At 66.1% G+C, this 57,671-nt stretch carries 55 protein-coding genes (2 of these 55 cut by a window edge); 54 read left to right on the top strand and 1 reads right to left on the bottom strand.

Annotated elements, in window-relative coordinates:
• From E1B00_RS13240 to E1B00_RS12995, 50 genes are all read left to right on the top strand, one after another.
• Positions 1-390, top strand: partial view of a hypothetical protein gene (locus E1B00_RS13240; RefSeq protein ID WP_139449543.1) — the 3' portion only. Its footprint begins 60 nt before the window's first position; 390 of the gene's 450 nt are visible here — the last part of the coding sequence; its start codon lies off the left edge, out of view; the stop codon is at positions 388-390.
• A 93-nt stretch (positions 391-483) separates the two neighbouring features.
• A complete protein-coding gene (locus E1B00_RS13235; RefSeq protein ID WP_139449541.1) occupies positions 484-2,136 on the top strand; it encodes an ABC1 kinase family protein in 1,653 nt (550 codons plus the stop codon).
• 10 nt (positions 2,137-2,146) lie between these two features.
• Positions 2,147-2,821 (top strand): FAD-dependent oxidoreductase, encoded by a 675-nt coding sequence (locus E1B00_RS13230; RefSeq protein WP_139449538.1) that lies wholly within the window; start codon positions 2,147-2,149, stop codon positions 2,819-2,821.
• Between the two features lie 135 nt (positions 2,822-2,956).
• Positions 2,957-3,397, top strand: a complete 441-nt coding sequence (locus tag E1B00_RS13225; protein ID WP_139449536.1) for a PA2169 family four-helix-bundle protein — start codon at positions 2,957-2,959, stop codon at positions 3,395-3,397.
• 104 nt (positions 3,398-3,501) lie between these two features.
• Positions 3,502-4,119, top strand: coding sequence for a hypothetical protein (locus tag E1B00_RS13220; RefSeq protein ID WP_139449534.1), 618 nt, complete (start codon positions 3,502-3,504; stop codon positions 4,117-4,119).
• Between the two features lie 3 nt (positions 4,120-4,122).
• The gene (locus tag E1B00_RS13215; protein WP_139449532.1) at positions 4,123-4,398 is read left to right on the top strand and encodes a hypothetical protein; all 276 of its coding nucleotides are present in this window, start codon (positions 4,123-4,125) and stop codon (positions 4,396-4,398) included.
• 33 nt (positions 4,399-4,431) lie between these two features.
• On the top strand, positions 4,432-5,463 hold the full coding sequence (locus E1B00_RS13210; protein WP_139449530.1) for a two-component system sensor histidine kinase NtrB: 1,032 nt from the start codon (positions 4,432-4,434) through the stop codon (positions 5,461-5,463).
• 255 nt (positions 5,464-5,718) lie between these two features.
• Positions 5,719-6,612 (top strand): helix-turn-helix domain-containing protein, encoded by an 894-nt coding sequence (locus tag E1B00_RS13205; RefSeq protein ID WP_139449528.1) that lies wholly within the window; start codon positions 5,719-5,721, stop codon positions 6,610-6,612.
• 92 nt (positions 6,613-6,704) lie between these two features.
• Positions 6,705-7,850 (top strand): tetratricopeptide repeat protein, encoded by a 1,146-nt coding sequence (locus tag E1B00_RS13200; RefSeq protein ID WP_139449526.1) that lies wholly within the window; start codon positions 6,705-6,707, stop codon positions 7,848-7,850.
• An 8-nt stretch (positions 7,851-7,858) separates the two neighbouring features.
• Positions 7,859-8,122 (top strand): flagellar biosynthetic protein FliQ, encoded by a 264-nt coding sequence (locus E1B00_RS13195; protein WP_139449524.1) that lies wholly within the window; start codon positions 7,859-7,861, stop codon positions 8,120-8,122.
• Between the two features lie 29 nt (positions 8,123-8,151).
• Positions 8,152-8,892: a flagellar biosynthetic protein FliR gene (locus tag E1B00_RS13190; protein WP_176693257.1), complete on the top strand. Its 741-nt coding sequence runs from the start codon at positions 8,152-8,154 to the stop codon at positions 8,890-8,892.
• A 1-nt stretch (position 8,893) separates the two neighbouring features.
• Complete coding sequence (locus tag E1B00_RS13185; RefSeq protein WP_139449520.1) at positions 8,894-9,958, top strand: EscU/YscU/HrcU family type III secretion system export apparatus switch protein; 1,065 nt, start codon at positions 8,894-8,896, stop codon at positions 9,956-9,958.
• Positions 9,958-12,006 (top strand): flagellar biosynthesis protein FlhA, encoded by a 2,049-nt coding sequence (locus tag E1B00_RS13180; protein WP_139449518.1) that lies wholly within the window; start codon positions 9,958-9,960, stop codon positions 12,004-12,006. The genes E1B00_RS13185 and E1B00_RS13180 overlap by 1 nt, the downstream gene beginning before the upstream one ends.
• Before the next feature lie 6 nt (positions 12,007-12,012).
• Positions 12,013-12,681 (top strand): flagellar hook-basal body protein, encoded by a 669-nt coding sequence (locus E1B00_RS13175; protein ID WP_139449516.1) that lies wholly within the window; start codon positions 12,013-12,015, stop codon positions 12,679-12,681.
• 29 nt (positions 12,682-12,710) lie between these two features.
• Entirely contained in the window at positions 12,711-13,475 is a 765-nt protein-coding gene (locus E1B00_RS13170; protein ID WP_139449514.1) for a flagellar hook-basal body protein, read from the top strand.
• Between the two features lies 1 nt (position 13,476).
• The gene (gene flgA / locus E1B00_RS13165; protein ID WP_176693256.1) at positions 13,477-14,184 is read left to right on the top strand and encodes a flagellar basal body P-ring formation chaperone FlgA; all 708 of its coding nucleotides are present in this window, start codon (positions 13,477-13,479) and stop codon (positions 14,182-14,184) included.
• Between the two features lie 7 nt (positions 14,185-14,191).
• Entirely contained in the window at positions 14,192-14,764 is a 573-nt protein-coding gene (locus E1B00_RS13160; RefSeq protein WP_139449510.1) for a flagellar basal body L-ring protein FlgH, read from the top strand.
• Entirely contained in the window at positions 14,764-15,894 is a 1,131-nt protein-coding gene (locus E1B00_RS13155) for a flagellar basal body P-ring protein FlgI (protein WP_139449508.1), read from the top strand. The genes E1B00_RS13160 and E1B00_RS13155 overlap by 1 nt, the downstream gene beginning before the upstream one ends.
• 11 nt (positions 15,895-15,905) lie before the next feature.
• Positions 15,906-16,277, top strand: a complete 372-nt coding sequence (locus E1B00_RS13150) for a hypothetical protein (RefSeq protein WP_139449506.1) — start codon at positions 15,906-15,908, stop codon at positions 16,275-16,277.
• A 2-nt stretch (positions 16,278-16,279) separates the two neighbouring features.
• Complete coding sequence (locus E1B00_RS13145) at positions 16,280-16,642, top strand: flagellar basal body rod protein FlgC (RefSeq protein WP_176693255.1); 363 nt, start codon at positions 16,280-16,282, stop codon at positions 16,640-16,642.
• Positions 16,642-16,935 carry a flagellar hook-basal body complex protein FliE gene (fliE, locus tag E1B00_RS13140; RefSeq protein WP_139449504.1) on the top strand — a complete coding sequence of 98 codons (294 nt, stop codon included), beginning with the start codon at positions 16,642-16,644 and terminating at the stop codon, positions 16,933-16,935. The genes E1B00_RS13145 and fliE overlap by 1 nt, the downstream gene beginning before the upstream one ends.
• A gap of 14 nt (positions 16,936-16,949) precedes the next feature.
• Positions 16,950-18,266 (top strand): flagellar basal-body MS-ring/collar protein FliF, encoded by a 1,317-nt coding sequence (fliF, locus tag E1B00_RS13135; RefSeq protein WP_139449502.1) that lies wholly within the window; start codon positions 16,950-16,952, stop codon positions 18,264-18,266.
• Entirely contained in the window at positions 18,263-18,712 is a 450-nt protein-coding gene (locus tag E1B00_RS13130) for a hypothetical protein (RefSeq protein ID WP_139449500.1), read from the top strand. The genes fliF and E1B00_RS13130 overlap by 4 nt, the downstream gene beginning before the upstream one ends.
• The gene (locus E1B00_RS13125; RefSeq protein ID WP_139449499.1) at positions 18,712-19,371 is read left to right on the top strand and encodes a FliH/SctL family protein; all 660 of its coding nucleotides are present in this window, start codon (positions 18,712-18,714) and stop codon (positions 19,369-19,371) included. The genes E1B00_RS13130 and E1B00_RS13125 overlap by 1 nt, the downstream gene beginning before the upstream one ends.
• Positions 19,368-20,696, top strand: a complete 1,329-nt coding sequence (locus E1B00_RS13120) for a FliI/YscN family ATPase (protein WP_139449497.1) — start codon at positions 19,368-19,370, stop codon at positions 20,694-20,696. Before E1B00_RS13125 ends, E1B00_RS13120 begins: the two co-directional genes overlap by 4 nt.
• Positions 20,693-21,148, top strand: coding sequence for a hypothetical protein (locus E1B00_RS13115; protein ID WP_139449495.1), 456 nt, complete (start codon positions 20,693-20,695; stop codon positions 21,146-21,148). The genes E1B00_RS13120 and E1B00_RS13115 overlap by 4 nt, the downstream gene beginning before the upstream one ends.
• 34 nt (positions 21,149-21,182) lie before the next feature.
• On the top strand, positions 21,183-21,983 hold the full coding sequence (locus E1B00_RS13110) for a hypothetical protein (RefSeq protein WP_139449494.1): 801 nt from the start codon (positions 21,183-21,185) through the stop codon (positions 21,981-21,983).
• Positions 21,983-22,402, top strand: a complete 420-nt coding sequence (locus E1B00_RS13105; protein WP_139449492.1) for a flagellar hook assembly protein FlgD — start codon at positions 21,983-21,985, stop codon at positions 22,400-22,402. The genes E1B00_RS13110 and E1B00_RS13105 overlap by 1 nt, the downstream gene beginning before the upstream one ends.
• 12 nt (positions 22,403-22,414) lie before the next feature.
• Positions 22,415-23,584 (top strand): flagellar hook-basal body complex protein, encoded by a 1,170-nt coding sequence (locus E1B00_RS13100; RefSeq protein ID WP_139449490.1) that lies wholly within the window; start codon positions 22,415-22,417, stop codon positions 23,582-23,584.
• Positions 23,584-24,351 carry a FliM/FliN family flagellar motor switch protein gene (locus E1B00_RS13095; RefSeq protein WP_139449488.1) on the top strand — a complete coding sequence of 256 codons (768 nt, stop codon included), beginning with the start codon at positions 23,584-23,586 and terminating at the stop codon, positions 24,349-24,351. The genes E1B00_RS13100 and E1B00_RS13095 overlap by 1 nt, the downstream gene beginning before the upstream one ends.
• The gene (locus E1B00_RS13090) at positions 24,348-24,626 is read left to right on the top strand and encodes a FliM/FliN family flagellar motor switch protein (protein WP_139449486.1); all 279 of its coding nucleotides are present in this window, start codon (positions 24,348-24,350) and stop codon (positions 24,624-24,626) included. The genes E1B00_RS13095 and E1B00_RS13090 overlap by 4 nt, the downstream gene beginning before the upstream one ends.
• Positions 24,627-24,633: 7 nt before the next feature.
• Entirely contained in the window at positions 24,634-24,984 is a 351-nt protein-coding gene (locus tag E1B00_RS13085) for a hypothetical protein (protein ID WP_139449484.1), read from the top strand.
• Positions 24,974-25,723, top strand: a complete 750-nt coding sequence (fliP, locus tag E1B00_RS13080) for a flagellar type III secretion system pore protein FliP (protein WP_139449482.1) — start codon at positions 24,974-24,976, stop codon at positions 25,721-25,723. Before E1B00_RS13085 ends, fliP begins: the two co-directional genes overlap by 11 nt.
• A gap of 4 nt (positions 25,724-25,727) precedes the next feature.
• Positions 25,728-26,402: a sigma-70 family RNA polymerase sigma factor gene (locus tag E1B00_RS13075; RefSeq protein ID WP_139449480.1), complete on the top strand. Its 675-nt coding sequence runs from the start codon at positions 25,728-25,730 to the stop codon at positions 26,400-26,402.
• A 157-nt stretch (positions 26,403-26,559) separates the two neighbouring features.
• Positions 26,560-40,524, top strand: coding sequence for a putative Ig domain-containing protein (locus E1B00_RS13070; RefSeq protein WP_139449478.1), 13,965 nt, complete (start codon positions 26,560-26,562; stop codon positions 40,522-40,524).
• A gap of 130 nt (positions 40,525-40,654) precedes the next feature.
• A complete protein-coding gene (locus E1B00_RS13065) occupies positions 40,655-41,221 on the top strand; it encodes a tetratricopeptide repeat protein (RefSeq protein WP_139449476.1) in 567 nt (188 codons plus the stop codon).
• A 3-nt stretch (positions 41,222-41,224) separates the two neighbouring features.
• Entirely contained in the window at positions 41,225-41,599 is a 375-nt protein-coding gene (locus E1B00_RS13060; RefSeq protein ID WP_139449475.1) for a hypothetical protein, read from the top strand.
• A gap of 176 nt (positions 41,600-41,775) precedes the next feature.
• Entirely contained in the window at positions 41,776-42,342 is a 567-nt protein-coding gene (locus E1B00_RS13055; protein ID WP_139449473.1) for a winged helix-turn-helix domain-containing protein, read from the top strand.
• Positions 42,343-42,421: 79 nt separating this feature from the next.
• Positions 42,422-44,071 carry a TolB family protein gene (locus tag E1B00_RS13050; protein WP_220396292.1) on the top strand — a complete coding sequence of 550 codons (1,650 nt, stop codon included), beginning with the start codon at positions 42,422-42,424 and terminating at the stop codon, positions 44,069-44,071.
• 165 nt (positions 44,072-44,236) lie between these two features.
• Positions 44,237-44,668 (top strand): GntR family transcriptional regulator, encoded by a 432-nt coding sequence (locus tag E1B00_RS13045; protein WP_220396291.1) that lies wholly within the window; start codon positions 44,237-44,239, stop codon positions 44,666-44,668.
• On the top strand, positions 44,665-45,549 hold the full coding sequence (locus tag E1B00_RS13040) for an ATP-binding cassette domain-containing protein (RefSeq protein WP_139449469.1): 885 nt from the start codon (positions 44,665-44,667) through the stop codon (positions 45,547-45,549). The genes E1B00_RS13045 and E1B00_RS13040 overlap by 4 nt, the downstream gene beginning before the upstream one ends.
• On the top strand, positions 45,546-46,223 hold the full coding sequence (locus E1B00_RS13035) for an ABC transporter permease (protein ID WP_139449467.1): 678 nt from the start codon (positions 45,546-45,548) through the stop codon (positions 46,221-46,223). The genes E1B00_RS13040 and E1B00_RS13035 overlap by 4 nt, the downstream gene beginning before the upstream one ends.
• 16 nt (positions 46,224-46,239) lie before the next feature.
• Entirely contained in the window at positions 46,240-47,406 is a 1,167-nt protein-coding gene (locus E1B00_RS13030) for an acyltransferase family protein (protein WP_220396290.1), read from the top strand.
• 135 nt (positions 47,407-47,541) lie between these two features.
• Positions 47,542-48,366 (top strand): hypothetical protein, encoded by an 825-nt coding sequence (locus tag E1B00_RS13025; protein WP_139449463.1) that lies wholly within the window; start codon positions 47,542-47,544, stop codon positions 48,364-48,366.
• Positions 48,367-48,425: 59 nt separating this feature from the next.
• A complete protein-coding gene (locus E1B00_RS13020) occupies positions 48,426-48,749 on the top strand; it encodes an ArsR/SmtB family transcription factor (protein ID WP_139449461.1) in 324 nt (107 codons plus the stop codon).
• An 18-nt stretch (positions 48,750-48,767) separates the two neighbouring features.
• Positions 48,768-49,220, top strand: coding sequence for an SRPBCC family protein (locus E1B00_RS13015; protein ID WP_139449460.1), 453 nt, complete (start codon positions 48,768-48,770; stop codon positions 49,218-49,220).
• Positions 49,221-49,327: 107 nt separating this feature from the next.
• Positions 49,328-50,815: a serine hydrolase domain-containing protein gene (locus E1B00_RS13010; RefSeq protein ID WP_139449458.1), complete on the top strand. Its 1,488-nt coding sequence runs from the start codon at positions 49,328-49,330 to the stop codon at positions 50,813-50,815.
• A gap of 14 nt (positions 50,816-50,829) precedes the next feature.
• Positions 50,830-51,207: a DUF6249 domain-containing protein gene (locus tag E1B00_RS13005; RefSeq protein ID WP_139449456.1), complete on the top strand. Its 378-nt coding sequence runs from the start codon at positions 50,830-50,832 to the stop codon at positions 51,205-51,207.
• Entirely contained in the window at positions 51,200-51,769 is a 570-nt protein-coding gene (locus E1B00_RS13000) for an RNA polymerase sigma factor (RefSeq protein ID WP_139449454.1), read from the top strand. Before E1B00_RS13005 ends, E1B00_RS13000 begins: the two co-directional genes overlap by 8 nt.
• Positions 51,762-52,085 (top strand): hypothetical protein, encoded by a 324-nt coding sequence (locus E1B00_RS12995; RefSeq protein WP_139449452.1) that lies wholly within the window; start codon positions 51,762-51,764, stop codon positions 52,083-52,085. The genes E1B00_RS13000 and E1B00_RS12995 overlap by 8 nt, the downstream gene beginning before the upstream one ends.
• A gap of 10 nt (positions 52,086-52,095) precedes the next feature.
• Here the strand turns inward: E1B00_RS12995 and E1B00_RS12990 are convergent, their stop codons facing one another.
• Entirely contained in the window at positions 52,096-53,046 is a 951-nt protein-coding gene (locus E1B00_RS12990) for an alpha/beta fold hydrolase (protein ID WP_139449450.1), read from the bottom strand.
• Positions 53,047-53,388: 342 nt separating this feature from the next.
• Between E1B00_RS12990 and E1B00_RS12985 the strand changes: the two genes are divergently transcribed.
• From E1B00_RS12985 to E1B00_RS12970, 4 genes are all read left to right on the top strand, one after another.
• Positions 53,389-53,799 carry a GntR family transcriptional regulator gene (locus E1B00_RS12985; protein WP_176693253.1) on the top strand — a complete coding sequence of 137 codons (411 nt, stop codon included), beginning with the start codon at positions 53,389-53,391 and terminating at the stop codon, positions 53,797-53,799.
• Between the two features lie 67 nt (positions 53,800-53,866).
• Positions 53,867-54,781, top strand: a complete 915-nt coding sequence (locus E1B00_RS12980; RefSeq protein ID WP_139449449.1) for an ABC transporter ATP-binding protein — start codon at positions 53,867-53,869, stop codon at positions 54,779-54,781.
• A gap of 18 nt (positions 54,782-54,799) precedes the next feature.
• Entirely contained in the window at positions 54,800-56,620 is a 1,821-nt protein-coding gene (locus tag E1B00_RS12975; RefSeq protein WP_139449447.1) for a hypothetical protein, read from the top strand.
• A gap of 12 nt (positions 56,621-56,632) precedes the next feature.
• Positions 56,633-57,671 carry the 5' portion of a S9 family peptidase gene (locus E1B00_RS12970; protein ID WP_139449445.1) on the top strand. It continues 1,010 nt past the right edge of the window, so 1,039 of the gene's 2,049 nt are visible here — the first part of the coding sequence; it begins with the start codon at positions 56,633-56,635; the stop codon falls past the right edge of the window.

Here is a 57,671-nt window from a genome sequence, read left to right as displayed (position 1 = left end):
ACCCCGCAGGAAACCGCCGAAGACGTCGCCGAGGCGCGCGCCGAAGGTGCGCAAGAGGTTCGCGAAGCCGAGGCCGACCGCGCCGACGCCCGTCGTGACGCCGCCGACGCCAGCGTCAATCCCGACACCGGCCCGGTGATGGGCACCTACGATCCGCGCGACGACAAGGCCGATGCCGACTACGACGTCGCGGTCGCCAAGGCCAAATCCACGCTAGACGTGGAGCAGGAGAAGTGCGAGGCCATGACCGGCGACGCGCGCGACGCCTGCAAGGACACCGCCGAGGCGGTGTACGACAAGGCCGTCGCCGACGCCGAACTGCGCCGCAGCCAGGCCGTGCGCGAAGCCGTCCCGGCCGAAGGCCCGCCGCCGGCCGACACCGACGGCTGAGTTCCCGCGCCGGCGCCACGCCGTCCTGCCGCGGTGCGCCGCGCTGACCCACCCGATGCCCCGTCGACCGACGGGGCGTCACTGGAGATCCCGATGAGCGAAGGCGCGAAACTGTCGTCCCTGTCCGCCTTCCTGCTCAAGCACCGCAGCTCGCCGCTGTTCAAGTCGCGGCCGCCCGGCGCCAGCGCGCCCGGCGGTCCGGAGACGTCGCCGGAAGCCGAGGAGTTCGCCGCCGACCTCGAGAAGCTCGGCCCGACCTTCGTCAAGATCGGGCAGATGCTGTCCACGCGCCCCGACCTGGTGCCGCCCGACTACCTCGTGGCGCTGTCGCGGCTGCAGGACCAGGCCACGCCCATGCCCTTCGAGCAGGTGCTCGAGCGCATCGAAGCCGAACTGGGCCTGGCGGCGCGTAAAGTTTTCCAGACCTTGGAACCGGTGCCCATCGGCACCGCCTCCTTCGCCCAGGTGCACGCCGCCGTGCTGCCCAGCGGCCGGCGCGTGGCCGTGAAGGTGCAGCGCCCGCAGCTGGCCGAGCAGGTGGAGAACGACCTGTCGTCGATCGGGCGGCTGATCGCCTCGCTGGGCCTGGTCACCGGCGTCGGCCGCCGCTACGGCTTCCGCGAATGGCTCGACGAGTTCCGCACCTCGGTGATGACCGAACTCGACTACGGCCAGGAAGCCGACAACCTCGACGCCTTCCGCGAGAACCTGGCGCCCTATGCCCGCATCCACGTGCCGGCGCCGGTGCGCGACTACAGCACGCGCCGCCTGCTGACGATGGACCTGGCCGAAGGCATCCGCGTCACCGCCATTCCCGATGTCGCCCGGCCGGAAGCCGACCTGGGCGCGCTGGCGAACGAGCTGGGCCGCGCCTACCTGGACCAGATCTTCGTGCACGGCCTGATCCACGCCGACCCGCACCCCGGCAACATGGTGCTGACGCCCGAGCACGAGCTGATCCTGCTCGACCTGGGCATGGTGGCCTACGTGCCGCCGCGCATGCGCGACCAGCTGCTCAAGCTGGTGGTGGCCACGGTGGACGGACGCGGCGAGCAGGTGGCGGAAACGTTCGCGCACATGGGCACGCGGCTGGAGGATTTCGACGAAGCCCGCTTCACCCGCGAGATCGGCCGCCGCGTCGCCCGCTACTCCAGCGCCGGCGTGGCCGAGTCCGAAGGCTCGGTGCTGATGGACCTGATCCGCATCGGCGCCGAGGCCGGACTGCGGCCGCCGGCCGAGCTGGCGATCCTGGGCAAGACCCTGCTCAACCTGGAATCGGTGGCGCTCGCGCTCGACCCGGGCGCGTCCATGAAGCAGGCGCTGAGCGAGCACCGCGACCACCTGTTCCGCCAGCGCGCGGCCGCCGGGCTCGACCTCTCGCGCCTGGCCACCGACCTGTTCGACATGCAGGAGCTGGTGCGCGACGCGCCGCAGCGGCTGTCGGTGCTGCTGCGCACGCTGGCCGACAACCGCTTCCGCATCCATGTCGCCGGGCTCGAGGAGTCGCGCCTGATCGAAAGCATCCAGAAGATCGCCAACCGCGTCACCGCCGGCGTGATCGCCGCGGCGATGATCGTCGGCGCGGCCCTGATCATGGACATCCCGACCTCGCGCACCCTGCTGGGTTATCCGGTGCTGGCCCTGCTGATGTTCCTGGTCGCGGCCGGTCTCGGCGCCGGACTGGTGATCAGTTCGCTGCTCGGCGACCGCCGCACCCAGCCGCGGCACGAGAAGGATCCGCTGTAGCCGGCGGCCGATGAACGCGCTGCCGGCCAGCCGCATGGATTGCCTGGTCGTTGGCGGTGGACCGGCCGGGCTGGTCGCGGCGACCAATCTCGCGCGCTACGGCCGCCAGGCCTGTGTGGTGGATCGCGGCGAGACGCGCGGGCAGCGCCCGCGGCATCCGCGCCGGGGCCCGGGCGTGCCGGGCGCGCAGCCCGGATCGCGGCTGCTGGAGCGGATCCTTCGCCAGGCCGAAGCCGCCGGCGTCGTCGTCTGCCGCGGCGTGGTCGAGACCCTGGCCCGCGACGGCTTGGGCTTCGTGGCCGAAGTGGACGGCGTGCTGGTGCGCGCGCGCTGCGTGCTGATCGCCACCGGTGCGATCGAACCGCAGACGGTGGCGTGTCCGCTGCCGCTGCGGCGCGGGCACCCGCGCGTGTGGCTGCACGCCGCCGCCGCGCCGGCGCCCGTCGTCGACACGATGCAGGCGATCCGCTTCGCGCGGGTTCCCGTCGACCTGGCGGTGGCGCTGGGCGCGCGCCGTGCCGGCGACGGCCACCTGGAAGTGGACATCCGCCAAAGCACGTGCGTGCCCGGCCTCTACGCCGCGGGCGATGTGGTCGCGGGCCTGAGCGAGGTGGCGGTGGCGATGGCGGAAGCGGCCGTCGCGGCGACGGCGATCCACCGTGCGCTGCCGCCGAACCGGCATTGAACCGCGGCGTCGCGCGCGCGACCGGCCTCGCGTGCGCGGGCACGGAAAACACGCCCGAGCCGGGAATGGATTTCCGCGCGCGCGTACCGTGGCACGGAAGCTGCAGCGTTGCACGGGTCATCCAGGAGATTCGCCATGACCCGCCCCTCCGCCACCCTGAACGAACTGGTCGAAGCGCTGAACGACGGCATCGCCTTTTTCGGCCTGGCCGCCGAGCGCAGCACCAGCGCGGCGCACATCGAGCTGTTCCAGCGCGTCCGCCACCTCAAGGAAACCATCGCCGCCGACCTGCGCGCCGAAGTGGCGCGCAACGGCGACGAGCCCGCGGGGCACGGCTCCTGGCTCGGCAGCTTCCGCCAGTCCTATGCCGACCTGCGCGCGCGCCTGGCCAGCGATTCGGAAGCCAGCTTCATCGCCGCGCTGGAAGAGCAGGAGGACCGCATCGTCGCCGCCTTCCGCGACGCCACCGCCCAGGACCAGCCGCAGCGCGTGCGCGAACTGGCGGCCAGCTACCTGCCCGAGGTCGAACAGATGCACGACAGCCTGCGCGCTCTGCAGCGCACGACCGGGCGCTGAGTCCCCCTGGGACCGGATTTCCTCCCCCGCCGGTCCCCGCGGCGGCGCCCCGGACGCCTCGTCCGGGGCGCCCACCGCGATCCCCCCACCACCAAGGAACCGTCATGGCCAAGAAGAAGTACGACCGCGCCCAGCTCGAGGAACTGCTGCTGCAGGCGCTGGAAACCGAACTCGGTGGCATCGAGGTCTACACCGCGGCGATCGAATGCGCGGTCAACGACGACCTGCGCGAGGAGTGGCAGGAATATCTCGAGCAGACCCGCCGCCACCACGAGGTGCTGATCAACGTGTTCGAACAGGTCGGGCTCGACCCCGAGCAGCGTTCGCCGGGACGCGAGGTGGTGGCGCATATCGGCAAGTCGCTGGTGCAGGCCATCGAAATGGCGCGCGAGTCCGCCGATGCCGAAGCCGCGCAGCTGGTGGCCGGCGAATGCGTCGTGCTGGCCGAGACCAAGGACCACCAGAACTGGGAGCTGATCGGCCTGCTGGCCGAGAAGGGCTCGGGCGACGAGACCAAAGTGCTGCAGCAGGCCTACGACGCCGTCGCCAAGGACGAACACCACCACCTGCTGCACACCACCGGCTGGACCCGCGAGCTGTGGATCCAGTCGCTGGGCCTGCCGGCGGTGCTGCCGCCGCCGGAGGAGGTCAAGCACGTGGAGACCAAGATCGGCGCCTCGCGCGCCGAGCAGGCCCGCGACGAGATGCTCAAGAAGCACTAGTCCGTGGCCGAAGCGATCGGCTGGCTGGCGTCGGCGGTGCTGCTGGCGACGCTGGTCCGCCAGGTCGTGGTGCAGTGGCGCAGCGGCAGCACCGAGGGCGTGTCCTCGTGGCTGTTCGTCGGCCAGCTATCGGCCAGCGCCGGCTTCGCGCTCTACAGCTGGCTGCTGCAGAACTGGGTATTCCTGACTACCAATTCGGCCTTGTGCCTGACCGCCATCGCCGGCCAGCTGATCTACCGGCGCAACCGCCGGCGGGCGGCCGGCGGCGGCGGCCAGTAGCCGTTCCCGCGGCGGGTTCACTATGCTGCGGCCATGTCCGAGCCGCTGCCGCCCACCGCCGACCAGCTCAGCACGCCCCTGGCCTGGGCCGATGCCGAGGGCCGGCTGCTGGGCTGCAATGCTGCCTTCGCCAGCTGGCTGGGCGTGAGCGCCCGGCGCCTGGTCGGCCTGGGCCTGGGGGAACTCGATGCCGAGGGCGGCCGCCTGACCGAACTGCTGCCGCGCCTGCCGGCCTCCGGCGAAGCGCTGCGCGTGCGGCGCGCCCGGCTCGCGCATCCGGGCGGCAGCGAACGCTTCGCCGATCTGTGGCTGGCGCGCAGCGACGATGGCGGCCTGCGCCTGGAAGCGCACCTGGCCGAAGAATTCCCCGGCGAAGATCCCGCGACCGCCCTGCCGGCCGCACTGTCCGCCGCGCTCAAGGGCCTGGCGCACGAGATCCGCAATCCGCTGGCCGGCATGAAGGGTGCCGCGCAGCTGCTGGCGCGCCGCGTCGAAGGCGACGAAACCCGCGAACTGGTGGACCTGATCGGCAGCGAAGTGGACCGTCTTGCCGCCCTGGTCGACCGCCTGCTCAACCCGGCGCCGCCGCGCGCGTTCGCGCCGACCAATATCCACGCCGTGCTCGAGCGCGTGCGTCAGCTGGCGGAAGTCGAAGCCGGCTGGGCGATCAAGCTGGTGCGCGACTTCGATCCCTCGCTGCCGGAATTCCCCGGCGACGGCGACCGCCTGGCGCAGGCGCTGTGGAACCTGGTGCGCAACGCGCTCGAGTCCGGCGCCACCACCGTGCAGCTGCGTACCCGCGCCGAACACCACCTGCTGATCGGCGACAGCGCGCACCGCCTGGCCGTGCGCGTCGAGATCGCCGACGACGGCCGCGGCGTGCCCGAGGACCTGGCCGAACGCATTTTCCTGCCGCTGGTGTCCGGCCGCGCCGAAGGCAGCGGCCTCGGCCTGCCGCTGGCCCAGCAGGTGGCGCGCGAACACCGCGGCTCACTGAGCTACCGCTCGCGGCCGGGCCACACTGTGTTCACCCTGCTGATCCCTGTGCCCGACGATGCCATGTGAAGGCGGGCGGCCGCTCTCGGCTCCCGACAGACAATCAGGGCCGCTGATCGGCGTGGCGTCTCGACCGGAGGACCGTCGGTACCGGGCGCAGCAGCGGCGGTCAGCCGACGGCGGGCGTCTCATGTCCGTAGCTAATTCGTTGATTGCAAAAGAAAATAAAAAAAGAAGCTTAATTTTCTAGTTATTTCTTCCGTCTTTCATGTCGTCCGGACGGGCGCCCGGCATACGGACCCCTTTGGTTCAGAGGGGCGAGACATGGAGTTGGGACGCAGCAAGCTGATGTCGCTGGCCGGGAGCGGCTCGCGGAGTCCGGATATTGCTTGGGCAGTTGCAGGTCGGAATGAGAGTGAGCTCGATGGTACGGGCGGGGAGCTGTCGATCTGGCTGCAAGTCCGGCGCGGCGGCCATCTTCGGGCCCGAGAGGGTCAGTTCGCCCTTGATCCGGGCGAATGGCTGGTCCTGGATCGCAGTCCTTCGCAGAAGATCCTCGGAAACAGCCTCGGCGTCCTGATAGGCGTTGTCCTTTCGGGCCGGTGGGCGCGGCAGGCCCGGGAGCTCGGCATCGTGCCGGGCCGGGGACGCTTCGACCTGGCGGCGCGTCGCCGCATCGTGGCGTTGTGGCGGGTGGGCGCCGCCGGCCGGCTGCCCGAGGCTCAGGCCGCGACGGAGATGCTTCTCGCGCTCGCGCCGCTGGCGCGGTGCCATGACGCCAGCATCGCGCGTTGCCCCGGTCGGTCGGCCGCTAGCCGGCTGAGAGTGTTCGCGCGGATGCAGCGCGCGCGGTTGATGCTCGATGGAAACCGGCACCGGGTGGTGCGGCTCGAAGAGCTTTCAGCTCTAACCAACTTCTCGCGGTGGTATCTGTCGCGGCAGTTTCTGGAGATTTATGAAGAGAGTCCGCAGGAGGCGTCCATCCGGCTCCGCGCACAGCATGCCTGCGCTCTCCTGAGAACGACCGATTGGCCTGTGAAGCGGATCGCCGTGGAGTGCGGTTTCGAAAACTGCGCGAGCTTCGGCCGGATGTATCGGCGGACGTTCGGAAAGCGTCCAAGCGACGAACGCTCCATGCCATCACCGACGGTCCGAAAGCTGGTAGGAGCGAACACAGTCGCCTCGAAGAAGACAAACACGGCAGACAAACGGCGGTAAAAAAAACCTGCGCTCGTGAGACGCTTGTTCGAGATGAAACAACGCCTGCCGCATTCGATCGCCGGAACGACGCTGTCGAAAGAGATCCGCACGTGAACCAAACCGCAACCAGCGCGCTGGGCTCCCTGCTTGAGCGCGACCCAGCCAATCCAAAGCTCGTCGGCGAGGTCGCCGACGACCTTTTTCGTGACGCTTCCTATCGCGAAGCGGCGGAGCTGCTGTGCTCGGTGCCGGCGGAGATCCGTTCCCTGCCGGAAATCCGGGTGCGCGTGGCCCGGTCGGCCCTTGCGCGCGGCCGTTTCCACGAAGCCATTTCCGAGTACGAAGCGCTGCGCTCGGAGGGTGTACAGGCGTCTTGGCTTGAGCACGACCGGGCGCACGCCCTCTTCTGCATCCGTGACTCAGACGCGGCGATGAAGCTGGTTTCGGAGGCGCTCGAAAGGTTTGGAGAGAGCACCGACCTGCTCGTCCTGAAAGCCAGGATACACATGGCTACGGATGAGCTGGAGAAAGCCATCGCATGCGTCGAGGCCGCGCTCACACGGGATCCCGGGAATCCGACCACGCTAGGCGTGAAGTCAATCGCCATGCTCGACAGCAACCGATTGGCAGATGCTCGGGCCGACGCGGTCGCGGCGTTGAGCAGGGACGCGAACCAGCACGAAGCATTGGTCACCGTCGCAACGATCTTCCGCTGGGAAGGCGAGCTGGAATCGGCCGAACGACTGCATGAGCGGATACTGCGCCGATACCCGGCGTCGGGCCGGACGCTGTTCGGAAGTGGTGAAATCGCGCTGGCAAGAGCCGATTTCGCGCGCGCCGAGGAACTGCTCTCAGCGGCGGCGCGCATCATGCCTCGGCATGTGGGAACGCTGCATGCGCTTGCTTGGGCGCAACTTCTGCAGGGGAACCTGGACGCGGCCGAGCTGAGCTACCGCCGCGCCCGTGAGGCGGAGCGGAACTTCGGTGACAGCCACGGAGGACTGGCTTTGGTAGCCACGCTGCGAGGCGACGAGGAACAAGCCGAGCAGCACCTCTCCATAGCACTCAGGCTCGACCCAACCGCAATAACCGCAATGTTGGCGAAAGCGCTGCTCGAAAGCGCCCGTGGTGACACCGGCCGGGCCGAGCGGATGTTTGCGGCGATCCTCGCCAAAGCGGGCATCCCGGGGGGGCCATCCCTGAAACTCATCGCTCAAAGGCTGTCCTCCGCGTACGCATCACGACGGAAAGACTAGGTGCCGCAGTGGACTCCGATCTCGCCATCCGCCTGCTAGCGGACACCCTATTGGCCGCCGCGAAGATATCTATGCCGCTGCTGCTGGCAACTTTGGTTGTGGGAGTGCTCGTTTCAATCGTCCAAGTGGTCACACAGATCCAGGAAATGACCCTGACCTTTGTTCCGAAGCTGATTGTCCTCATGGGCATCTGTCTCGCTTTCGGAAGCTGGATGATGTCGGTGGCGGTCGACCTGTCGCGCCAGATGTTCGAACTGGCGGGCCGGCTGTGAACATGCAGCATGTCGAGGGAGCGATGGGGATGTTCCTGCTCGCCGTGATCCGATACATCCCCGTCGTTGCCATTCCGCCCCTGTCCCCGATGCGTTGGGCGCCGCCTCTGATTCGTATCGTCGTGGTTCTGAGCCTAGCCTGGCTGACGGTTCTGGCGTCATCGCCCGCGGCGATACCCGCTGACCTGAGCGGGCCGGTGGCCTGGACGATCGCTGCGCTAAGTGAGCTGGCGATCGGAACGGCTTTTGGAGCCGCCGTGGCCTTTCCAATGGCTGCGGTGCATACGGCCGGCTGGGTGATCGACGTTCAGGCGGGCCTTGGCTCAGCGACATTGTTCGATCCCGGTTCGCAGGGTGATGCCCAGTCGCCGCTTGGAGCGGCACTTCTGCTGTTGGCCACGACCCTATTTTTCACCATGGACCTTCATCTGGACCTCTACGCAGGCCTGGTAGTCAGCGCGGAAGTGCTTCCCTTCGCCGGGTCGAGCGTCTACCTGGATGCAAGCGCATTCTTGTCCATGGTGGGGTCGAGCTTCCTCCTGGGTCTGATGGTCGCCGCGCCCACGGTTCTCTGCCTCTTCGCGATAGACGTCGGTGTTGCCTATGCGACACGCTCGATGCCGCAAGCGAATGTCTACTTCCTGGCCCTGCCGCTCAAGGTGTTCGTTGCGATGATTCTGACGGCATCCTCGCTCGGGGCCATGCCGGCCGCGTTCGCGCGGCTGTTCCGGGACGCTACGTCGCGCGTTCCGTCGGTGCTGGGAATGTGACATGAGCGACCAGGACCAGGACAAGACCGAACAGGCCACCCCTTACCGGCTGGAAGAGGCCAGGAAGAAGGGCGAGGTGGCGAAAAGCATGGATCTATCGTCCGCACTGGTGATGATCGTCTCGGCGGCGATCGTCGCACTGACGGCGCCTGCCATCGCCATGGCCATCGCTGGCATGACGAAGCGGATGATCGCCGTGGCCAGCTCGTCTCCGGCTGTAGACGGCGCCTTCGTGGCCCGATCCCTGCTGTCGTCGTCATCGCTTTGGCAGGCGCTTGCCCCGCTCGCGATCGGACTTCCGGTGATCGCCGTGGCCGCGAACCTAGCGCAGACCGGACCGATGTTCACCACCCATCCGTTGCGGCCGGACTTCTCCAGGCTAAGTCCGGCCACCGCGATAAAGCGAATATTCTCGATGAAATCGCTGTGGGAGCTGGGAAAGATTCTGGTCAAACTGTCGGTGCTCGCCGCAATCTGTGCCGCCTTCCTGTGGAACCTGCAGGCGGTGACCGACAGCATCGCGTCTGCGCATCCAAAGAAGCTCGGCGCGGTGCTGCTGGACATGTTCAAGACCGCTTCAATCTATGTCCTGATCGTCATCGCGGCCGCCGCAGTCGTCGACCTGCTATTCGTCAGGCGTGATTTCAAGCGCCGGATGAAGATGAGCCGGCGAGAGCTGAAGGACGAGATCAAGCGCCGCGATGGCGACCAAGCGGTGAAGGCAAAGCGAAAGCAGCAGGTTCAGGAACTTCTTCGCAAGATCAAAGCGCTGGCGAGTGTGAAGGACGCCGATGTGGTCGTCACCAATCCGACCCATTTTGCCGTCGCACTCCGCTACCGCGTCGGGGAGACGATGGCGCCGGTGGTCACGGCCAAAGGCGCGGGCGCGCTCAGCGCCCAGATTCGCAAGATCGCCGCGAAGAGCGGCGTCCCAATCATCAGGTCGCCTGTGCTGGCCCGGGCGCTCTACAAAGGTTGCGGAATTGACGCAATGGTCCCGGCTGACCTGTATATCGCGCTGGCTCCCATCTACCGGCGCATCTGGGCGATGAGGGACGAGCGATGATGCATGCCCTCCAGCAACTGTGGGCGGGTCGTCGCGACCTGGTGCTTATCGCACTAGTGATGGGCGTACTGATGCTGTTGTTTGTTCCAGTTCCATCGCCGGTGCTCGACTTCCTTCTCATAACCAACATCAGCATGGCGCTGCTGGTGCTTCTTGTGACCTTTTTCATCGAGACGCCACTCAAGTTCTCGACTTTTCCGACTTTGCTGCTCCTGTCGACGCTGTTCAGGCTGGCGCTAAACGTCTCGGCCACCCGCCTCATCCTGGAAGGTGCCGATGCCGGTCGGGTCATTGGTGCGATCGGAGAGTTCGTCGTGGGCGGCAACTACATCGTCGGTGTCGTCGTCTTCCTTATTCTCGTGGTCGTTCAGTACGTGGTTGTGACCAGCGGCGCACAGCGCGTGGCCGAAGTCGCTGCGAGGTTCACGCTAGACAGCATGCCCGGCAAGCAAATGAGCATCGACGCCGATATGAACATGGGTTTGATCGATGAGAAGGAGGCGCGTTCTAGACGAGCGTTGGTAGAAAGAGAGGCCAACTTCTACGGCGCGATGGACGGCGCGACGAAGTTCGTCAAGGGCGATGCGATCGCCGGAATCATCATCATCGGCGTCAATATCGTCGGCGGCCTGGCCATCGGCATCGCTCAGATGGGACTGCCGTGGGCCGACGCGGTCCAGCGGTTTACCCTGCTCACTATCGGCGACGGGATCGTCACGCAAATTCCGTCACTAGTCATCGCCGTCGCCACAGGCATCATCATCACACGAGCCGCGGCCGATGCCCAGCTCGGGACCGAAATTCCGCGACAGATGCTCGCCAACCCACGCGCGTTGCTGATTGTCGGCGTAGTCCTGCTGGTCGCAATGCTGCTCCCTGGCTTTCCGAAGCTGCCGGTGATTGCGGTGCTTGTGGTGCTCTGCGGACTCGCGTTCCTCTCGATACGGGGTGCGGAGCAAAGAGGTCCCGCAACCAGGTCGGATGCTCCTGAAACGGAGAGAACGGCAGGCGACGAGCTTAGGCAGCTACTGAGGATAGAGCCGCTGGAGCTGCGATATGGGAGTGCGCTGGCGCCAATGCTGGCCGGCCCAGATAGTGACTTCCAGGACCGAATCGCCACTCTGCGCAAACAGGTTCTGGTCGAGCTCGGATTCGTTGCGCCAAAACTCAGCCTCAGCCTGGGCGCTGATCTCAAGGGCACCGATTACGAAGTGTACGTCAACGGCGTGCGCACCGGCGGCGGTGAACTGATGCACGACCAGGTCCTGGCTATAAATCCAGGCGGCGCTCGTCAGCCCCTGGACGGAAAGCCGACGAAGGAGCCTGCGTACGGACTGCCGGCCCAGTGGATCGAGCGCGGCATGAAGGTCCAGGCGCGCGCGGCGGGATACACCCTCGTCGAGCCGGACACAGTGCTTGTCACCCATCTCACGGAGCTGTTGCGTCGCCAGGCGCCTGAGTTGCTCACCCGGAACGGGGTCGAACAGATGATCCAGCGCGATCGGGAACGCCTGGGACCGTTGGCGGACGAGATCGTCCCGGCGGTGATGACCTATTCGGAGATACAGAAAGTGCTGCAGCTGCTCCTGCGCGAACAGGTGAGCATCCGAAACCTCGAAGCGATTCTGGAGGTTCTGGCCGATGCTGGCCGGGCGATCAAGGCGCCGGAAGAACTCGCCGAGCGAGTTCGCGAGCGGCTGGGCGCATCCATCTGCCAAGGATATCGGGACGGCGATGGCCGTCTGCAAGTCCTCACGATCGCACCGGAGCTGGAACGAACGCTGCTGGCCGCCACCCGGTCCGGCGATGGCCGTTCCGCGCCTTTTGGGGAAGCGGCGCACTTCGACGCGTTCATGAAGAACTTGACCGATCACGTAGAAGCGATGATGGGTCGCAGCCTGGTTCCCGTGCTGCTCTGCCCGTCGCCGCTACGCAGGACTTTGCGCAGTGTCCTGCACAGATCAATGCCTTTCGTCGCCGTCATCGGCGTCAACGAAGTCCCGGCCGATTTCGCCGTGCATTCGTTCGCCTCCGTCCAAGTCAGTTGAGCCCCCATGACCGAAACCATCAGCGCTATTGCGAGAAGCCTTTCCGGCGACGTGGACAAGCTCAACGCCGTCAGCCAGAACGTCGCGAATATGCACACCCCTGGCTATCGGGGAGCGCGGCCGGTTCAGGATTTTTCCCGAGCGACCAGAGGAATGATGATCGATCAGCGCGACGGCGCGATCGTGCAGACATACCAGCCCCTGGACTTCGCGCTCCGCGGTCCAGGATTCTTCGTCGTTCAGCGGGGCGAACGCGAGGTGCTCGTCCGGAGCGGCGCATTCCGCCTGGACGCAGCCGGGAATCTGGCCACCGCCTATGGCGATCGTGTCTTGGGGGACGTGGGGCCAATTACCCTTCCGCCCGGGAAGGTTTCGGTTGGCCGTGACGGCCAGCTGCGGGTGGACGGAAAGGGAGTCGATCGCTTGCGCATCGTCGAAGTGGCCGAGCCATCGCGGCTCGCCGGGACGGGCGGCGGCGCCTTTTTCTACGAGGGTGATGTCGTCGAATGGCAGGGACAGTTGCTGCAGGGCGCACTGGAAAGCGCCAATGTCGATGCCGCGGAGGAAACGCTCCGGCTAATCGAGGCCACGCGCCACGCTGAATCGCTCCAGCGCGCGATATCCATCTACGACAAAGTTCTCGATGTTGGCATAAACCAGATCGGCAGCAACTGATCGAAACGACCGGCAGAAGGAAAGGACCAATGATCGATGCACTTCACATCGCGGCGAGCGGCTTACGCAGCGAGCAGCGCCAGATAGACGTGATCTCCAACAACGTCGCCAACATGAACACGCCCGGCTTCAAGCGCGGGCGGGTCGAATTCGTCGAGTTGGCGGCCCAAAGCCAACCCTCCTCAGGGTCAGGATCGCCCGGGATGCGGGGTGGCGGGACCGTCGCTTCCGGTCCGAGGATGATTTTCTCAACAGGCGACATCCGTAACACCAACAATGTCTACGACTTGGCGATCGACGGAGCGGGGTTCTTTGAGCTCCTGGCCGAGGATGGAACCTTGGTGTACACGCGGGATGGCCGGTTTCGGCTCGACGCCGATGGCTTTCTGGTGAATCCGCAGGGTCGGGGGCTGGCCGTGCCGCTTCAGATCCCGTCCGACGCTCGGGACGTCCGCATCGCAGAGACCGGCGAAGTCTCCGCCAAGCTGGCGGGCGAAGCCGAGCGCGTGAGCTTGGGCTTCATCGAGCTGGTTGCCTTCCCCGCAGAGGAAGCGCTGAGGCCGATCGGGGAGAACCTCTTCCACGCAGGTGAGGACGCCGGCGCTCCCGTCTACGGCCGCGCCTCGGAGGAGGGCATGGGGATGCTGAGGCAGGGATTCCTGGAGATGTCGAACGTGGAGATGGTCGAGGAGATGGCATCCCTGGTGATGGCGCAGCGTGCGTACCAGTTGAATGCCCGCGTGCTGCAGGCGTCCGATCAAGTCCTCGAGACGATCAACAATTTGCGCCGCTGACATGAGCGTCCTCCTCTCTCCCCTGCTGGCCATCGCGTCCCTAGCTTCGCCCGCACCGATGCATAAGCTGCCGAACGACATGTTAGAGGACGCGGTCGAGGCCGCCGTGACCGCACGGCTATCCGCAAGGCGAAGCACTGCGTCGGTGGTGCGGATCGCCGTCATGCCTGAACAGCAGGTTCCGCCTGGCAGTATCTCGATAGACGTCGGCGAAGCCGCCGGGCAATGGCCCCGGAAGTGGTCGGCCCTGCCGTTGCGCGTCATCGTGGACGGTCGCGTCGTGCGTAGGTTGACGGCCCGCGTCGAACTGCACGATCCGCAGAGACGGCTGGTCTATGGGGACCGAAGCCAGGCCGGTTGGCCGGCCGACCGCATCGTCCTCGACGAGGCCGAGATCGATGTTGTGGCGCCGTCCGATGAGCTTGTGCGCAACCAGGCTGACCTGATTGGTCTTCGGGCGAAGCGCGGCCGTCGCGCCGGCGAAGTGGTATGGCGGTCCGATTTCGAACCGATTCCTGACGTCTCCGCTCGCAGCCGAGTCAGCGTTTCGCTCGAGCACGGCCGAATCCGGCTTTCGACCGGCGCGATTGCGCTTGAGGACGCGAGCATTGGGCAGCAGGTCTCCGTGCTTCCGGACCTGTCCGAAAGGCCGGTGCTCGCAGTCGTTGTAGCCAAGAACCAGGTGATGATCGATGCCAAACCTCAATAGTCGGAGAATGTTTGGCCTGGTTCTCGGCGTCACGGCCTTGACCGCACATGCCAGCGTGTCCGCGCAGGAAACCCTGGTAGACGTCGCCAGCTACCGTGGGCTGGCTGCAGATCACCGTGCCAACCGGCCGGGTGACATCCTGACGATCCTGGTCCAGGAAGCGACACGTGCCAAATCGCAAGCCGCGACCGATGCAGGCAGCCAAGTCGACATCGCGGCGGACCTGACGACGCCGCATGATCGCTATGACGCCGGGGTGGGCTTCGGGGGACGCAGCAATGCCGGCGCACAGACCACCCGGATGGGCGAACTGCGCACCCAGGTGTCCGCGCGCGTGGTGTCGGTCGCCAACAACGGCGACCTGCAGATCGAGGGGGACCAAGTGTTGGTGGTGAACGGCGAACGACAGCAGATCCGCATCTCCGGCTTGGTTCGGGTCCAGGACATCTCGTCAGACAACGCCGTGCTGTCGACCCGCATCGCCAACGCGAACCTGGAGCTGGTCGGGGTGGGGGTGGTAAGCGAGTCGCAGCGTAAGAGCATTCTCTACAAGGTCTTCCAGTGGCTGAGGTTGCTGTGATGAATTCCGTCAGTTGCACCGTTTTCGGCCTGATCGCTTGCGTTATGGCATTGGCACCTATGGATTCCGCCGCCGCTGGGAAGGTCAGGGTGAAGGAGATCGCGAGGATTGGAGGTGTCCGGGAGAACCCGCTAGTCGGATACGGGCTGGTATTTGGGCTATCCGGGTCCGGGGATTCGGTGCGTAACCGCGCGACCGTGCAGTCGATCGCCAATGCGCTGAAGAATTTTGGGGTCAATGTCGATGGGGTGGATGTTGCCGGGCGCAACGTCGCCGCGGTCATCGTCACCGGGAAGCTACCGGCGTTCGCCGAACCGGGGCAGCAGATCGACATTCAGGTCGCATCATCGGGCGATGCGAGGAGCCTCAACGGGGGGACACTGATGCTCACTCCGATGATGGGTCCCGACGGGAATCTATACGCGACCGCCCAAGGTTCCTTGTCGGTGAACGGCTATCTATTCGACGGAGTCGCCGCGTCGGTACGTAAGAACCACCCTACGGTTGGCCGCATTCCCTCGGGAGGGACGATAGAGCAGGCATCGCCCATGCGCCTCAGCGGCGACGGACGATCCTTGACCGTGCTCCTTAACGAGGCCGACTTCACCAACGCCAACCGCATTGCCGAGGCGATCCGGGCCGAGCTCCCGGGAGCCTCCGTGAGTGCCGAGCATGCCGGAAAGGTGGTGGTTCGCTATCCGCGGACACCGACCAACCTGGTTTCCGAAGTGGCCCGCCTAGAGAACCTTGTCGTTGATCCCCAACGGAAGGCACGCGTGGTAGTCAACGAACGGACCGGCACCATCGTGGCTGGCGGCGACGTCAGGCTCGGTCAAGTCAGCGTTTCACACGGAAACCTCAGCGTCGAGATCCGGACGGACTATGCCGTATCGCAGCCGGAAGGCCTGCTGATCGCTCCGGGGCCCGGCGTCTCCAGCGTCGTCGTCCCCCGCACGCGGATCCGCGCGGGGGAGCCGGACGTGTCGCTGGTAAGCATTCCCGAGGGCGCCACCGTTGCCGAGCTGGTCGCGGCGCTGCAGACGATCAACCTTGGAACCCGCGACGTCATCGCGGTACTTCAGTCGATCAAGGCTGCGGGCGCCTTGGACGGCGAACTTCTGATCCAGTAGGAGTCGAACAAATGAGTCACGAGAACCAGATCGAAGCGGTCAGGCTCGCCCTGACCCTTAGGCAGCAGCAGGCGTCGGTCGCCAGCATCAACATCGCCAACGCGGCGCGTCCAGGGGCCGGAGCGGTTCGCGCCGATTTCTCTGCCGTCGAGAACGCCTTACGTACCGCCGCGCTCGCGGCGGGGTCGGCCGAAGACGGGCACTGGCTGGCCGAGGCGGATCGCTTGCTCGGGCGCGCCGGCGTTCAGCCTGTCGAAGGGCCGGTGAACCTGGACGAACAAGTCGCTGAGATGTCCGCCGTGAGCACCGAGTTCCAAGCATTGACGGAAGTCCTCAACCGCCAGTTCGCATTGATGCGTCTGGCCGTCACCGGGCGGAGCTGAGCGTGGCCATAGAACCGATCTTCGAGAGCTCCCGCGAAGGGATGACATACGAGCGGCTTCGGCTCGATGCCGCTAGCAGGAACATCGCTGGCGCCAACCGGCCGATCGCCAGCGGCGAGCCCGCGACGCTCTGGCGCCCGGACCCCGTCGCCGGCCTTGCCGAGCGGGAGGCTGCTGCGCGCCTGTCGCACGAACCGGGCCATCCGCTGGCCGACGCGGACGGGATGGTCCGATATCCGGCGGTGGACATGGTCGACGAGATGACGACGCTGATGACCGCCAGTCGCGCTTACGAAGCCAATGTCAGGGCATTCAACCTACTGCGCAGCATGTTGATGCGAGCGCTGGAAATAGGAGCAAAGTGATGTATCCGATGGAAGCAGTGGCAGCGATCTCGGGCGTGGCCGAGGTTGCGCCGAATCCGGGCGCTCGTGTGGGCACAGACTTCTCCACGGCGCTCGCCAGCGGCCTTTCACGGGTCGATGTTTCGTTACGAGCCGCCGACGCAGGTGTGCGTGCTCTCGCCGCCGGAGAGGGTGTTGCGCTGCACGACGTGATGATCACGATGGAGCGTGCCAGGATGGAGCTGACTTTAGCGGTTGAAGTCAGGAATCGGCTGGTCGAGGCTTACCAGGAGCTCGCCAGGATGCAGCTGTAGTCCCGGTGCCTGACATGAAATCGATCAACTACATGAAGACGCTGGGCACGGCCGCCCGGGCCGCCCTACTGACCGGCGCGTTTGTCATCGTGGCGCTCACGGCGGTAGCGCTGTGGTGGGCGTTGGCTGCTCGCGACGAGGTGCTATTTGGTGGGCTTTCCGAAGCAGATGCAGCCGAAATCGTCGCGGCGCTTGAGGAGTGGAAAGTCCCGCATCAGATCGTCGATGGCGGTTCCGGAATCCTCGTTTCGGAAGACGAGGTCTACGCGTTGCGCATGCGCCTGGTCTCGTCCGGGATACCAAAAGGCGGGCACGTCGGCTTTGAGTTATTCGAGGATTCCGATTTCGGCGTGACGGAGTTTGCACAGCGCGTGAACTATCAGAGGGCGCTCCAAGGCGAGATAGAGCGCACGATCGCCTCCCTTCCTGGGGTGTCCGATGCGCGCGTGCATCTGAGCATCCGTCGTCCGGGCCTGTTCGTCGGCGACCAGGAGACGTCCAAGGCCTCCGTCGCTCTGACTATGAAGCCTGGCGAGGCAGTGTCGAGTTCGCAGGTACGGGGCATCCGTAGCCTCGTTTCCGCTGCGGTAGAAGGTCTGGCGGTCGAGCGCGTCACCGTGCTCGACTCGACCGGCACCTTGTTGGCGGGGGGCGAAGCTGGACCGCGCGGCGTCATTGCCCGCGACGACGAAGAATCGGAGATCGAAGCACGGATCCAGGGCCGGATCGAGCTTCTGCTCCGAAAGGCTCTGGCGAGCGACGAGTTCGGAGTCGTCGTTGATGTCAGCCTCAACTTCGATACCGTCAGAGAGCTCAGCGAACGTCCAGTGGGCGTCGCTACGCCAGGAGGTATAACGGAGGAGGTCCGCACCGACGACACGCCAATACCCCCGCCTTCGGAAAGCACGGCAGGCAGCATCCGAGAGGAGATCCTGCGTGCGCCAGGCGCCATCCAGCGGATTTCGGTCGCGGTCGTCTTGCCAAACGGCGTCGACGCTTCCGTAGTTCGCGACGTTACCGCCATCATCTCCGCAGCCGCCGGGTTAGTGGAAGCGCGCGGTGACCGTGTCGAAATCACCCGAATGCCCGGCCGGCCCGACACACCGGACCGCCGAGCTTCCGAGCCCGACGTCATCGTTCCGCGGCGCAGCGAGACGCCGCTGATCTCAGCGATTCCTCGCGCGGCCTGGTTGGGTCTCGGGTTCGGCGCGTTGATGGGAGGCGCAGCGATCCTGCTATTGCGTCGGACGTCGAAAGCACAGCCGGCCGATCACGAAGAGGCCCTGCGGAAGATCCGCCAATGGCTCGCGGAAGGGGAGCAGACCCCATGATCGGTTTCGGCGAACGCAAAGCCGCTCTGCTCCTGGCGTCCCTTCCGGAAGAGACGCAGAATGCGCTGCTGGCGCGACTACCGATTGAGGCGTCCACGAGCTTGCGTGCGGCGATCTCTGCCGTTCCAGCCGCGAGCGCGTCGACGATGGCTGCGGCCCTGCGCCTGATCCAAGAGCGGGCGACGTCGCCATCGCGCCCGACATCTGTGCCGGCACCTGAACCCGACTTCTGCTGGCTGGCCAACGAAGTGCCGGCAGCATGGTTCGCCCGCGTCTGCGTCGCATTCTCCGGTCCGGAACAGAATTTCGGTGCCATCTGGCTCCCTCACGGCGTCGCTGGCGATGTTGATCGAGAGATCAAGAATGTGGCCCGTATACCAGCGGGGCTCACTAAGGCTCTCCGGGCCGAAGTCGGCGAGCTCAATCGTACGCGGGGCGTGCGCTGATGCAGCGGATCGCTCCAGGGTCTGTCGACGTCCAGTCGATCGGCGACCGTCTCGCTCCCGGCTTGCTTGCCGCGAAAGCGCCGGACCCGGTCGCGGCGATGGAGGACGAGCGCCGCCGCGTCTTCGATGAGGCGAGCAGGCGCGGATTCGAAGCGGGGCAAGCACAGGCTGCCAAGCTCATCGAGGCGCGCATCGGAGCCGTCGAAAGCGAATGGGCCGAGAAGTATGCGGCTCGCCTCCAAGAGGTGGCCGACGCGGCGGCAGGCTTGCGGGCGCTTGCGGAACCGATCGAAGCGGCGATAGGCCCTCTGTTGCAAGATGTGGAGGCCGTCGTCATAGAAGCGGTGTATGCGGCGGTCCTGAGGCTGATGGCGCCGCTGGCCGCGGACGGTACCGCCATTGTCACGATCTGCCGGAGCGTCCTGGCCGCGTATCCGGTTCGGCCTGTCGTTCTTCGCGTTTCCAGGAACGATGTGGCCGGCGTGGCCGCGGCTTTTGCCGGCGCCGACGTGGCGGTGGAGGTCGACTCGGGGCTGGCCGCCGGGCAGTGTCGGCTGGAAAGCGGCCGCGGTCAGTACGAGGACGGTCTGGAACAGCGGCTGGACGCATTGAAGAATGCGCTGCTCGGCTGCCAGCAGGCGCCGGAGCGCATGCCATGAACCCGCTTCGAGCCCGACTCCTCGATGGCATCGCACGGACGACGATCGGCCGCGAAGTGGGGCGAGTCACGTCCTACAACGGACTGGTGATCGAGTCGATCGGTCCGGATGCGCGGCTTGGGGAGTTGTGCGATATCGAGGCCCGCGATCCGGCCGCGAACCGCTTTCGGGCCGAAGTCGTCGGTTTCCGGAATGGCAGGCTCCTGCTGATGCCCTACGCGCAGGTCGGCGGCCTTTCGCCAGGCAGCATCGTTTCGGCAACCGGGCGGCAGGGCGAGGTGCCGGTGGGCGACCAGTTGCTGGGTAGGGTGGTTGATGCGTTCTGCCGACCCCTGGACAGCGGTCCACCGCTGGAGCTCGACCGGGCTTATCCACTGCACCGCGCACCGATAAACCCGATGCGCCGCGTCGCGATAAATCGCGTGCTCGAGACGGGGGTGCGGGCGGTGGACACGCTGTTGACGTTGGGAGAAGGGCAGCGCATGGGGGTGATGGCGGGAAGCGGTGTCGGCAAAAGCACTCTGCTGGGAATGCTGGCGCGGAGCGTGTCGACCGACGTCACCGTGCTCGCCCTGATCGGCGAGCGCGGCCGAGAAGTCGGGGACTTCATCGTCAACTCGCTGGGAGCCGGCCTCTCGAAATCGGTCGTTCTGGTCGCTCCCGCTGACGAGCCGGCGCTAGTCCGCACGCGCGCAGCCCATGCGGCACATGCCGTTGCGGAATACTACCGCGACCAGGGCAAATCGGTACTGCTGATTGTCGACTCGATGACCCGTTTCGCCATGGCTCAGCGGGAAGTGGGCCTGGCCGTGGGCGAGCCGCCCACCTTCCGCGGCTACACCCCGTCTGTATTCGCTTGGCTGCCGACCATGCTGGAACGCTGCGGTCGCTTTAACACCGGCGGATCCATCACCGGCATCTACAGCGTGCTGGTCGAAGGCGATGACATGAACGAACCGGTAACCGACCATATGCGTGCAATCCTGGACGGCCATATCGTCCTCGATCGGAGTCTCGCCGCACGCGGTCACCACCCCGCGATCGACGTGCTGCACAGCACCAGCCGCCTGATGGCGCAGATCGCCACCCCTGAAGAGGCGGCGCTGGCCGGGGAGGCTAGGAGGCGGATGGCAATCTACGAGTCGTCCCGCGACCTGATCGAGATGGGCGCGCACCAACGCGGTGTCAACGAGGCGCTCGACCGGGCAATCGAGGGCCGACCCGCGCTCGAGCGGGTGCTTCAGCAGGCCCCTGCCCTCTCGGTTCCCCGGGCTAAAGCCCTTATCGAGCTGTCGAATGCGCTGTCGCATGGAGAAGGCGCATGAGCTCCAGGCGCGAGCGGGCGATCTTGGCGCTGGCGCGCTGGCGAGCTTTCCAGGAGAAGCTCGCCCAACGGTCCTATCTCAACTGCGCGGCGGTGGTCATCAATGCGGCCGGGCGCGTTCTTGAGACCGAGGCGCGCGAGGCCTCTACGCAAGCCTATTGCAGCGCGGCGCTTTCACGGAAGCCGATAGACGTCGAAAAGTGGCGTTTCGCCAACGGGTTGGCGCATGCGGCCCAAGAGGATGCCGAGCAAAGCCGCGATGCCTTGGCGGTGGCGCGATTCAAACAGGATGAAGCGCTGAAGGCCTACGGTCAGGCCAGAGCCTGCAACGGGGTCGTCAGTCGACGGAACGACAAGGTTCGGCGCGATAGCGCCGATGGGCGCGAGAAGCGAAGTTTCGACCGAATGGCCGAGGTGCGTGCTGGCCGAATCAACGGAGGAAGACATGATTGATGGACCACAGCGGCCGCCTATCGGGCGCGAACCGATGACCGCAACCGTACTTGTCGGGCCTATCGATCTGGCTGGGATGCCCGACTTCGCCGATCTATTGAAGGGGCCGGGACATGAGAACGACGTGCAGCTGCTGCCACCTTCCATCTACAGGCCGATCGCTCCATACGGCAGCGGCCGGCTGAATCCCGCACCTATGGCAGCGGAGTCAGGGCAGGAGGGATTCCGCAGCCATGGGGCTGAACTGGCGCCGCAGCCGATTGCACTGACGCAGATGCCGCCGGGCGAGTTCAAGCTGCATCTCGCCTGCGATGCTGGGCGTTCGGAGATGGTTGTCCGGCCCTGGCGCCTGATGGCGTCGGGCGGCCTGGAGCTACGCACCAACGGCGTTGAGGGCAGCCCCTGCGCCGAGCTCCGCGCCACCGCGCCTTCTTCCGGACAAAGCATGGCCGCTGCAGCGGGACGATCGCAGGGAACCGAACTCGCGGCGCCTTTGCCGCCGGCGGTCGCAGTGGCGGGAACGGCAGGCGGTGTCGTCGACGTGTCGATGAAGGAGGAGCCGGCCGGCATGTCCGAACAGACGCCGGTGGAAACGGTACTGCGCTCCGGCGCAGCCGAATGGCCGATGCGCTGGTTACGCTGGATTGAGCGTGTGGGCCGCGATGCCACCGTCTGGGTTCGCGACTTCAGGATCGGAGAGCGGGAGAAGGATGCCCTTGTCGACGGCATACGCAAGTTCTCCGGGGAAGTCGACCGTCCTCTCCAGCGCATCGTCATAAACGGCCGTGAGCATTGGCCGAAGCCGGATCGGAACAACACCAAGGAGACGCAGTAATGGCCGTGGACGCGATCGGAGCGGTGCCCAGTTCGGCCACCGGCAGCAGCGCCAGCACCAGCAACATCAGCCAAGACGAGTTCATCAGATTGTTCTTGGCCCAGCTCCAGTTCCAAGACCCAATGGAGCCGGTGGACAACCGGGAGTTTCTGTCCCAGTTGGCTCAGTTCACCTCATTGGAGCAGTCGCGGCAGACGAGTCAGAACACGACTGATCTGCTGTCCATGAACTCAAGTGCCCAGGCGATCTCTCTGCTCGGAAAACAGGTAGAGGTGCTCGGGCTCTCCACCGAGTTCGCCGGCACGGTGATTGCGGTCACCTTCACCCAGACCGGGCCCCAGCTGACCGTCCGCAATCCCGCCACCAACGACACGCAGACTGCTGTCCGGCTCTCACAGATTTCCCTCGTTCGCCCCTAACAGGAGCACCCAATGTTCCAAGCCTTGTTCAACAGCCTCTCCGGCCTGTTCAGCTTCTCGCGAAGTCTGAACACCGTCAGCAACAACATCACCAACATGAACACACCCGGTTTCCGGGGAAGCGACAGCTACTTCGCCAACCTCAGCAACGGCCGCGGCACGCACATAGACTCCGAGGGCCTGCGCACTACGCCCGGCGAGATCCGCCAGACCCGCAACGCAACCGATCTGGCGATCGAAGGCGATGGGTTCTTCATCCTCACCAATGAAGAGGGCGACGTGTTCTACTCGCGCGCTGGCCAGTTCGTCTTCAAGGATGACATTCTTGTCGATGCGGTCAGCGGTCACCGGGTGATGGGTTACGACAGCTCGGGACGGCTGACGACCATCGACCGCAGCGATTACCGCTCGCTACCGGCCCTGGCCACGACCGGAGTGCACATTCGCGGGAACATCCTTCCCGTCGCGGCGGGCGCGCCGGCGGTGACCACTAATGTCAACGGGATCAGCGTGTTCGATGCCGCCGGCGGCACGCACGTACTCACGGCGACGTTCACCAGCAATAGCGCCGTCACGCCCGGGAGCTACCTGGTGACGATCACCAACGCCGCGGGTGTCACCGTTGGCACAGGAGAGGTCCGGTTCGACGCGGCCGGAAGCCCTATCGCGGGCTTCAGCAGCGTGACCGCTAATCTGTCTGTCGCAGGCGGAACCCAGGCTGTGACCTTCAACCTTGGCACGCCGGGCATGCGTGACGGCATGACCTCCAACGAAGGCATGCAAGCGAACTTGACCGGTTCGGTGGACGACGGCCACGGGATCCTCGCCCTGATGGACATGCGCTTCGACGAAGAGGGCGTGCTCCAGTTCGCCTATTCACAGTCCGAAGAGCGCTCCGGCCCACGGATCGCACTGGCCGGCTTCTCGAACGAGAGCGAGATGCTTCTGGCTGGCGGCCGCCTGGTTTCCGGCGGTACCGCAGCCAATCGCGAGCTGGGGCGTCCGGGTGAGGGCCGGTTCGGAAAGATCGCCGGCGGCCATCTCGAGATGTCCAACGTGAACCTGACCCAGGAATTTGCCGACATGATCATCATCCAGCGCGGCTACCAGGCCAGCTCTCGGGTAATGAGCGTCAGCAACGAGATGTTGGAGCAGCTCTACAACAGCACGCGGGGCGGATGATGGACGGAGCGCGCCTGCGCTGGATCGGCGCCACCCGCGGCAAGCGACTGCTCGCGGTCATGAACGCCATTGGCTCGGAATGGAAAGCGCAATGGTCGACTGCCGACGTGCAGGTCGGTTTTGAACGCGCGTCGGTCTCCGCGCCTGCTCCAGGCGCCTGCGAGATGGACTGGCACGAAATTTCAGGAGCGCGGGGGACAGTGCGCCTGTACTGTTCGGGCGATACATCTGGACGTCTGGGCGCCTTGCTTGCCGGGACCGGCATCGATGATGGCCTGGGCATCGCGTACGGCATCGGGCGGCGGAGCCTAGCTGCACTTGCGGGTGCCCTATGCGGTGCCGACAGCGCCAAAATCGACCCGCCGATCGGGTCTAGCGACGCGCCAAGGCTGGCCCGTGACGGGAGCTTCGCCGTGTGGCTCAGGATCGAAGACCTAGTCCTAGGTCTCGTGCTGGACGGAGGCGTCTGCGATGCGCTCGTCCCGCCGGAGCCGCCCGGCCAGGAAGCACTGCAACCTCGACTCGCCGCCGTTGCTCAGGAGTCGGCGTGCTTCGAGGTTGTCCTCGATCTGGGACGCGCATCAGTGCAGCAGATGCTATCGCTGCGCGCCGGAGAAATGATCAGGACGATGGTCCGGATCGACGCACCATTGCGCGCGGTGACCCCGCAGGGCCGCGAGGCCTTGCGAGGCCCGCTGACGAGCATGGACGGGCGGCGGGCGATCCAGAAGTCACGCACCCAAACCACCCAGGAGAAGACAAGATGACCCAGAACAGGACGAAAGATCCGTCACCCCAGGGCTCCACCTTGACGGCGGACATCGAGATGGTCGGTCACATCGAGGTATCGCTGGAAGCACGTATAGGCACAGTGACCACTACCATCGGACGGCTCTTCGAGCTCAAGGCCGGTGACGTCGTCGGGATGAACGAGGTGCTGGACGCGCCGGTCACGCTGCTGCTGAACGGCAAAGCGGTCGCGAGAGCCGAGTTGCTCGCAGTGGAAGACCACTACGGCGTCCGCATCCTGGAAGTCTCCTGAGGTCCGCATGTCACTCAAAGATCAGGCCGGGCTCAGCCCGGCGACGGCCATCCCCTATCGTGACGAAGGCGGCCCAGGCGCACAGGCGACGATGGACGTTTTCGCGGTAGTCGCTGCGCTACTGGCGGCGGCGATGGCGGCAGTGTTTCTGGCGAAGCGCCGGGGCCTGCTTCCGCGCTGGATGGGCCCACGCGTGCTTGCGCAGGGAACGCTGAGATTGGAATCCTCCCTGCGGCTCAGTCCCAGGACTGTCGCCTACGTACTTTCCGATGGGAATCATCGCCAGGTCGTTGTGGAATCGACCGCGAACATCGCCTGTGCGCCGGGGACCACAGCGGAGTCGGGCGATGACGCGTGAATCCAACCGGCGCCTGCTCGCAGCGGCGTTGACATCGGTTTCCCTGATCGCGTCCGGAGCAGTGTTCGCGGCCTCTCCGGCCGATATGGCCGGTCAGCTGCTGGCGCAGGACTACACCCCGGCGATGAAGCACTTCGTCGTCCTTACGATGCTGTCGTTGATCCCGTTGATGCTTATCGCGATGACATCATTCACGCGCATCGTGATCGTGCTTGCCCTGCTGCGCCATGCTCTGGGCTTGCCGCAGACGCCGCCGAACAGCGTCATCATTACCCTGTCAATCTGCCTTACCTACTTCTCGATGATGCCGGTGGTGCAGGATATCCACCAAGGCGCGATAACCCCTTACCTCGAAAACCAGATAACAGCCCAGGAAGCGGTGGACAGGGGTGCCGCGCCGCTCCGCCGGTTCATGATCGGCCAGACCCGCGAGTCCGACCTCGCCGCCGTACTTCAGATGTCGAGGGCGCCGGCGCCCAATGCCGTCGAGGACATATCTTTCGGGCATCTGGTTCCGGCGTTTCTGTTCAGCGAACTGCGCACCGCCTTCCAGATCGGCTTTGTCATTTTCCTGCCGTTTCTGCTGCTCGACCTGGTTGTAGCGGCGGTGCTGATGGGTCTGGGCATGATCATGGTGCCCCCATCGACCATCAGCCTGCCCCTGAAGCTCCTCCTGTTCATCCTGATCGACGGGTGGATCCTGGTCTCGCAGGCGCTGCTGAGCAGCTACTGGACATGAGGCGATGAAGGGGGTGGAGTCTGGCGAAGTCCAGCTCTGGGAGCGCTACCGCCGGCGCGACGACCGGTCGGCTCGCGATCAGATATTCGAGGCCCACTCGGGTTGGGCCGCTGCCATCGGGGCGGGCCTTCACCGCCAATACTGGAGCCCACAGGCCGAGCGCGACGACTACCTGCAGAACGCCCGGGTCGGGCTGCTTGAGGCGATGTCCCGCTACGACCCAGACCGAGGTGTGCCATTCCGCGTTTTTGCGCAATCACGGGTGCGGGGAGCGGTGCTCAACGCGCTGCGCGTCGCCCAGGATTCGACACAGCTGCCGGCGGCTTCAGCCGAAACGGCAGATTCCCGGGCGAGGCCCATTCCGGCGGACGCCTTCGAGACACTGGTCGCCTCGATCGTCTCGACATCGCTGGGCTTCCTGCTTGAATCGGCCATCGGCGGCGAAGCGGACGCCGACGACGGCTTCGTCTACGCGCGCAACCGGCAGATCGAAACGCGGATACGGGCCGCGGTGAACCTGCTTCCTGCTCGGCACCAGGAGATCATCGTCGAGCACTACTTCCGGCAGACGCCGCTGCACGACATGGCGGACCGGTGGCGCCTGACCAAGGGCCGGGTATCGCAGCTTCACCACGACGCACTGATCAAACTTCGGGCGACGTTGCGCGATCTGCGCTAGCAATCGAATATGCCGACTTTGCCCTTACGGCAGTTGCCTCTCGGCAACGCCCTCATTTCAGCAGTCATCCACCTTTCCCGATACCCGTGCGGACCTAAACTTCCGGCCTCCCGAAGGGATTGTTTCGTGACATACATCCCAGATCGCGGAGCATTTCATGGTTGCTGTTGTCGGTGGTAGCGGGTTTGGTCTGTTCAATACATCGCTGAACACCCTGGGCGGTGCTGGCGTGATCGGCCAGGGGCGCCAGGGGCAGTACGGCGGCATGGCCTACGTGAACGCCGCAAACGGCAACCTGGTGCTTCAGGCTCTCGACGAGCAGCTATCCGGCCGCGGGTTCGACCTCAACCACCTGCGCACCTACAACGTCCAAGGCGTCATGGACGACGGTGACGGCGACGGCTGGCGCTGGGACGGCGAGCGTCGGATCGCCGTCAATGGCAACTACGGCGCGGCCGACAGCACAGTCGTGCGCACCGGCGGCGACGGCAACCAGACGATCTACCGCTGGAACGCCGCTAAACAAAAATACCAAAGCACCGATGGTGGCGGCGCGCACGACACAGTTGCGAAGGATGCTGCTTCCGGCGAGTGGACGTGGACCGATGGTACTTCGCGGATGACCGAGCGCTACGGCGCTTCCGGCGGCCGCCTGCAGGCCCAGGTCGATGCCAGCGGCAACCGCATCGACTACAAGTACGAAGGCCCCGGCGAGCGTCTTAGCGAGGTCATCGACGCCGGAAGCGGTCAGCGGCTCCTGCTCAGCTACGTCACCGTCGCCGGCACCTCGCACATCCGCCTTAGCAAGGTCGAGACGCGCGCACTGGTCGTGGACTCCGCCAACCGGGTCACGGCCGCGCTTGGTGCGGCGGTGCGCCAGGTCGAGTACGGGTACGACAGCCTCGGCCGGCTGACGTCGGTGAAAACAGATCTGACACCGGACAACACCACCGACAGCAAGTTCTACGTCACCGGCTACACCTACGATGGCGACAGCTTCCGGGTTGCAAGCATCCTGCAGGGGGACGGCACGGCACCCGGAACCGCTTACGCGCACTTCACTTACGAGCAGATCGGAACTACCGGCGTCTACCGCGTCAGGTCGGTGACGGACGCAGGCGGTACCCAGACCTTCAACTACAGCGTCCCCGGGCAGACCCGCATCACCGATGCGGCCGGTCGCGAATGGCACTACGTCTATGACGGCAAGAGCCGCCTGGTCGAGATTCGCTCGCCGGCGTCCACCGCCGGTGCAAACGCGGTTCGGACCATCTTCACCTACGACGACGCCGACAATGTCAAAACTGTCACAGACAGCCTGGGCAATACGACGACCTACGGGTATGACGCCAACGGCAATCGCACCCTGGAACGCGACGCGCTGGGGAACACGCTCACCCGGCTCTTCAACGACAAGAACCAGATGGTGGTCGAGACCCGATACCGCACGCCCGATCCGGACGGCGAAGGCAGCGGCGAGCCGGGCGCGCCGGAATCGGTTCGTTATGTCTACGACGACAACGCGCGGCTCCGCTTCGTCGTCACCGCCGAGGGGCGGGTAAGCGAGAATCGCTACGACGCAGGCGGCTACGGCCATCTGGAGCGCACGATCCGCTACATTGACGCCCGCTTCGCCGTAGGCGCCGCGCCGCTGGACGAAGCGGCAATGAACGGCTGGCTTGGCGGACTGACGGCTGCGCAGAAATCTTCGGTCCGGCTTAGCGCATTCAGCTATGACTACCGCGGAAATCTCAGCAAGCAGACGGATTTCGCAAAGGTGGATGCTCAGGGCAGCGGGGTGCTGGACGCCACCGCGGATGTGATCGAATACGTCTATGACGGCCACGGTCAGCTTCTGCAGAGGATCGCAGTACGTGGCAGCGGCAGGGATCAGCGGTCGATTCTTGCCAGTGTGCTCTACGACGGAATGGGCCGCGAACTTACGACTGTCAATGTCAGCGGCACGCGGACCACGGTTTACAACGACAAGACCGGTTCGATCGTCATCACCACCAGCGCCGGGCTCACCATTACCCAGACTCACGACGCGCGCGGCAGGCTCGTCGGTGTGGTGAGGATGGATGGGAGTCAAATGCGCGGCACCAAGTACTTCTACGACGCCACCGGGCGTTTGCGGATGACCGAAACATCCGGTCCGAATCCAAACGACATCGCGGACGACGTCAGGCAGTACAACTTCTACGACAACGCCGGCCGGCTCCAGTACTTGGTGGACGGCGCGGGTTCTGTATCGGAAATGGCCTACGACGCCAACGGAAAGGTCGTCCGGCAGGTCCAGTTCAGTAACAAGGCCACCACCACTGGCTGGTTCGACCCGGCCACGGGGCAAGTAGTCAAGAACAGCCTGACGTTCGGCGGTGTCGGCAGTGATGTGGTGCTCGATCCCGCGCACGACCGCAAAACGGAGTACTCCTACGATCCCGCGGGCCGCCTGAAGACCACGACCGATGCCGCCAACGTGGTTACGACCACAACGTACGATGGTGTGTCCCGCATCGAAAGGACGCAGACCGGGGATCGGATCACCCGCTACATCTACGACCGCGACGGACTCCAGGTGGGTGTCGTCGACGCCTTGGGCTACCTGACCGAGAAGAAGTTTGACGGTGCCGGACGCCTGGTGGAGACGCTGCGCTACCACTCGCCGGGAGCTCGCGACAACGCCAGCGATCTGGTCTGGCTGGGCGTCACCAATCGGACCGTCGAGAGCGACAGGACCTTCGAACACCGCCTGCCAGCCGCCTTTGATCCGGATGGCGACCGGCTTACCTACTCGGTCGTAGGCACGCTGCCGTCATGGCTGAGCTTCGACGCCGAAGGCTTGGTACTCAAGGGCAAGGCTCCAGCTGCGGCCGGCACCCATTCGATCGTCTTGAAGGTCAGCGACAATCATCCCACATCGCCGAAAACGGCAACTGTGACTGTGCAGATCACTGTCGGCAATAGTGCGCCCGCGTGGTCGGATATCTCCGATCGCGTAGTCGCCGTCAACGCTACTGGATTCACCGTCACCCTGCCGGTCGCCACCGATACGCATAGCAGTGCGCCCCAGCTTGTCTACTCGATTGACCAGAGTCTGATCCCTCCTGGCATGAGTTTCATCGCTGGCGAGCGCAAGCTGACTGGGGTACCGACGATGGCGGGTCGGTACGTGATCACAGCGCGTGTCACCGATCCTCATGGCGGATTCACCGAACGCACCTTCGTGGTCTCCGTCACCAACAGTGGCCCGAGCTGGGGCGGCATCGCGCCGGGCACCGTGCCCGACGGCCGCGTCAATACGCCCTACTCGTTCTTCGTCCCGGTAGCCACGGACCCCGAAGGGCAAGTGCTCTCGTACCAAGAGATTGCCCTTCCCCCGGGCCTTTCGTTCAATCGGACGACCCGTGAGATCACTGGTCGGCCGACAGCGCCGGGGGCTCATTCGGTCGTGTTGGTGGCGAAGGACCCTTCCGGAGAGGAAGTTCGGACAGCGTTCACCATCACCGTCAAGAACAGCAGCCCTTACGGAAACAACTGGGGCAATCCCGACCTGGGCATTCCGGCACCCATTCGCTATCTAGGCACTTACTCGGCGGGCTCCCACATCTCCGAGAGCACCCCGCCGCCGATGGATCCCGAAGGCGAGCCGCTTAGTTTCATGCTGATAGGCGCCCTGCCGCCGGGACTTGTCTTCAACGCCGCCACCGGCACCGTGAGCGGTCGACCGATGTCGGTAGGAGACTTCACCTGGCAGGTGCGGGTGAGCGATCCGCACGGCGCGAGCATCGTGCAGACGGTGCATCTACGCCTTCTCAACGTCGCACCAGTTTACGTCGGAAACCTAAATACCTATGTCGACCTTTCCGAAAGCAACATTGTCGACATCGATGTAGGGGCGCACTTCTACGACCCAAACGGCGACAGCTTGAGCTTCAGCTACACCGGGCGGCCGACGTGGCTGCATGTTAGCGCCGACGGCCGACAGCTGATCGGCACCGCGCCAGGCGGCGGCAACAAGAGCATCTCTGTTACCGTGACTGACTCCAGGGGGGCGAGCATCGTCGTCACGTTCACGCTGTACATCGCGAGCGGCGGCGGTACCAGTCCGTTCAGCGTCTCCGAAGCTGGCCCTGCCCGAGCCGGGCTCGGGGCGACTTCGACGGCCACCGATCCGGGTGCGGTGCAAGCGCTCGAAGACCTCGATCCACTGGCAGGCCTGCGTCCGACGAATCTGTCGGCCGACCGCAGCCGGATCTACTATGACGGTCAGGGCCGGGTGGCCTGGACGGTAGACGAACGAGGATTCCTTACCGAGACCGTCTACGACGCTCACGACAATACCCAGAAAAGCATTCGCTACCTGAATCCTTTGGTCGTGGGTGCCGACGACACGCTCGAGTCCCTGCGCCAGCGGGCCGGGGAGTCGCGCATCAGCACTATCGCGTATGACGGCTTCGGCCGCGTCAGCACCCGTACCGACGTGGATGGGAGTGTCAGCCGGGACGTCTATGATGCCTCCGGGCGGCTTGTTCGGAAGATCACGGCGGAAGGGCACGCCGATCAGCGCGCGCAGCGGATCCGCTACAACGCCTTCGACGAGGTCACCGGCACGTTGGGCGGCGTTGGCGACGCGACTCTCGCAGCCGAAGCCACCCAAGGCCAGATCGACGCGGCGATCGCCAGCTATGGGATGCGCTACGAATTCGACGTCGCTGGCCGCCGCGTGAAGGCCGTCGATGCCAACGGAAAGGCGACCTTCTTCTACTACGATCGCGAGGACCGCCTAACCCATACGGTTAACGCCGCCGGCGAGGTGAGCGAAACCAACTACAACAGCTATGGGCAGATCGAATCGACCCGAAGGTACGACAAGGTCCTCACGACCGCGCAGCTTGCCACTCTCGCCGGCGGCCTGGCGGAAGGAGCGTTCCGGCAAATGCTGGTCCCGAACGCCAACAAGGATGAAACGGTCTCGTACGAGTACGATCGCCGCGGCCTGCTGACGCATCAGAAGGATGGCGTCGGGAACATCGTCAAGAGCACCTATACCGACCACGGCCAGCTGGAGACCCAAACCCATACGATAACCACCGGGCGGGAATCGGTCACCCGCTATGGCTACAGCCTGCGCGGCGACTTGCTGCTCAGAACGGGCGATATCGGTGGATTGAACCAGAACAGCCGCACGCACTACGACGCGTTCGGACGCGTTCTCGAGACAATCGACGGGAGCGGCAAGGCCACCACGTACCGCTACGACCACGGCGGGCGGATCGTCGTCACCAAGGCGCCGTTGGAGCGAGTTACCCAGGTCGAGTACGACGCCTTCGGGCGCGCGTGGAAGACTACCGACGCGTCCGGAAAAACGACCTCCTATACCTATGACGAGGCCGGCCGATCGATGACGGTCAAGACCCCGGAAGGGGTCGAGGTGGTGACCCGCCGCAACCGTCACGGCGAGATCCATGAGGTCATCGACGGACGCGGCGGCAAGACCACCTACAGCTACGACAAGAACGGGATGCTCAAATCCGTCAAGGACGCCAATGAGCGCCTGGTCACGCAGAACGGCTACGACAACTCCGGTCGCCTCAAGGAGACTGTCGACGCTACCGGCATCAAGACGACCATCGGCTACGATGCCGTCAATAGAATCATCGAGCGGATTGTCGACCCGACCGGGCTGAATCTACGCACCACCTATGCGTTCAACGGCGTCGGCCGCCAGATCAGAGTCACCGAAGGCGCTGGTACCAGCTCAGCGCTGATCACGGACTACGAGTACGATAGGAACGGGAGGCTGATCGCATCCATTGTCGACCCGGATGGCCTGAAGTTGCGCACTGGCTACAGTTTCGACGGTGCTGGGAACACCATCAGGGTGGAACGTGGCACCGTGTCCGATTCCTCCCAGCAGGTCACCCGCTACGAATTCGACAACCTTGGCCGCCGGGTTCGTACGGTCGTCGAGCTGCGCGAGCAGTTGGCCAATGGACAGGTCTCCGTCCGTGACCTGGCGACGGAGTACCGCTACGACACCGCTGGCCGAGTCAGCCGGACCATCGATGCGATGGGCCATAGCACTTGGTTCGTCTACGACGCCGCCGGCCGGCAGGTGCAGACGATCAACGCTTTGGGTGAAGTAGTACAGACTCAATACGATGCCAATGATCGTGTAGTCCAGGTCCGCCGCTGGCTGGCCACCACTGCTGTTGCAGCTTTCGGGGACGTCATAGGTATCGTCCCTCCGTCCACTAACGGCTCCGATCAGCGTGTGGCGAACGTCTACGACGCGGATGGCCGTCTGCGATTCACGTTGCAGGCCGCTGTAGGTGGAAACTGGACGATCACCGAAAATATACCCGACGCGAACGGCAACATCATCGAGCGCCGGCGCTACGACAAATACCTGATCGAAGACCGTTTCAGCACCATCGAATCGGGCGGAATCTCCGCTGCCGAAGTAGCCAGCGAACTGGAAGAACTCGGCTACGGGGCGGAAAGCACGCTGCGGTACATCCAGCGCACGCGCTACGCCTACGACGCCAGCAACCGCTTGCGGTTCGTCGTCGACGCACTGGGCAGCGTCTCCGAGACCGTGTACGACGACGCGGGCCGGGTAACTGCCCGGATAGCGTACGAAACACGCCCCACGCTGACGACGTTCTCCGAAAGCGTCATCAGCGGAGCCGTCAATCGCACCAACGACCTAAACCAGGTGTCGCGCTTTACGTACGACACGGCCGGGCGGCTTCGCTACAGCATCAAGGTTCTCGCCAGCGTAGGTGGCGTCGCAACCCAGCATCTGGTGCGCCGCCAGGAAACCGACGCTCTGGGTCGCGTGGTCATGGACGTCGCCTACACAACTCCCGTTGGGTCGCTGAGCAGCTATACCAGCGCGGCCATCGACTTGAAGGTGGTTGTTTCGAACAATGACCGCCGTAGTGCCAAGGTGTTCGACAACGCAGGACGGGAAATCTATAGCGTCGTCGTCAGCGGCTACGACGCCGATGGCGTCATCAGGCACTCGGTGGTCGCTCGCAGCTACGATGCGCTCGGCCAAATCGTTCGGCAAACCGCATACGCAACCGAGGTGGGCGCCCTTGCAGGCTATACCCGCGAGGCTATCGAGGCTGCGATCGTACCATCCTCCCAGGACCGCAGCACCGAAATGGTTTATGACAGCGCGGGCCGGCAGCGCTTCGTGATCGCCGCCGACGGTGGACTTTCGGAGACGATCTACGACGGCAATGGCCGGCCCAAGGAAACCCGGCAGTACGCTTTCCTGGTCGACAAGAGCATCTCCTGGACCGAAGCCAGTCTGGCTGCCCGTCGAGGCGGCCGCCATGTCGGCGACGGAGTGACGCGGGGCGAAAAGATCTCCTACAACGCCATCGGTCAGGTCGTTGGGAAAACCGATGCCTTGGGCAAGAGCGAAAGCTGGAGCTACAACGCGCTTGGCAATGCCATCTCCTATACGAACAAGAACGGCAACACGTGGGACTACATATTCGACCGCGTTGGGCGCCTGGTGAGGCAGATCGAGCCGCAGGCGATGGTGCAGTTGAGCAATCAGGCCACGCCGAGCTTGCAGCGCATGACAACTTTGATCGAGCACGACGTTTTCGGAAACGTGACCAAGCGCCATGAGGCCTTCAACACCGTCGATGCGCGAGTGACGTCCTACGAATACGACCGGGTTGGGCGCCAGTTTAAGGTCACCGAACCCGGCTGGTATGACCCTAACACCGGGGCGGTCTGGAAGACCTCGGCGGCCGGTCGCTACCAGCGTACCACCGAAGTCACCTATGACGCCTTGGGGCATGCGGTCCGCAACAAGGTTCGTATCGGGGTGAACGCTTTCTCCTATAGCTACCAGACCTACGACGCTCTGGGCCGCCTGAGCCATCAGGTGAACGAACTGAACCAGGTGACCGCCTTCACCTACACCGCGTTCGGTGAGCAGAAGTCCGTGAGCAGGCACTCCATTCCTATGGCGGGCACTTTGCCTGCCAGCGGCTACTGGAGTGCCGCTGATGTAGCCGCAAAGATTGCCAGCGACACCCTGACCCGGACCACGACGACCAGCTACGACCAGCAGGGCCGCCGCCTGGAGATCGTTGGTCCCGAGGCCGGCTACTACTTCAGCGCCACCAACCCGATCACCAATCCGTCAGGCGCCCCTGTCACCGCATCTGCAAGGACACGCTTCAAGTACAACGCGTTCGGCGAAATCCATCGCCAGGAAACCCAGATCGACACGACCCGCTGGATGGGGAGCTGGCACTACTACGACACCGTAGGTCGCGAAACCCTGACGGTCACCGACTACGGCCAACCGGGAGCCGAAGGCGACGAGCCGAGTGGGTATCACACCGCCCGCCGCTACGACGCGGTTGGCAACCTAGTCGAGGTAATCGAATACGCCAGTTCCGGCGAGGGCGGGCTGCCCCACGACGACGGCGAGGACGGTGACGGAGACCGGCCCAGCTCGCTGATTCCACCGCGTAATCCATGGCCTTCATCAGGGGACCGGATCACCGGCTTCGTCTACGACGCACGAAACCAGCGGATCGCAGTGCAGCGCTTTGGCCTGACATACAGCGTTAAGTCAGGGACGGGCCATGCTCAGATCAGCAACGCGCGTGACGTGGGGACGACCGTCCAGACACTCACCTACGATGGCGTCGGCAAGGTCCTGACCGACACCGACGCGCTGGGGAACACCACGACTTACCTTTACGGCGCCACCGGGCACGTAGTGAAGGTGATCGAACCCACGCGTACGGTCGCGGGCTCGGGCGCGGACCCTTTCCGGAACCAGCAGACTTCGTCCCCGATCACGACCTTCACGCATGACGCCTTCGGTCGTGTGCTGAAGCAGGTCCGCGAAGTAGCGACCGCGTCCGCGGTGCAGGTCAGAACCATGATCCAGCAGTTCGACGTGGCGGGTAACGTCACCACGCGGATCGATGCGGCCGGCAACGAGAGGTACTACACCTACGACCATGCGGGCCGCGTGCTTAGTGAGGCGCAGAACCTGCTGATCGATGTCGGCGACTGGGCGCCGTCGACCTCCAGCTTGTACCGCACCTACACATACGACCTGTTGGGCCGTCAGACCGAGGTTCTCGACCACTACACCGACGCCGCTGGCGCAGCGAAGAAGAGCGGCCAGCGCAACAAGTTCGACGTATTCGGAGATATGGTTGAAACCGGCCATATCTCCGGAAACTCCCTGAGCGCGTCCTCGGCTCTGGCCTACGTGAAGGTTGCTGAGTACGGCTACAACCGCGCGGGGCTGCGCATCAGTCAGCGCGCTGCGGACGGGGAGACGCGGTTCTTCTACAACTTGGCCGGCCTCGTATCCCGCACGGAGCAGCGCGGAAACAACAGCACCGCCGACGGAACTGTCACACGCGTCACCGAAACCGGCTACGACATTATGGGCCGTGCCGTGTTCCAGCGCCTTCCTATGTTCAGTGCGCTGTACCCCTACGGAACGGACCGGAACCGGACCGAGCTCGTGACACCCATCACGACGCAGAGCTATGACCGTTGGGGCAACGTCACGCGTCGCGAGCAGGGTTCCTATATCGACCATACGGGACAGTGGAACTCCGGGCAGAAGACCTATGCGGAGTACCTGTACAACGCCGACAACCAGCTCATCGAAGAGCGGCTGCCCACGGTCTCGGCGACGCGCTCGGACGGCAGCACTTACAGCGTGAACGTCACCCACGAGATCCGCTACGACATCGCCGGCCGCGCGGTGCAAGAGCTCGATTGGGCGGACGACTACAACACAGGGCCTGTGGAGAAGGTCGAGCTGCGCAAGCGAACCCGGGAGTACGACGAGATCGGCCAGTTGGTCGCGGAGAACGACGCCACCGACGTCACGGACGTCACCAGTAGCCAACGCCGCGGAATCCGGACGGAGTATGCCTATGACGCGCACGGCAACCGTGTTGGCACGCGCAATGCGCTGGGGACGGTTTTCCTGGACGCCTACGACAATAACGGGAACATGCTCAGCCGGAGCATCCTGCGACAGGCGCTGAGCAACGGCACCACGGTCGCCTACGACAGCCGGAACGCCGGCCATGTGGGGACCGCGGTCAAGTTGATCGAGCACCGTTACGATCAGGCGAACCGCCGTTACGCTACCGCCGAGTTTGCCGATGGCTACGGCGCCTGGACGTTTACCATCCACGATGGACGCAACCAGGTCGTCTCGGTGCGCAATCCATCCGGCATTACCACCACCCATGAGTACGATCAGCACGGGAACCGGACGAAGACAACGGCCGGCAATGGATCGTTCCAGACCTGGGCCTACAGTTACGCCGACTTCCAGGCAGGGCGGCTGTTGAGCAGTACGGTGGGCAACCAGCAGACGACCTACGAGTACAACGATTTCGGTCTCGTGAAGAAGGAGACATACAGCGGCCAGGCCGGAAGCCGGACCTATACCTATCATGCCAACGGGCTGGTCAGGTCGATCGTCGACGTCTATAGCGAGGGCGTCCGCGGCAACGAGGGCGGAGCGGATTACTTCAGTGCCACCGATACGGTCGAGTACGAATATTCCGCGACCGGGCAGCGCCAGAAGGAGAGCTTCAGCCGTACCGGCGAGGAGGACTACAAGGTCTTCAACTACGAGGAGCGCAGGTGGGAGGTCAAGCAGCGCTCCCTCGCCGACCCGGCACGCGTCACACGGACCACCTACGACGATCAGGGTCGCGTGGCCACCGTGACCGCCAGCGCGGGCCCGGGCAGCGCACAACTCAATTCGGTCACTTACCAGTACGACGAACTCGGCAATCGCCGTCGCGTCCAGGCCCAATACGTCCGGGCCGGTGGTAGCGCGGCGGGCAGCGACCACTGGTACACCTACGACCGCGAAGGCCGGATGACCGGCAGTGAACTCGCGGCCCCCGGGCAGGACTCGCGCTACGGCACCTATGTCCACTACGACGCCCTGGGGCGCCGCAGCCAGGCCACAGACCAGTGGCGCAATCGCAGCGGAGGCATCCCGCCCGGCGGCGGAACGCCTTACGTATACCGCGACCAAGTGGTGCACAAGTATCAGTACAACGATCTGGGACACGTGACGGTCATCACCGAAAAAGTCATCCGCGAGGGTGAGGACGGCGACTCTCCGGAGACCATGGTCCTGCAGCAGACCCACGACGACCGTGGCAGGCTCAGGAGCCAGACCACCTTCGAGCAAGGCGTCCGCAAGACGTTCACGGAGAACACTTATCACAATGACGGGCGTCTGTTCGACCGGCGTGTGACGGCTTACAAGAACCTGGGGCGCGACGTTGACGCCGCCGCGTCGTCATTCAGCAACAGCTACCAGTACGATGGCTCGGGGAACCTGAAATCATATGTCCGTCACCACGGTGAGGGCACGTCGGACTACTACTCGAACACATACACCTACAACTACCAGATGGAGTTCGGTGGGGAGCGGGAAAGCAGCATCACCGTGACCTCCACGGCCGACAACGCTCGCAGCAGCGCGACCCAGAGCGACTACGATTCGCGTGGCCGTCTCATCAAACAGTCGGTCGAGGAAGGCGAGCGCTCGATCCGCAAGACCTTCAGCTACGATGGTGAAGGCAACATCATCACCAAGAAGGAGAGCCGCTCCGGTGGAGACCTGCCGGCGGCGTCCGGCCGTCTGGACAACTTCTTTGGCAACGGCCAGGAGATCGCGGCGATCGGTTCCGGCGATCTGGTGACCCTGACCCGGATCAGCAATGGTTACACCGCGATCAGTGACGCGTATCCGGCCGCTGTACCAGGCAGCTACACGGTCAACACCGGCGATACGCTGGCGGGTATTGCCCGCAAAGTCTTCGGGGATTCGCAACTGTGGTACCTGATCGCCGACGCCAACAACCTCAGCTATGGGCCCGGCGACTCGCTGCCCACCGTGGAGGAGGGCAAGACGTACCGGATTCCGAACGTCGCGACCGACCGCAACCATGCGGACACGTTCAGGCCCTACAACGCGGCAGAGGTGATCGGCGACACCACGCCGACCCCTTCCATCCGGCCCGAGCAGTGCATGAGCAATGAAATGGCGCTGCTCGCCAACACCGTCGCAGTGGCGATCTCCGTGGCCATCCAGGTGACCACGACGGCGGCGCTGTCGGCCGTTGGCGTGCCGGCACCGATCGCCGGAGCGGTGGGCGGTGCGGCGGGCTCGGCCTCCGGTAATGCGATGAACCAGGGAATCGCCATCGCCCAGGGCCAGCAGGACTCCTGGGAGTGGGACCAGTGGGGACAGGCCGTCGGCCAGGGCGCTGTTTCCGGTCTGGTTTCTTCCGGTGTCCCGCAGGGCCAGGGCGTGGCAGCGCGGTCCTTCACCCAGGTATGGGCACAGAACTTCGGCAATCTGGCCGGACGGGCGATCGCCGGTGGCAACGTGCAGTTCAGCTGGAGCCAGTTCGGGGCCAGCGCGGCCAGCACCGTGCTCGGCAATACGCTGGACAATCTGCCGAGCGGACGACCCGATGTGATGTCGTGGGGCACGAACGACCACCTGCGTGGCGCCGTCACCACTGGCGCATCTACCGGCCTGCAGTCGCTGTTCGGGGAGAAAGTCAGCTTTGCGGCCGCGGCCAGCAACTACGTCGGGGGCATCGCGGGAGACTACTTCGGCAATGAGTTGGCCCAGTCCATCCGCGAGGCGATGGCGCCACCCCCGGCCGCGCCTAAGGGCGTGGTCCAGGAGATGGGTGGGCAGACCTTTGCTGGTGACCGACACGAGGAGGTTGCGCCCATCGAGAAGACCGAGAACATCCTCGAAACGATTGGAAAGGGCGCGGGAGAGGCGCCGGAAGATGCCGACGCTGCGGCTTCGGAGGGTTACGGCTTGCAACTGCGGAGCGAGTTCGGCGACGCAGATCCGATGGCTATCATGAACGAAGTGCGCGTCAAGGAAATGGTCCGTCGCGGTTCCCTGGCGGCCGCCAGGGAGGCAGCGGCGATGGACGATCCGGTCTTCGACGTCGTCACGCAGGAGAGCAATCCGCGTTTGTGGACTCCGAGCAAACCCGAGAGTTCGGTGCCGTACGCAGATCTCAATTCGGGGGCTGACATGGCCGGCGGCGTACTCAATCTGGTGAAGAGAGGGTTGGGCCGCAGTCTCGCGGGTAGTCTCGAGGATTTGGCGAGCATGCAGGCGAACAATCTCCGGAGATACCACCAACCCAAGATCGCTCAGTACATGCGATGGGCCGAACAGGCAATTCAGGCTGCGGACTCCGAGCCGGGGAAAGCGCTTGACCATCTTGCCGAGGCTCAGAGCAAGCTGAATGTCGCAAAGATGCTCCAGAATAAGGTCTTGCGCGAACTGGCTGACTATGCCAGGAGAGGCCAGGAGATCACCAACACCTATGCCAAGGCATTCAGCGTCGTTAGAAAGATTTCGAAGGCAAGCGGAATCCTTGGGGTCGTCACAGACGTCGGCGGCCGCGTGCTGGGCGACCAGTCGCCGACCACTCGGACCGAATACAAGGTTGCCGACGGATCAGTAGCGGCATGGATCGGTGCGACGTTCGGCGAACGGTTCCCGCTGCTCACGGCTCTGGACGCCGCCCAAGGGCTCTTCACGGACGAGAAGCCCGTTCCGGTCACGGATACGATCAAGGGAGGCTGGTCGATACTGCTTGCGGTCGGTGAATCCATCGAGTACGACGATGCTACGGCGATCACCAACGCCCACCGGATGAGCAAGGCAGGAGAATTTGGCAGGTTTTTCAAGGTTGCAGCTGAATATGGCGAATTCCATGCTCATGTCGGCGGTGGCATTGAGCGAACCCATCGGGTCGGCAGCTACCTGAAACGGGCAGGGGCACCGCAATGGCTCGAATACACCGGCGCATTCATGGCTGGCATGCCCGGTGTCGGCCAGGTGGGCATCGCTGTCGGCAAGCCGGTGGTACGTTTTGTGCGCCACCTGAGGACGAACGTCCCCGGCGACACCCAGATGCCCCCGCCCAACCTGAAGGAGAAGCTGAGATTGCCGCCCGCGGTGCTGCCAGACTGGAACAAGCAAGACTGGTCGCATCCGATGATCCGCCCTGTGACGATCGGGCGGTAGGCGACCTAAACTTATCCACGCAAGAACGGATATAGGATCAGAGCGGCCCCGGGCCAATGCTTCCCCTGGCTTGAGGTAGAACTTCCCCGAGTACCTCGGTCCGGGCCGCTCCTTTTTTCTTGGGACAAAGATGCATTACGACAAACTGGACAATGAAGAGCTGCTCTTCGTGGCGCTCGATGCGATAAACGGCCGCCGCCACGGCGAGGCGATCGCGCTGCTAAAGGATCTGCTGGACCGGGAGCCCGACCACGATGAAGCCAAATACCTGATCGCCGCCCAGCATGCCCAGATCGGCATGGGGGAGCGCGCTGAATCCGAACTCCGGAGCTTGCTGGACGAGAAGCCTGGGTTCGTGCTCGCCCGCTTCCAGCTCGGCCAGCTTCTCCTGATGCGTGGCTCGATGGCCGATGTGGTGGAGATCCTGGCCCCGTTGCGGGACGGCGTCGACCCCGTCGCCGCCTATGCACGCGGCCTCTCTTCGTATGCGCAGGGCCAGCCGGAAGCCGCGGTTCGCCACATGGAGGAGGGCCTTGCCTTGCCGCAGCCGCTGCCGGCGATCGCCGACGACATGCGGGCCTTCCACACATACCTGCTCCAGCTCGTGAAAGGCGCGTCGGTTCCCGATGTGGCCGCTTCCGAACAGATCACACCGGCATCCCGCATGCGGATCGCGGGTTACGGACTCGGCGAATAAGCGGTGAGCATCAGCCGGGTTCCGCCGCCGATGCACGCCTTGCCGGCGCGGCTCGCCGAGCCGCCGGACGGGCGCACGCAGGTCGCGAAACCTGCTTCTAGGCACGTCGTGGCCGACGGGGAGGACGCACCCGCGCGCCACGACTTGCCTGCCTTGAAACGGGCGGTCGCGGCCGCGCTCGTCGGCGCCGCGCCTGACAGTCGGGACACGATCACGGCGGCCAGGCAGCGCCTGGTCCGCACCGTGCTGCTTTGGGAGTATGGCCCCGAGATCCGGGAACACCCTGAGTGGCAGTCGATGGTCGAATCGGCGGCGGACGCCATCGACCGCCAGCCCGAACAGCGGGCCGCGTTCGAACGCTTCCTCGCGACCCTCTAACGCTGAGCCCCTTCCGGTCAGCCGGCCCCCTCCGGTGAAACGCGCCGAATGCCGGCGCGTGAACGGTCCGGTTTAACGTTTGCCTGGCCTTAAGATTACCCCCTCCCGGGGACACCCCTTGGCGCGATATCGTGGCCCAGGAGGCGGCGAGTCAACTCTGCACGCGCCGGCAGTCAATGCTCAATTCGCACAAGTTACTTATCGCCCAGCGGCCATCGGACCGCGTAAGGGTCGGCGACCATCTCGTCGACCTGCCCATACGCGAGATTGCATCCGCCGATGGGAGCGGCGAACCCGTCCGCATCACGCTCAAGGCGCAGGGTGTGCTGTTGGTCATGATCGCCCATGCCGGCCAGGTGGTCAGCCGGGAAACGCTCATGGAACGGGTCTGGCCCGACACACTGCCGAACGAGGAAGTGCTAACCCAGGCGATCGCGCTGCTGCGCAAAGCCTTCGCTTCGCGCGCCTATATTGAAACGATATCCAAGCACGGCTACCGCCTGGTCGCGCCGGTGGAGTGGGTGCTGTCAGGGGATGCCGACGCGCCGTCCGCGCCGCGCTCCCCCAGGGACCACGCTTCCTCCGGACGCCCTGGCCGATGTGCCCGTTCCGCCGCCGCGCCGCACTCCGTGGCGCTGGGCGGCTTTCGCCGCACTCGTGGTTCTGGCGGTCGTCGCAGCGTGGAAGTTCGCGCCGAACCCTTCTTTCGAGGTAGTCCCCGCGCGGGCCGGACGCCTCAGTGATGGGCTGGAGCCCTACCAGCGCATCGTGTCGTCGCTGGCAGCTGAATATGCGCCTAGCCTATCCCCGGACGGATCGCTGGTGGCGTTCGTCCGCATGTTGCCCGACACCGAGGGTTCGGCCGTCTTCATCCAGACAGCGTCGCCGCTGACGGCGAGACCGTTAACCGGGATCCGGCGAGGTCGGTCCGACCTTATGCCGATGTGGTCGCCGGACGGGCGGCAGATTGCCTTCCTGCGCATGGACGAAGCGGGCTGCCGGGTCCTGCTGGTGCCGGTGGCCGGCGGCAACGAGCGCGAAGTGGGCAAGTGCCTGGACGGGCAGATGCACATGATCGCGTGGATGCCCGACGGAAAGGCGCTGGTCGGCGTCGGCCGCCCGACCGCGATCGGCGGGGCCAATGCGGGCCAGGATGCCGGCAGTGCGCTCCATGTGATGAGCCTGGACGTAGGCCGCTGGATGCCGCTGGACTACGAGCGGGCGCCGGCGGACCTGGACAGCGAGCCTGCGGTATCGCCCGATGGCCGGTGGATCGCTTTTCATCGCAACACCGCTTTGGGCGACATCTGGCGCGTTCCCGCCGGCGGCGGAACTCCCGAGCGGTTGACCCACCTGCGCAGCAATTTCTTCGGGCTGGCGTGGCTGCCCGACAGCCGCACGCTGGTGCTGTCGCGTGAGGCGGGGGGCCGGAAGGTCCTGTCCAGGCTCGACGCCGAGACCGGCCTGATCGAGGACTACCCGCTGCACGGCAGCAACTTCGAGTACCCCAGCACTGCCTTCGTCAGCGGTGCAGTCGCGTTCCAGGTGGAGGACGGGCGGACGTCCATGCGCCGGCTGTCGTTGTCGAAGGGCGAGGAGGCGTATGCGGCGGCGGCGATGGTGCACGAGTCGACGCGCTCTAACCGACTTCCCTCCATATCGCCCGACGGTGGACAGCTCATGTTCGTTTCCGACCGCACCGGGAGTCCGAGGCTGTGGTGGGCCGAACGCGGGAACGCCGACTCTCTGCGGCCGCTGGAGGATTTCACGCCCAACCAGCGCTTCGCCCCGGCATGGCAGCCGTCATCCGAGCGTGTCCTGGTCACCGGCCGGGGTCCGGAGGGCGACGGGCTTTACGAGATCGAGCCGCGCAGCGGCCGCATCGTCCGCCTGCCTGTCCCTGAAGGCGAGCCGACCTATGCTGCCTACCACCCAAACCAGGACCGCATATTGGTCGTCGTCACCCGAGGCGGCGGTCGACTGGGCTTGATGCTGTATGACCGGACGACCCAGCCGTGGCGCCTGTTGGGGCAGGTCGACGACGACGTCGCGGTGGCGGTTGCCGATCCGCTCGGCGCCAGGATCCTCTTGATGTTGCGCTCGAAACAGGAAATCTGGGAGGCCGATCTCGACCTCGGAAACCTGGCTCAGGTGGACAGGCTGCGGCAGCGTGGCAACGGCCGGTTAAAGAGTCTAGTGGCGACATCAGACGGTGTCTGGCTGCTCGATAGTCAGGAAGGCTGCACTTGGTACTGGCGACCGGTCGCCCGACGAGCTGACGGCGAAGCGGGCGTGCAGCGGGGAACCTGCGCAGGCGCGACGGCACCCATGCACGTGGACGGGGTCGCCTTCGATCCTGTCGGAAGGGAGCTTTACGTAACCACGATTGAGTACTCAGCCCACGACATCGGTTACCTGTCGGCAGAGAATATCGCGAAGGAGCGCGCGCTCTACCGGGTGACCAATGACTGATGTCGGGGCGCGCGAATCGCTGTCTGCCGGCGTGTCCTGCGGCGGTTGATCGGCGACCAGCCACCATCTTTGATGGAGCGATCGCTGCCTGCACGCCCCCACCGGGGCTTGCCGGCTCCCGGGTCACTGTGCATACTGTGCCTAGCACAGAAGCACAGTGACCCCGTGAACCCCGAACTCTTCCTCTCCGCCAGCGATCCGCGGCCGATGTACCAGCAGATCGTCGACCAGGTCACCGCCAAGGTGATGGCCGGCGACTGGGCGGCCGGCCAGCCGCTGCCGTCGATCCGCGAGCTGGCCGCGGCCAGCCGGGTCAGCGTGATCACGGTCCGGCGCGCCTACGAGGACCTCGAGCGCGCCGGCGTCATCGCCACCCGTCAGGGCAAGGGCTCGGTGGTGGCCGAACGGGCCGACCTGCCCACCGTGCTGATGCACGAAGAGCTGCAGCGCCAGCTCGCCGCCCTGCTGGCCATCGCCGCCCGCCTGGGCCTGCCCCGCAGCGACCTGCACTTCCTGCTCGACCAGGCCGCCGACCCCACGACTCCCGATACCGCCGGCCCCGCCGGCCCGTCCGCCCCGCAAGGAAACACGCCATGAGCCTCGCCTTTTCCCTGTCCGGCATCGCCAAGCGCTACCCGCACTTCGCCCTGCAGGACATCACGCTCGACCTGCCGGAAGGCCAGGTGATGGGCCTGGTCGGCGTCAACGGCGCCGGCAAGACCACCCTGCTGCGCCTGCTCACCGGCCTGGCCGCGACCGACGCCGGCGAAGTGACCGTGCTCGGCCACCGCCTGCCCGAACACCAGGTCGCCGCCAAGCGCGACATCGGCTTCGCGTCCGAGGAGATGCGCCTGTACCGCGGCCAGACGCTGCGCTGGCACATGGACCTGGTGCGCGCGATCTACCCCGGCTGGGACGAGGCTTACGCCGCCGAGCTGATCAAGCGCTTCGAGCTGCGTACGGAGCAGACGCTGGGCGGCTTCTCGCACGGCCAGCGGGTCAAGGCCCTGCTGCTGCTGTGCCTGGCGCGCCGCCCGCGCCTGCTGCTGCTGGACGAACCCACCACGGGCCTCGACCCGGTCGCGCGCGTCGAAGTGCTCGAAGCGCTGGCCGACGTGCTGCGCGACGAAAGCCGCAGCGTGCTGTTCTCCTCGCACAACACGCACGACGTCGAGCAGCTGGCCGACACCATCACCTTCCTGCACAAGGGCCGGCTGGTGGCCTCGGCCGACAAGCTCGAGTTCATCGAGAGCTGGCGCCGCGTGGTCTGCCAGGGCGTGCTGCCGCCGGGCCTCGAGACCTGGCCGGAAATCGCCAGCGCGCGCGCCAACGGCAGCCTGGTCGAGATCAAGGCGCGGACCTGGAACGACGACCTGCCCGCGCGCCTGGCGGCGTCGGGACTGCAGGTGCAGCGAACCGATCCGATGGCCCTGGAAGACATCTTCATCACCGCCGTGCGTTCGGGAGCCGTGGCATGAGCCTCAATACCTCCGTCGTCCGACTGCTGGTCGCCAAGGACTGGCAGCTGTTCCAGAAGCAGCTGGCCTTCTACGTGCTGGCCGGCATCGTCGCCCTGTGTTTCCTCGGGGTCGGCAAACCCTGGGCCTTCTACGTCGGCTCGCTGACGCTGCTGATCGTGCTGATCTCGGCGGCGTGTTTCTCCATCTCGACCTCGCTGGTGGTCGAGCGCAAGGAACACACGCTCGCCTTCGTGATGAGCCTGCCGGTGTCGCCGCTGGACTTCACCGTGTCCAAGCTGGTCGGCAACCTGCTGACCTTCGGCGTGCCCTTCGTGCTGATGCTGGGCGGTACGTTGGCGCTGGTGCTGTTCACGCCGCTGCCGGACGGGCTGTTCGTGTACACCCTGCTGATCTTCGCCTGGCTGCTGTTCGCCTATTCCATTTCGCTGTCGGTGGCGATGTCGGTGGAGTCCGAAGGCTGGGCCACGTTCGCGATGATCGGCCCGATGGTGCTGATCAATCCCTACATCATGGGCCTGGGGCAGCTGGACGCGATCCGCACCTACACCGGCAAGGATGCGATCGTGTGGACCACGCCGACCGTGGCCATCATGACCACGCTGGCCCTGCTGGCCGTGGCGGTGATCGGCATCACCACCTGGCGCCACGCCCGCAAGCCGGCGTTCTACTGAGCCGATGGATACGACCGTGACGACCACCGGCCTGGCGACGGCCTCCGTGACTGAAGTCGCGGAATCCGGACGCCTGCACTACCTCGACCACCTGCGCGCGCTGGCCATGCTGGCCGGCGTGTTCTTCCACGCGGCGCTGGCCTACAGCCCGCTGATGAGCGGCTTCTTCCCGACCGCCGACCGGCAGAACAGCGTGTGGGTGGACGGCGTCGCCTGGGGCCTGCACCTGGTGCGCATGCCGCTGTTCTTCCTGGTGGCGGGTTTCTTCGCGGCCTGGCTGCTGCAGCAGCGCGGCGGCGCGGCGCTGGCGCGGCAGCGCCTGCGGCGCATCCTCGTGCCCTTCCTGGTGGCCTGGCCGCTGGTGTGGGTCTCGCTGTCGGCGGGCATCGTCTGGGCGGCGTCGAACGTGCAGCATCCGTCGGCCCTGCTGGCGATGGTGCGCGACTGGATGCAGATGCCCGACCCGCCGCAGGGGCCGCCGCCGACCACGATGCACCTGTGGTTCCTGTACTACCTGCTGCTGTTCGGCGTGCTGCACTGGGTGCTGCGCACCTTCGACCTGGGGCGGGTGGGCGCGTGGCTGATGGCGCGGCCGGCCGCCGTGCTGCTGGGCCTGCCCCTGCTGGTCTGGCCCGCGCTGGCCGCCGTCAGCGCGCCGCATCCGGCGCCGGAAAGTTTCCTGCCGCAGTTCTGGGCCGTCGTGTTCTACGGCGCCTTCTTCGCGCTGGGCACGCAGTTGCACGGCCACCCGGACTGGCTCGACCGCCTGCGCCGGCACGTGCCCTGGATGCTGCCCGCCTGCATCGTGCTGTACGCCGCCTTCCTGTGGCGCCTGTCGGCCGAACTGCCGGCGGTGGCCAATCCGCTGGTTCCGCCGGTCGCCAGTTGGGGTGTCGCCGCGCTGGAAGCCTGCCTCGCGGTCTGGGGCACCGTGCTGTGCCTGCTCGCCGGCCGGCGCTGGCTCGATCGTCCCAATCCGGTGCTGCGCTATTTCGCGCAGGGTTCGTACTGGACCTACCTGCTGCACCTGCCGCTGCTGTTCGCGGTGCAATACGTGCTGATGGACCTGGAATGGCACTGGCCCATCAAGTTTGCCGTGGCTTCCGCCGTGACCCTGGCCGGCTGCCTGCTCAGCTACCAGCTGCTGGTGCGGCATACGCGGCTGCGGCGGTTCGTGGGCTGAGCCACGCGGGGCGGTCCCGGGCGCCGCCGCTCCGCGTCCTGGCCTGTCGGGCCGGACGCCTGCGTTGACCTGTGGACCCGCGACCGGCGCGCCATGCGCCGGGACCGGCCCAACCACGTCCACAGGGGGACGCCCATGAACTCCGTACTGCGAATGTCCATGTTCGCGCTGCTCGTGACCGGCACCGGCTGCGCGACGATGTACCCGGTTGCACCACGCTGGACCGCTGCCGAAATCATCAAGAAGGCCGAGCCCGATCCTTTCATCGGCGCCGACGCCGTCGAAGCCCGCAAACTGGTGCAGGGCACGCGCCAGCTGCTGTCGGACGCCGCGCACGACCGCCGCATCGCCGACATCGCCGCGTCCGAAGTCACCTTCTACGGCACCCTGCTGGGCGTGCTCGGGCTGTCGCTGGACAAGGCCGGCCTGAAGAACACCGGCGGCGGCGCCGCGACCCTGGGCACTCTGTTCGCGGGGCGCTACAAGCTGGGCGACCAGGAAGTGGTGTTCCGCAAGGCCGAGGCGCGCGCCGCCTGTCTCGAGCTGGCCCTGGCCGAGATGAGCGTGTCCGGCACCGAGGTCGGGTTCCGCGGCCAGGCGATGTTCGAAGCCGCGAGTACCCTGGTCGCTACCGACACCACGAAGGCCAGCGCGCTGCACGTGCAGGCCCAGGTGGCCACCGCCGAGGTGCCGCGCCTGGTCGCCGAAAGCCTGCGCCGCCTCACCAACGACCTGCGCATCGCCCTGGCCGCGATCCCGCTGACCGCGATGACCCGCGACCAGATGCTCGAGACCCTTCAGGCCGCGACGGAAGCGGAAGAAGAGGCCGAAGCGGAGGCGGCCGCCGCCTATGGCAACGGCGCCAGCTCGAAGGAAGCGGCCCAGCACCTCGGTGCCCTCACCGCCACGCTGACGGTGAAGGAAAAGTTCGACGCCTGCTTCGTGCAGTACCCTCAGTAGAGGCCGCGCCCGCATCGCCCGGCCTTGACGCCCGCAGAATCATTCACCACTATGGGTGAATGTTGAACAGCGACCGGCTCGACGACACCCTGATCGCCCTGGCCGATCCGACCCGGCGGGCCATCCTCGATCGCCTGTCGCGCGGGCAGGCGCGGGTCACCGACCTGGCCCAGCCCCTGCCGATATCCCTGAACTCGGTTTCCAAACACATACGGATCCTCGAGCGGGCCGGCCTGGTGCGCCGCCGCCAGGTGGGGCGGGACCATTTCCTGAGCATCGATCCACGCCGCCTCAGGGAAATCACCGACTGGATGCGGTCGCGGCAATCGCTGTGGAGCCAGCGGCTGGACCGGCTGGCCAAGGTGCTGGACGACAACCCCTGAGGCAGGAGGAAACACACGATGAACGACGCGAACAACATCATCGTCCGGGTGACCCACCACTTCCGGCACCCAGCGGAGCGCGTCTTCGACGCCTGGCTGGACGTGGAGACGGCCAGCCGCTTCATGTTCAGCACCGACACCGGCGACCTGGTGCGCTGTGACATCGATGCCCGGGTGGGAGGCGAGTTCGTGATGACCGACCGCCGCGCCGACGGAGACGTCGAACACCGTGGCCGTTACCTGGAGATCGATCGGCCCCGCCGGCTCGTGTTCACCTTCGGCATTCCCGCCGAGTCGCCGGACGTCGACCTGGTCACCGTCGAGATCCAGCCCGCCGATGGCGGCTGCCAGCTCACGCTCACCACCGAGATGAAGCCGGAATGGGCGGACTACGTGGACCGTACCCGTGCGGCCTGGTCGAAGATCCTCGGCGCGCTGGACGACGCGCTGACCACGGACCGGCCGGTCTGACCGGCCGCCGGGGCCCGCACCCGCACGCCACTGAATCCAAACCGCCACCCCCCCGCATCCAAGCCCCCGAAGCGCTGAAATCCTTCGGCGCACCCAGGAGCTGGGAAATGATTGCCATCCATGCCGCGGGACGCGCCCTGTGGGCGCTCGCCCTGGCAGCCGCCTTGTGCAGCCCACCCGCCGCGGCCGCCGAACCGCCCGCCGCCCCCGCCGCCGTGTCGAACAGCGTGCTGGAAGAACAGGCCACGCACTTCTGGCAGACCGTGTCCGCCCCCGCGGACCAGCGCCCGGCCCTGCTCGAGCGCCACTTCAGCCCGGGCCTGCGCGAACGCAACAGCGATGCGGACCTGCTGGACACCTTGGCCATGCTCGCCGAAGCCCTGGCCCCCGAGCTGGCGTCCTTGCCCAAACCCGCCGTGATCCAGGGAGAACAAGGCCCCACCGGCGAACTGCAGTACACGCTGCCGACCGGCCGCCGCCTTTCGCTGACCCTGGCCGTGACCGCGGGCGACGCGCCGCGGATAGACCGTTTCGGCCTGCGCCCCCTGCCGCCGGAAGTGGCCGCGGTGAAACCGGCGCAGCTGCCCGCGGCCATCGCCGAACGCGTCAAGGCCGAATTCGAAGCCGGCCGTTTCTCCGGCGCCGTGCTGGTGGCGCGCGGCGACGAATTGATCTACGCCGACGCCGTCGGTCTCGCGGATCGGCAATCCGGTCGTGCCAACACGCTCGACACGCCGATCAACCTCGGCTCGATCAACAAGATGTTCACCGGCATCGCCATCGCCCAGCTGCAGGCGGCCGGCAAGCTGGACTGGCAGGACACGGTGGGCGAACACCTGCCGGACTTCCCCAATCCGACGATCCGCGACCACGTGACCATCCACCAGCTGCTGACCCACACGGCCGGTGTCGGCGACTACTTCAACCCTGCGCACGACGCGCGCCGGCACGCGCTCGACAGCCAGCAGGAATTCCTGGACCTGTTCGTTGCGGAACCGCTGCGCTTCAAACCCGGCGAGGGCCTGGAATACAGCAACGGCGGCCCGGTCATCCTGGGCCTGATCATCGAGGCGATCAGCGGCCGCGATTATTACCAGTACATCCGCGACCATCTGTACCGGCCGGCGGGCATGACCCACGCCGACCACTACCGCAGCGACGACCGCGCCGCCGGATTTGCGATCGGTTACCTCAAGGACGACGCGGGCGCCTGGCAGGACAACGCCGACGTGCTGAGCCTGCGCGGCTCCGCGGCCGGCGGCGGCTACGCCTCCGCGCGCGACCTGTTCGCCTTCTCGCGGGCCCTCGCCAGCGGGCGCCTGCTGACGCGCGAACAGCTCGAGGTGCTGTGGACGCCGCACCAGCAGACCGGGCCGATGGCTTACGGCTATCTTTCCAGCATCGGCGGGTCGCCGGAGCGGCGCTGGGTGGGGCACAACGGCGGCGCGCCGGGCATCTCGGCCGAGTTCATTCACTACCCCGACGACGGCCTGGTGATGATCGTGCTGGCCAACCAGGACCGCGGCGCGGAAGGCCTGCGCGAATGGCTGCAGGCCCAGGTGGAAGCATCCCTTTTCGAGAGCGAAGACCCGTGACCGGAGCCGACCCCATGGAAATCCTTCCCGTCCTCATCATCCCGTTCGCGATCATGCTGCCGCCGGTGCTGATCACCGCCCTGGTGCTGCGCTACCGCCGCGCCCGCGCCGAGATGCGCTACCGCTTCCTGCTGCAGCTGGCCGAAGCGGGCGCCGCCCTGCCGGCCACCCTGCCCGGCGAACCGGCGCCGCAGGACAACGACCGCCGCCGCGCCCTGGTGCTGCTGGCCGGCGGCGTCGGACTGGCCCTGATGCTGGTCGCGCTGCCGATCGAATTCCCGCGCGGCCACCCCGTGGCGCAGCTCTGGGGCCTGGGCATCCTGCCGGTGATGCTGGGCCTGGGTTACCTGTGCAACTGGCATCTGTCCCATCGCGGAAGCGCGCATGGCTGACAGCGATGCGCAGGCGCGCATCGATGCGGCCCTGGTCCTCAGGGCCGCGCAACCGGACGGCGCCCAAGCCTTCGAACAACTGGTGCGACGGCACCAGGGGCTGGTGCGCGTGCAGCTTCGGCGGCTGCTGGGCGACGACCCCGCGCTGGCCGACGACCTGGCGCAGGAAGTTTTCTTGTTGGCCTGGCGCAAGCTGGACCAGTTCCGCGGCGAATCGCGCTTCGGCACCTGGCTGTACCGCATCGCGTATTCGTGTTTCCTGCAGCATCTGCGCGGCCGCGGCGGGCGCCTGCCGAACGGGCAGGCCCTGGACAACGACGACGCGCCGGGCGACGACAGACCCGGCCCCGAATGGGGCCTCGACCTCGAAGCCGCACTGCGCCGCCTTTCCATCAACCAGCGCGCGGCCCTGCTGTACTGCGTGCAGCTCGAATTCACCCACGAAGAGGCGGCCGTGGTGCTGGACATGCCGTTGGGCAGCGTGAAAACGCACGTCGCGCGCGGCAAGGCGAAGCTGCGCCAACTGCTGCAGGACTGGGCACCGGAGACCAGCCATGACTGACCTCGACGATACGACTGACCCGAAACTCGACGCCCTGCTGCGCCGCCGGTTCCCCGGCGCCGTCGCGGATGACGGCTTCTCGACGCGCGTGATGCGGGCGCTGCCCCCGCGCCGGCAACCGCTGCCGTGGTTGCTGCCGGTGGCCGCGGTCGTCGGCACGCTGTTGGCCTGGCTGGCGTTGATGCCTTCGCCGGTTTGGCAACAGGCCGCGCAGGAGTGGCTGCAGGGCAACCTGGGCGCCGCGACCGCGGGCATCGGCTTGCTGATGCTTGCCGTGACGCTGGCCAGCTGCGCCTGGTCGCTGGACGAAGGCTGACCGGCGCGGATCAGCGCGCCGGGGACACCTGTTCGGCCCAGGTTGCCGGCGCCGCCTGCGCGTCCAGGAAGGGGATCACCGTCTCGGCCAGCGCGGGCGACGAGAAGGCTTCGTAGTGCGTCAGGTTCGGGATGATGGCCAGGCGGTTGCCCGACATGTGCTCGCGCCCCCAGCCGGCGTCGCGCAGGCCGCCGCCCAGCAGCTGGTAGAACTGCACGATGTGCTCGAGGCGCAGCATGTCGCTGTCGCCGTAGACCAGCATCACCGGCATGCGCAGCGTGCGGACCTCGTCCGACCAGTCGTAGGGCTGGCGCATCCACGCGCCCATCTGGTCGAGCAGCTTCGGGAAGTCCTGCGGCCGCGGCGCGCGTTCGCGGTAGACCTGGAACATCGGCGTGTCCACCATGTCCTTGGCCATCGCGGCGCTTACCTGCGCCTGCAGCGGCAGCATCTCGGGGTAGAAGCCGTCCCGGGCGAAGCCGGCCGAAGCCACCACCAGGCGGCGCACCCGCGCCGGGTGCTGGATGGCCAGGCGCAGGGCCACGCTGCCGCCCATCGAATAGCCCATCACGTCCACCTGCGGGTGGCCGAGTTCCGCGACCAGCGTGGCCAGGTCGTTGGCCATCGCGGTGAAGTCGATCGGCCGGTCGCCCAGCGCGGTGCGGCCGTGCCCGTGCAGGTCCACGGCGATCACCGTGCGCGAGCGCGCCAGCATCGGCAGCACCGGTCCGAACATGTCCAGCGTGCCCAGCCCGCCGTGCAGCAGCAGCAGCGGCTCGCCGCGGCCGTGCAGCTCGTAGTAGTAGCGCACCCCGTTCACCGGCACGTAGCCGTTGCGCACCGGCGCAGGCACCGAAGCGGGCGCGGTGGGCTGCGCGGCATCGGCGGCGGCGGGCGACAGGCTGGCCAGCAGCAGGGCCAGGGCGGCGAAACAGCGAAGGGCGGATAGCGGCAGGTGCATGGCGGATCTCCTGGAAGGGCGAGCCCGACAACCGGGCTCACTGACACGACGAACCAGCGGCGCCGGATTCGACAAGCCCGCTGGGCCAGGCCACCGGGCTGCGATTTGCACCGCATCGAGGCAAGCTGGCCGCATGCCTCCTGCCTCTGGGGCATCGGCCTGCTGAGCTTTGCCGTGACGCGGGCCAGCTGCGCCTGGTCGCTGGACGAGGGCTGGCGGGGCGAGATCCGGACCGCGCGAACCCCGGTTCCGGTCGCTGACGCCCCCGCTCGCCGCGGTGGACTTGACGAGCGGGGGCTGTTCGTACTGTACTATATCAACTAGTACAGATAGGACAGCGTTATGGCCCGACCCCAGCCCCTGATGATCCAGATCGCCACCGGCGACCCGCGCCCGATCGGCCGCCAGATCGTCGACGCGGTGCGGATGAAGATCGCCACCGGCGACCTGAAAGCCGGCGACCAGCTGCCCAGCGTCCGCGGGCTGGCCCAGCAGCTCACCATCAATCCGAACACGGTGGCCAAGGCCTACGCCGAGCTGACCACCGAAGGCTGGCTGGAATCGCGGCAGGGCATGGGCCTGTATGTCTCCGTGCCGCGCCAGCGCCTGTCCGACGACGAGCGCGAACGCCGCCTGGACGACGCCATCGGCCGCTTCGTCAACGACGTGATCCCGCTGGGCTTCCCGCCCGACGAGGTGCAGGCGCGCGTCCAGCAGGAATTTCGCCAGCTGGTTCCCCGAAAGACCGCCTGAACCCTGAAGTCTCCATGCATTCGCGCGTCAAACCCGCGCAGGGATGACACGCAAAGGAACCACCCCCATGAGCCACGACCCCGACTACGTCATCGAAACCCGCGCGCTGAGCAAGCGCTACGGCCGCAAGCTGGCGCTGGACAATCTCGACCTGCGCATCCCGCGCGGGCGCATCCACGCCATCGTCGGCGCCAACGGCGCCGGCAAGTCCACCCTGTTCCGCATCCTGATGGGCTTCCTGCCGCCCACCTCGGGCGAAGCGCGCATCCTCGGCAAGGACAGCCAGGCGCTGACCCCGCAGGACCGCGGCCGGATAGGTTTTGTCAACGAAGAACACACGCTGCCGAACTGGATGCGGGTATCGCAGGTGATGGCGATGCAGAAGCACCAGTACGCGAACTGGAACCAGCACGCGTTCGACGGCGTCATCGGCCACTACCACGTGCTGCCCGAACAGAAGGTCGGCCAGCTGTCGCGCGGCGAGCGCGCCGGCTTCAACCTGGCGCTGGCGCTGGCCCAGGGTCCGGAGCTGCTGGTGCTCGACGAGCCGACGCTGGGCCTGGACGTGGTCGCCAAACGCGCCTTCCTCGAATCGCTGATGTACAGCAACGCCGCCGACGACTGCACGGTGATCTATTGCTCGCACCAGATGGAGGAGATCGAGCGCGTCGCCGACAACCTGATCATCCTGGAACGCGGCCAGCTGAAGAACATGTCGGCGCCGGAGGACTTCACCGCGCGGGTCAGCCATTGGGTGGCCGACGTGCCGTTCAAGGGGCCCGCGCCCCACACCGTGCCCGGCCTGCTCGAAGTGCAGCGCCTCGACGGCCTGCACCACTACCTGGTGCTGGACCAGGACGACGGCTTCGAGCGTTTCCTGCGCGACGCCGGTGCCCGCCACGTGCAGTCGATGCCGGTCAGCCTGGACCGTGCCGTCAACGCCTTCCTCGCCAAGAACCACGCTGCGCCGGCCGCCGCCTGACGCGCCAAGGACACGAAAATGACCGATCTCTTCAAGGGCGAATGGCTGCGCTTCCGGCTGTGGGCGCTGCTCGCCGGCGTCGCCAATCTCATCGTGCTGGGCTTCCTGACCCGCATGGTCGACATGGCCCAGCAACCGCTGCTGGTCTACCAGGTGTTCGCCGCGGTGTATGCGGTGGCCGGCGCGCTGCTGGGCCTGTACCAGATGGGCACGTACCGCAAGCCCAACCACTGGTTGAACCTGCTGCACCGGCCGCTGCACCGGCTGCGCATCGCCGGCGCGCTGGCGGGCGCGGGCGTATTGCTGCTGCTGGCCGCGACCGCGCTTCCGATCGTGCTGGTCGCGGCCGCCCAGGAGACGATGACCGCGCGCGTGGTCGACCTGCGCCACTGGGGCCTGCCGATCGCGGCCTGGCTGATTGCGGTTTCAGGTTACCTGGCCGGTGCCTATGCGATGGTCGCCGACCGGCGCTATTCCTTCGCCGCGTTCCTGCTGCCGATGCTGTTCCTGCATGCGCAGGCCTCCGGGGTCGGCATGCTCGGCGTGCAATGTGCCGTCATCGCCGTCCTCGCGGGGTTGCTGGCGATCGCGTTCAAGCCGGATCCCGCGGCGCCGCCGCGCAATGCCGCGGCGGTGCTGGCGGTCGCGCTGCCGGTGCAGCTGGGCGCCTACTTCCTGATGTGGATGCTGGGCTTCGGCGTCGAACTGGCCTGGACGGCGAGCGGCAGCCACCCGCTCAATACGCCCGAGCCGCCGAAGGGCGGGTATGTGGAATCGGACCGTGCCGAAGGCAGGGACATCCTGCTGCTCGGCATCGAGAACAACCGCGATCCCGAAGCGGCTCTCTGGCGTGAGCAGATCGCGCTGTCCGACGTGTACACCCTGTATCCCCTGCGCGAGCTTCCCGTGCGCAACAGCCTGACCAACCCGTCGCCGCTGGAGCTCGGCGACGATCGGAACAACCTGTGGATGGTGTACAGCCACGACCGTGCGCGTTTTGTCACCCGCGGCCTGCGCGACCGGCGCGCACGCGGCGAACTCGGCGTGGGCGAGCAGCAGGCCGCCTTCCCGGCGCCGACGATGCCGTTCGGCGCGGTCTACCTGTTCAATGCGCAGGCGGCCTACCAGTACGACGACGAACAGCAGCTGATGTTCGAGCGTTTCCGCCTGCCGGCGGGCGAGGTGATGGCCGTGCCGCCGGAACCCGCCGGCGACAACATGGTGGTGATGAGCGACCGCGCCGCCTATTTCTATCCCGGCCGCGAGGCGATGAGCGGCCTCGACCTGCTGCAGCCGCTGATGCGGGTGCCGATGCCGGGCCACGTCGGCCACCTCGGCCGGGTGGACCTGATCGAGCTGCTGGATGGCTACCTGGTGTCGTTCACCTACACCTGGGGCGCGTGGACCGGCGAACTGCAGCATCCCTACCAGGTGGTGCTGCGGGTGGACGGCCAGGGCCAGGCGCTGGAAGTGGCGCGCCGCGCGATCCGCAAGGACCTGCCGGCGGCGTACACCGACCGCAATACCTGGCTGTCGCCGGTACTGCGTGCGATCTGCGGGGGTGCGAAGAGCCTGTTCGCGGCGGACGATCCGCTGAAGGCGAAGCCGCAGCCGGTGTCGCGATCCATTCTGGCGTTGGCCGCCGTGGGCTGCCTGTTGTCGCTGCTGGGCGCGATCTGGCTGAGCGCGCGCCAGCCGCATTCGCCGCGCGCGCGCTGGGCCTGGGTGCTGCTGTGCGGCCTGGTCGGCCTGCCGGCGCTGGTCAGCCTGTGGCTGATGTACCCGCGTCGCGACACCCTGCCGGTGGCCGCGCCGGGTGCGCTGCCGGCCACGGCCTGAGGGAGCAACGGAATGGGCTTCCCGAAACTCTTCGTGGTGTTGGCCTTCAGCCTGTCGCTGTGGGTGGCGAACCCCGCCCGCGCCGACGAGGCCGCGGAACTGCATGCGGCGGTCGCCATCGAACGCGCGCGCGCGCCGGCGCCGCACTATCCGCGCGATTCCTTCGAAAGTTCGCGCACGCTGCAATCGGTGCGCCTGTCGCCCGACGGCCGCCATGTCGCCTACCTGCTCCAGCAGGGCGAACAGCGCAGCCTGTGGCTGCTGCCGACCGCCGGCGGCGCCGCGCGCCAGCTGCTGGCGCGCACCGAAGCCGAGGAACTGCTGTGGTCGCGCGATGGCCGCTGGCTGTTCGCCAGGGCGCAGCGCTCGCTGCAGAGCCTGTCGATCGAGGGCGGGCGCGGCGTGCGTTTCGCGCTCGACAACTCGCGTTCCGTGATCCGGGTCGATGTGTCCCAGCCGGCGGCGGTGATCGTGCGCGAACGTGTGCGCACGCCCACCGGCGAGCGCTGGCCGGTGGTGCGCCGGGACGCCCAGGGGCGGCGCACGCTGCTGCGCGACGACGACCGCTTCGTGCACGACGTGGCGCTGGACGCGCACGGGCGGCTGGTCGCCCTGCTGCGCTTCGAGAACGATCACGATGCGCTCCACCGCGTCGATGCCGATGGCGGCCTGAACGAACTGGCGCGCTGGCACATCATCCGCGACCAGGCCGTTCTGCTGGGCGCGACGCCGCAGGGCGACCTTTACCTGGACGGCGATACCGGCGGCAACTTCCGGCGCGTGCTGCGGGTGGATCGTGATGGCGTGCTGCATACCGTGCATGCCGATCCGCGGGGCGAGGCCGACCTCGACCAGGTGGTGCTGGATCCGGCGACCTTGCTTCCGGCGGTGGTGAGCTATCGCAGCACGGTGGCGGCGACCTACGGACTCGACGCCGCGCAGGCGCCGGTCGCGGCGATCGGCAGACATTTCCCCGGCCGCGACATCGGCATCGGCATCGGTGTTGGCCCCGACGCGTACTGGCTGGTGTCCGAACGCGCCAGCACGCTGC

The organism is Arenimonas terrae (assembly GCF_006265115.1).
GTDB classification, from domain to species: domain Bacteria; phylum Pseudomonadota; class Gammaproteobacteria; order Xanthomonadales; family Xanthomonadaceae; genus Arenimonas; species Arenimonas terrae.
This window is presented reverse-complemented; position numbering and strand designations above follow the sequence as displayed.

Bases quoted from the DNA above. Each gene is read 5' to 3' on its own strand.
- E1B00_RS13000 (WP_139449454.1), top strand. From the start codon at position 51,200: ATGGCTGACAGCGATGCGCAGGCGCGCATCGATGCGGCCCTGGTCCTC.
- E1B00_RS13225 (WP_139449536.1), top strand. From the start codon at position 2,957: ATGACCCGCCCCTCCGCCACCCTGAACGAACTGGTCGAAGCGCTGAAC.
- E1B00_RS13155 (WP_139449508.1), top strand. From the start codon at position 14,764: ATGAATTCCGTCAGTTGCACCGTTTTCGGCCTGATCGCTTGCGTTATG.
- E1B00_RS13095 (WP_139449488.1), top strand. From the start codon at position 23,584: ATGGACGGAGCGCGCCTGCGCTGGATCGGCGCCACCCGCGGCAAGCGA.
- E1B00_RS13160 (WP_139449510.1), top strand. From the start codon at position 14,192: ATGTTTGGCCTGGTTCTCGGCGTCACGGCCTTGACCGCACATGCCAGC.
- E1B00_RS13015 (WP_139449460.1), top strand. From the start codon at position 48,768: ATGAACGACGCGAACAACATCATCGTCCGGGTGACCCACCACTTCCGG.
- E1B00_RS13025 (WP_139449463.1), top strand. From the start codon at position 47,542: ATGAACTCCGTACTGCGAATGTCCATGTTCGCGCTGCTCGTGACCGGC.
- E1B00_RS12985 (WP_176693253.1), top strand. From the start codon at position 53,389: ATGGCCCGACCCCAGCCCCTGATGATCCAGATCGCCACCGGCGACCCG.
- E1B00_RS13110 (WP_139449494.1), top strand. From the start codon at position 21,183: ATGACCGCAACCGTACTTGTCGGGCCTATCGATCTGGCTGGGATGCCC.
- E1B00_RS13185 (WP_139449520.1), top strand. From the start codon at position 8,894: ATGAGCGACCAGGACCAGGACAAGACCGAACAGGCCACCCCTTACCGG.
- E1B00_RS13120 (WP_139449497.1), top strand. From the start codon at position 19,368: ATGAACCCGCTTCGAGCCCGACTCCTCGATGGCATCGCACGGACGACG.
- E1B00_RS13130 (WP_139449500.1), top strand. From the start codon at position 18,263: ATGATCGGTTTCGGCGAACGCAAAGCCGCTCTGCTCCTGGCGTCCCTT.
- fliE (WP_139449504.1), top strand. From the start codon at position 16,642: ATGTATCCGATGGAAGCAGTGGCAGCGATCTCGGGCGTGGCCGAGGTT.
- E1B00_RS13115 (WP_139449495.1), top strand. From the start codon at position 20,693: ATGAGCTCCAGGCGCGAGCGGGCGATCTTGGCGCTGGCGCGCTGGCGA.
- E1B00_RS13150 (WP_139449506.1), top strand. From the start codon at position 15,906: ATGAGTCACGAGAACCAGATCGAAGCGGTCAGGCTCGCCCTGACCCTT.
- E1B00_RS13220 (WP_139449534.1), top strand. From the start codon at position 3,502: ATGGCCAAGAAGAAGTACGACCGCGCCCAGCTCGAGGAACTGCTGCTG.
- E1B00_RS12975 (WP_139449447.1), top strand. From the start codon at position 54,800: ATGACCGATCTCTTCAAGGGCGAATGGCTGCGCTTCCGGCTGTGGGCG.
- E1B00_RS13085 (WP_139449484.1), top strand. From the start codon at position 24,634: ATGTCACTCAAAGATCAGGCCGGGCTCAGCCCGGCGACGGCCATCCCC.
- E1B00_RS13105 (WP_139449492.1), top strand. From the start codon at position 21,983: ATGGCCGTGGACGCGATCGGAGCGGTGCCCAGTTCGGCCACCGGCAGC.
- E1B00_RS13035 (WP_139449467.1), top strand. From the start codon at position 45,546: ATGAGCCTCAATACCTCCGTCGTCCGACTGCTGGTCGCCAAGGACTGG.
- E1B00_RS13235 (WP_139449541.1), top strand. From the start codon at position 484: ATGAGCGAAGGCGCGAAACTGTCGTCCCTGTCCGCCTTCCTGCTCAAG.
- E1B00_RS12980 (WP_139449449.1), top strand. From the start codon at position 53,867: ATGAGCCACGACCCCGACTACGTCATCGAAACCCGCGCGCTGAGCAAG.
- E1B00_RS13190 (WP_176693257.1), top strand. From the start codon at position 8,152: ATGTTCCTGCTCGCCGTGATCCGATACATCCCCGTCGTTGCCATTCCG.
- E1B00_RS13010 (WP_139449458.1), top strand. From the start codon at position 49,328: ATGATTGCCATCCATGCCGCGGGACGCGCCCTGTGGGCGCTCGCCCTG.
- E1B00_RS13065 (WP_139449476.1), top strand. From the start codon at position 40,655: ATGCATTACGACAAACTGGACAATGAAGAGCTGCTCTTCGTGGCGCTC.
- fliF (WP_139449502.1), top strand. From the start codon at position 16,950: ATGAAATCGATCAACTACATGAAGACGCTGGGCACGGCCGCCCGGGCC.
- E1B00_RS13075 (WP_139449480.1), top strand. From the start codon at position 25,728: ATGAAGGGGGTGGAGTCTGGCGAAGTCCAGCTCTGGGAGCGCTACCGC.
- E1B00_RS13205 (WP_139449528.1), top strand. From the start codon at position 5,719: ATGGAGTTGGGACGCAGCAAGCTGATGTCGCTGGCCGGGAGCGGCTCG.
- E1B00_RS13070 (WP_139449478.1), top strand. From the start codon at position 26,560: ATGGTTGCTGTTGTCGGTGGTAGCGGGTTTGGTCTGTTCAATACATCG.
- E1B00_RS13175 (WP_139449516.1), top strand. From the start codon at position 12,013: ATGACCGAAACCATCAGCGCTATTGCGAGAAGCCTTTCCGGCGACGTG.
- E1B00_RS13005 (WP_139449456.1), top strand. From the start codon at position 50,830: ATGGAAATCCTTCCCGTCCTCATCATCCCGTTCGCGATCATGCTGCCG.
- E1B00_RS13210 (WP_139449530.1), top strand. From the start codon at position 4,432: ATGTCCGAGCCGCTGCCGCCCACCGCCGACCAGCTCAGCACGCCCCTG.
- E1B00_RS13100 (WP_139449490.1), top strand. From the start codon at position 22,415: ATGTTCCAAGCCTTGTTCAACAGCCTCTCCGGCCTGTTCAGCTTCTCG.
- E1B00_RS12990 (WP_139449450.1), bottom strand. From the start codon at position 53,046: ATGCACCTGCCGCTATCCGCCCTTCGCTGTTTCGCCGCCCTGGCCCTG.
- fliP (WP_139449482.1), top strand. From the start codon at position 24,974: ATGACGCGTGAATCCAACCGGCGCCTGCTCGCAGCGGCGTTGACATCG.
- E1B00_RS13230 (WP_139449538.1), top strand. From the start codon at position 2,147: ATGAACGCGCTGCCGGCCAGCCGCATGGATTGCCTGGTCGTTGGCGGT.
- E1B00_RS12995 (WP_139449452.1), top strand. From the start codon at position 51,762: ATGACTGACCTCGACGATACGACTGACCCGAAACTCGACGCCCTGCTG.
- E1B00_RS13055 (WP_139449473.1), top strand. From the start codon at position 41,776: ATGCTCAATTCGCACAAGTTACTTATCGCCCAGCGGCCATCGGACCGC.
- E1B00_RS13125 (WP_139449499.1), top strand. From the start codon at position 18,712: ATGCAGCGGATCGCTCCAGGGTCTGTCGACGTCCAGTCGATCGGCGAC.
- E1B00_RS13020 (WP_139449461.1), top strand. From the start codon at position 48,426: ATGTTGAACAGCGACCGGCTCGACGACACCCTGATCGCCCTGGCCGAT.
- flgA (WP_176693256.1), top strand. From the start codon at position 13,477: ATGAGCGTCCTCCTCTCTCCCCTGCTGGCCATCGCGTCCCTAGCTTCG.
- E1B00_RS13180 (WP_139449518.1), top strand. From the start codon at position 9,958: ATGCATGCCCTCCAGCAACTGTGGGCGGGTCGTCGCGACCTGGTGCTT.
- E1B00_RS13090 (WP_139449486.1), top strand. From the start codon at position 24,348: ATGACCCAGAACAGGACGAAAGATCCGTCACCCCAGGGCTCCACCTTG.
- E1B00_RS13170 (WP_139449514.1), top strand. From the start codon at position 12,711: ATGATCGATGCACTTCACATCGCGGCGAGCGGCTTACGCAGCGAGCAG.
- E1B00_RS13040 (WP_139449469.1), top strand. From the start codon at position 44,665: ATGAGCCTCGCCTTTTCCCTGTCCGGCATCGCCAAGCGCTACCCGCAC.